51 protein-coding genes, 1 tRNA gene and 1 other RNA gene (2 of these 53 cut by a window edge) are annotated in these 56,005 nt (G+C 65.9%); 32 read left to right on the top strand and 21 right to left on the bottom strand.

Going from position 1 to position 56,005, the window contains the following annotated elements:
* The 7 genes from MTR65_RS01040 to MTR65_RS01010 all read left to right on the top strand — a co-directional run.
* Positions 1–2,080 carry the 3' portion of a TonB-dependent receptor gene (locus MTR65_RS01040; RefSeq protein WP_243796403.1) on the top strand. Its footprint begins 320 nt before the window's first position, so 2,080 of the gene's 2,400 nt are visible here — the last part of the coding sequence; its start codon lies beyond the left edge, outside the window; its stop codon occupies positions 2,078–2,080.
* 97 nt (positions 2,081–2,177) lie between these two features.
* A complete protein-coding gene (locus MTR65_RS01035) occupies positions 2,178–3,293 on the top strand; it encodes an FAD-dependent oxidoreductase (protein ID WP_243796402.1) in 1,116 nt (371 codons plus the stop codon).
* A gap of 32 nt (positions 3,294–3,325) precedes the next feature.
* Entirely contained in the window at positions 3,326–4,228 is a 903-nt protein-coding gene (locus MTR65_RS01030; RefSeq protein WP_243796401.1) for a VOC family protein, read from the top strand.
* Between the two features lie 6 nt (positions 4,229–4,234).
* Positions 4,235–5,398, top strand: coding sequence for an alpha/beta hydrolase family protein (locus tag MTR65_RS01025; RefSeq protein ID WP_243796400.1), 1,164 nt, complete (start codon positions 4,235–4,237; stop codon positions 5,396–5,398).
* Between the two features lie 120 nt (positions 5,399–5,518).
* Positions 5,519–6,004 carry a hypothetical protein gene (locus MTR65_RS01020; RefSeq protein ID WP_243796399.1) on the top strand — a complete coding sequence of 162 codons (486 nt, stop codon included), beginning with the start codon at positions 5,519–5,521 and terminating at the stop codon, positions 6,002–6,004.
* Positions 6,005–6,045: 41 nt separating this feature from the next.
* The gene (locus MTR65_RS01015; RefSeq protein WP_226633458.1) at positions 6,046–6,843 is read left to right on the top strand and encodes a cyclase family protein; all 798 of its coding nucleotides are present in this window, start codon (positions 6,046–6,048) and stop codon (positions 6,841–6,843) included.
* 4 nt (positions 6,844–6,847) lie between these two features.
* On the top strand, positions 6,848–7,810 hold the full coding sequence (locus MTR65_RS01010; RefSeq protein WP_243796398.1) for a fumarylacetoacetate hydrolase family protein: 963 nt from the start codon (positions 6,848–6,850) through the stop codon (positions 7,808–7,810).
* A 164-nt stretch (positions 7,811–7,974) separates the two neighbouring features.
* Here the strand turns inward: MTR65_RS01010 and MTR65_RS01005 are convergent.
* Both MTR65_RS01005 and yghU read right to left on the bottom strand, forming a co-directional pair.
* A tRNA-Gln gene (locus MTR65_RS01005) sits at positions 7,975–8,049 on the bottom strand.
* A gap of 115 nt (positions 8,050–8,164) precedes the next feature.
* Positions 8,165–9,013: a glutathione-dependent disulfide-bond oxidoreductase gene (yghU, locus tag MTR65_RS01000; RefSeq protein WP_243796397.1), complete on the bottom strand. Its 849-nt coding sequence runs from the start codon at positions 9,011–9,013 to the stop codon at positions 8,165–8,167.
* A gap of 225 nt (positions 9,014–9,238) precedes the next feature.
* On the opposite strand from yghU, the gene MTR65_RS00995 reads away from it, so the two are divergent.
* Positions 9,239–10,036 (top strand): acid phosphatase, encoded by a 798-nt coding sequence (locus tag MTR65_RS00995; RefSeq protein ID WP_243796394.1) that lies wholly within the window; start codon positions 9,239–9,241, stop codon positions 10,034–10,036.
* 10 nt (positions 10,037–10,046) lie between these two features.
* Here MTR65_RS00995 and MTR65_RS00990 read toward each other — a convergent pair whose 3' ends face one another.
* The 3 genes from MTR65_RS00990 to MTR65_RS00980 form a co-directional block, all read right to left on the bottom strand.
* Entirely contained in the window at positions 10,047–10,964 is a 918-nt protein-coding gene (locus tag MTR65_RS00990; RefSeq protein WP_243796393.1) for a M14 family metallopeptidase, read from the bottom strand.
* Positions 10,965–11,109: 145 nt separating this feature from the next.
* Positions 11,110–12,210, bottom strand: coding sequence for a branched-chain amino acid aminotransferase (locus MTR65_RS00985; protein WP_243796392.1), 1,101 nt, complete (start codon positions 12,208–12,210; stop codon positions 11,110–11,112).
* A gap of 757 nt (positions 12,211–12,967) precedes the next feature.
* Positions 12,968–13,552 carry a hypothetical protein gene (locus tag MTR65_RS00980; RefSeq protein WP_243796391.1) on the bottom strand — a complete coding sequence of 195 codons (585 nt, stop codon included), beginning with the start codon at positions 13,550–13,552 and terminating at the stop codon, positions 12,968–12,970.
* A gap of 160 nt (positions 13,553–13,712) precedes the next feature.
* Between MTR65_RS00980 and MTR65_RS00975 the strand changes: the two genes are divergently transcribed.
* The 6 genes from MTR65_RS00975 to MTR65_RS00950 all read left to right on the top strand — a co-directional run bounded on the left by MTR65_RS00975 (position 13,713) and on the right by MTR65_RS00950 (position 18,472).
* The gene (locus tag MTR65_RS00975; protein WP_243796390.1) at positions 13,713–14,456 is read left to right on the top strand and encodes a TlyA family RNA methyltransferase; all 744 of its coding nucleotides are present in this window, start codon (positions 13,713–13,715) and stop codon (positions 14,454–14,456) included.
* 110 nt (positions 14,457–14,566) lie between these two features.
* The gene (locus tag MTR65_RS00970) at positions 14,567–15,121 is read left to right on the top strand and encodes a TspO/MBR family protein (RefSeq protein WP_243796389.1); all 555 of its coding nucleotides are present in this window, start codon (positions 14,567–14,569) and stop codon (positions 15,119–15,121) included.
* A gap of 107 nt (positions 15,122–15,228) precedes the next feature.
* Positions 15,229–15,483, top strand: a complete 255-nt coding sequence (locus tag MTR65_RS00965; protein WP_226636435.1) for an accessory factor UbiK family protein — start codon at positions 15,229–15,231, stop codon at positions 15,481–15,483.
* 90 nt (positions 15,484–15,573) lie between these two features.
* The gene (gene recO / locus MTR65_RS00960; protein WP_243796478.1) at positions 15,574–16,179 is read left to right on the top strand and encodes a DNA repair protein RecO; all 606 of its coding nucleotides are present in this window, start codon (positions 15,574–15,576) and stop codon (positions 16,177–16,179) included.
* Between the two features lie 22 nt (positions 16,180–16,201).
* Positions 16,202–17,245 (top strand): 3-isopropylmalate dehydrogenase, encoded by a 1,044-nt coding sequence (gene leuB, locus MTR65_RS00955; protein ID WP_243796388.1) that lies wholly within the window; start codon positions 16,202–16,204, stop codon positions 17,243–17,245.
* Between the two features lie 45 nt (positions 17,246–17,290).
* Positions 17,291–18,472, top strand: a complete 1,182-nt coding sequence (locus MTR65_RS00950; protein ID WP_243796387.1) for a glycosyltransferase — start codon at positions 17,291–17,293, stop codon at positions 18,470–18,472.
* Positions 18,473–18,512: 40 nt separating this feature from the next.
* On the opposite strand, the gene MTR65_RS00945 is transcribed toward MTR65_RS00950, so the two are convergent.
* A complete protein-coding gene (locus MTR65_RS00945) occupies positions 18,513–19,856 on the bottom strand; it encodes a phospholipid carrier-dependent glycosyltransferase (RefSeq protein ID WP_243796386.1) in 1,344 nt (447 codons plus the stop codon).
* 57 nt (positions 19,857–19,913) lie between these two features.
* Between MTR65_RS00945 and metZ the strand changes: the two genes are divergently transcribed.
* From metZ to MTR65_RS00920, 5 genes are all read left to right on the top strand, one after another.
* Positions 19,914–21,122 carry an O-succinylhomoserine sulfhydrylase gene (metZ, locus tag MTR65_RS00940; RefSeq protein WP_243796385.1) on the top strand — a complete coding sequence of 403 codons (1,209 nt, stop codon included), beginning with the start codon at positions 19,914–19,916 and terminating at the stop codon, positions 21,120–21,122.
* Positions 21,119–22,486 (top strand): PAS domain S-box protein, encoded by a 1,368-nt coding sequence (locus tag MTR65_RS00935; RefSeq protein WP_268739192.1) that lies wholly within the window; start codon positions 21,119–21,121, stop codon positions 22,484–22,486. Before metZ ends, MTR65_RS00935 begins: the two co-directional genes overlap by 4 nt.
* A 68-nt stretch (positions 22,487–22,554) precedes the next feature.
* Positions 22,555–22,953 carry a Co2+/Mg2+ efflux protein ApaG gene (apaG, locus tag MTR65_RS00930; protein ID WP_213504511.1) on the top strand — a complete coding sequence of 133 codons (399 nt, stop codon included), beginning with the start codon at positions 22,555–22,557 and terminating at the stop codon, positions 22,951–22,953.
* Between the two features lie 78 nt (positions 22,954–23,031).
* On the top strand, positions 23,032–23,835 hold the full coding sequence (locus MTR65_RS00925) for a LysR family transcriptional regulator (RefSeq protein ID WP_243796381.1): 804 nt from the start codon (positions 23,032–23,034) through the stop codon (positions 23,833–23,835).
* Positions 23,836–23,905: 70 nt separating this feature from the next.
* Positions 23,906–26,155, top strand: coding sequence for a S9 family peptidase (locus tag MTR65_RS00920; protein ID WP_243796380.1), 2,250 nt, complete (start codon positions 23,906–23,908; stop codon positions 26,153–26,155).
* Positions 26,156–26,161: 6 nt separating this feature from the next.
* Here the strand turns inward: MTR65_RS00920 and MTR65_RS00915 are convergent, their stop codons facing one another.
* From MTR65_RS00915 to MTR65_RS00905, 3 genes are all read right to left on the bottom strand, one after another.
* On the bottom strand, positions 26,162–28,171 hold the full coding sequence (locus MTR65_RS00915; protein ID WP_243796379.1) for an alpha/beta hydrolase family protein: 2,010 nt from the start codon (positions 28,169–28,171) through the stop codon (positions 26,162–26,164).
* Between the two features lie 157 nt (positions 28,172–28,328).
* Positions 28,329–29,309 carry a zinc metalloprotease HtpX gene (htpX, locus tag MTR65_RS00910; RefSeq protein WP_243796378.1) on the bottom strand — a complete coding sequence of 327 codons (981 nt, stop codon included), beginning with the start codon at positions 29,307–29,309 and terminating at the stop codon, positions 28,329–28,331.
* A 112-nt stretch (positions 29,310–29,421) separates the two neighbouring features.
* Complete coding sequence (locus tag MTR65_RS00905; protein WP_243796377.1) at positions 29,422–31,014, bottom strand: substrate-binding domain-containing protein; 1,593 nt, start codon at positions 31,012–31,014, stop codon at positions 29,422–29,424.
* A gap of 175 nt (positions 31,015–31,189) precedes the next feature.
* Between MTR65_RS00905 and MTR65_RS00900 the strand changes: the two genes are divergently transcribed.
* Positions 31,190–32,383 carry an acyltransferase family protein gene (locus tag MTR65_RS00900; protein WP_243796376.1) on the top strand — a complete coding sequence of 398 codons (1,194 nt, stop codon included), beginning with the start codon at positions 31,190–31,192 and terminating at the stop codon, positions 32,381–32,383.
* 85 nt (positions 32,384–32,468) lie between these two features.
* On the opposite strand, the gene MTR65_RS00895 is transcribed toward MTR65_RS00900, so the two are convergent.
* Both MTR65_RS00895 and MTR65_RS00890 read right to left on the bottom strand, forming a co-directional pair.
* Complete coding sequence (locus MTR65_RS00895; RefSeq protein WP_243796374.1) at positions 32,469–32,960, bottom strand: flavin reductase family protein; 492 nt, start codon at positions 32,958–32,960, stop codon at positions 32,469–32,471.
* Positions 32,957–33,910 carry a LysR family transcriptional regulator gene (locus tag MTR65_RS00890; protein ID WP_243796373.1) on the bottom strand — a complete coding sequence of 318 codons (954 nt, stop codon included), beginning with the start codon at positions 33,908–33,910 and terminating at the stop codon, positions 32,957–32,959. Before MTR65_RS00890 ends, MTR65_RS00895 begins: the two co-directional genes overlap by 4 nt.
* 183 nt (positions 33,911–34,093) lie before the next feature.
* On the opposite strand from MTR65_RS00890, the gene MTR65_RS00885 reads away from it, so the two are divergent.
* The 6 genes from MTR65_RS00885 to mmsB all read left to right on the top strand — a co-directional run bounded on the left by MTR65_RS00885 (position 34,094) and on the right by mmsB (position 40,186).
* Complete coding sequence (locus MTR65_RS00885) at positions 34,094–35,596, top strand: CoA-acylating methylmalonate-semialdehyde dehydrogenase (protein WP_243796372.1); 1,503 nt, start codon at positions 34,094–34,096, stop codon at positions 35,594–35,596.
* Between the two features lie 122 nt (positions 35,597–35,718).
* Positions 35,719–36,207, top strand: coding sequence for a hypothetical protein (locus MTR65_RS00880; protein WP_243796371.1), 489 nt, complete (start codon positions 35,719–35,721; stop codon positions 36,205–36,207).
* Positions 36,208–36,242: 35 nt separating this feature from the next.
* Positions 36,243–37,385: an acyl-CoA dehydrogenase family protein gene (locus MTR65_RS00875; protein WP_243796370.1), complete on the top strand. Its 1,143-nt coding sequence runs from the start codon at positions 36,243–36,245 to the stop codon at positions 37,383–37,385.
* A gap of 16 nt (positions 37,386–37,401) precedes the next feature.
* Positions 37,402–38,445 (top strand): enoyl-CoA hydratase/isomerase family protein, encoded by a 1,044-nt coding sequence (locus tag MTR65_RS00870; RefSeq protein ID WP_243796368.1) that lies wholly within the window; start codon positions 37,402–37,404, stop codon positions 38,443–38,445.
* Complete coding sequence (locus MTR65_RS00865; RefSeq protein WP_243796366.1) at positions 38,442–39,233, top strand: enoyl-CoA hydratase-related protein; 792 nt, start codon at positions 38,442–38,444, stop codon at positions 39,231–39,233. Before MTR65_RS00870 ends, MTR65_RS00865 begins: the two co-directional genes overlap by 4 nt.
* 83 nt (positions 39,234–39,316) lie before the next feature.
* Positions 39,317–40,186 (top strand): 3-hydroxyisobutyrate dehydrogenase, encoded by an 870-nt coding sequence (gene mmsB, locus MTR65_RS00860; protein ID WP_243796365.1) that lies wholly within the window; start codon positions 39,317–39,319, stop codon positions 40,184–40,186.
* Here mmsB and MTR65_RS00855 read toward each other — a convergent pair.
* Genes MTR65_RS00855 through MTR65_RS00835 form a run of 5 tightly spaced genes read right to left on the bottom strand, consistent with a single transcriptional unit; the run spans position 40,183 to position 43,083 of the window.
* Complete coding sequence (locus MTR65_RS00855) at positions 40,183–40,407, bottom strand: hypothetical protein (RefSeq protein ID WP_243796364.1); 225 nt, start codon at positions 40,405–40,407, stop codon at positions 40,183–40,185. The genes mmsB and MTR65_RS00855 overlap by 4 nt on opposite strands.
* A 10-nt stretch (positions 40,408–40,417) precedes the next feature.
* Entirely contained in the window at positions 40,418–40,960 is a 543-nt protein-coding gene (locus MTR65_RS00850) for an NUDIX hydrolase (protein ID WP_243796363.1), read from the bottom strand.
* Positions 40,957–41,643: a TPM domain-containing protein gene (locus MTR65_RS00845; protein WP_419145020.1), complete on the bottom strand. Its 687-nt coding sequence runs from the start codon at positions 41,641–41,643 to the stop codon at positions 40,957–40,959. Before MTR65_RS00845 ends, MTR65_RS00850 begins: the two co-directional genes overlap by 4 nt.
* Before the next feature lie 11 nt (positions 41,644–41,654).
* Positions 41,655–42,473: a TPM domain-containing protein gene (locus MTR65_RS00840; protein WP_243796360.1), complete on the bottom strand. Its 819-nt coding sequence runs from the start codon at positions 42,471–42,473 to the stop codon at positions 41,655–41,657.
* Positions 42,474–42,477: 4 nt separating this feature from the next.
* The gene (locus MTR65_RS00835) at positions 42,478–43,083 is read right to left on the bottom strand and encodes a LemA family protein (RefSeq protein ID WP_243796359.1); all 606 of its coding nucleotides are present in this window, start codon (positions 43,081–43,083) and stop codon (positions 42,478–42,480) included.
* 214 nt (positions 43,084–43,297) lie between these two features.
* Here MTR65_RS00835 and mscL point away from each other — a divergent pair, with 214 nt between their 5' ends.
* Entirely contained in the window at positions 43,298–43,783 is a 486-nt protein-coding gene (gene mscL, locus MTR65_RS00830; RefSeq protein WP_226636381.1) for a large conductance mechanosensitive channel protein MscL, read from the top strand.
* A 5-nt stretch (positions 43,784–43,788) separates the two neighbouring features.
* Positions 43,789–44,165, top strand: a transfer-messenger RNA (tmRNA) gene (gene ssrA / locus MTR65_RS00825).
* A gap of 87 nt (positions 44,166–44,252) precedes the next feature.
* On the opposite strand, the gene MTR65_RS00820 is transcribed toward ssrA, so the two are convergent.
* Positions 44,253–44,567: a hypothetical protein gene (locus MTR65_RS00820; protein WP_243796358.1), complete on the bottom strand. Its 315-nt coding sequence runs from the start codon at positions 44,565–44,567 to the stop codon at positions 44,253–44,255.
* Between the two features lie 284 nt (positions 44,568–44,851).
* Between MTR65_RS00820 and MTR65_RS00815 the strand changes: the two genes are divergently transcribed.
* The 3 genes from MTR65_RS00815 (at position 44,852) to MTR65_RS00805 (ending at position 48,916) form a co-directional block, all read left to right on the top strand.
* The gene (locus tag MTR65_RS00815) at positions 44,852–46,969 is read left to right on the top strand and encodes a malate synthase G (protein ID WP_243796357.1); all 2,118 of its coding nucleotides are present in this window, start codon (positions 44,852–44,854) and stop codon (positions 46,967–46,969) included.
* A gap of 111 nt (positions 46,970–47,080) precedes the next feature.
* Positions 47,081–48,319: an NHL repeat-containing protein gene (locus MTR65_RS00810; RefSeq protein WP_243796356.1), complete on the top strand. Its 1,239-nt coding sequence runs from the start codon at positions 47,081–47,083 to the stop codon at positions 48,317–48,319.
* 102 nt (positions 48,320–48,421) lie between these two features.
* Positions 48,422–48,916: a PilZ domain-containing protein gene (locus MTR65_RS00805; RefSeq protein ID WP_243796355.1), complete on the top strand. Its 495-nt coding sequence runs from the start codon at positions 48,422–48,424 to the stop codon at positions 48,914–48,916.
* Here MTR65_RS00805 and rsmA read toward each other — a convergent pair.
* From rsmA to MTR65_RS00785, 4 genes are all read right to left on the bottom strand, one after another.
* On the bottom strand, positions 48,898–49,731 hold the full coding sequence (rsmA, locus tag MTR65_RS00800) for a 16S rRNA (adenine(1518)-N(6)/adenine(1519)-N(6))-dimethyltransferase RsmA (protein WP_243796354.1): 834 nt from the start codon (positions 49,729–49,731) through the stop codon (positions 48,898–48,900). The genes MTR65_RS00805 and rsmA overlap by 19 nt on opposite strands.
* A gap of 13 nt (positions 49,732–49,744) precedes the next feature.
* Positions 49,745–50,806, bottom strand: a complete 1,062-nt coding sequence (gene pdxA, locus MTR65_RS00795; protein WP_243796352.1) for a 4-hydroxythreonine-4-phosphate dehydrogenase PdxA — start codon at positions 50,804–50,806, stop codon at positions 49,745–49,747.
* A 23-nt stretch (positions 50,807–50,829) separates the two neighbouring features.
* The gene (locus tag MTR65_RS00790) at positions 50,830–52,188 is read right to left on the bottom strand and encodes a peptidylprolyl isomerase (protein WP_243796351.1); all 1,359 of its coding nucleotides are present in this window, start codon (positions 52,186–52,188) and stop codon (positions 50,830–50,832) included.
* 255 nt (positions 52,189–52,443) lie between these two features.
* A complete protein-coding gene (locus MTR65_RS00785) occupies positions 52,444–54,789 on the bottom strand; it encodes an LPS-assembly protein LptD (RefSeq protein ID WP_243796350.1) in 2,346 nt (781 codons plus the stop codon).
* Positions 54,790–54,917: 128 nt separating this feature from the next.
* On the opposite strand from MTR65_RS00785, the gene MTR65_RS00780 reads away from it, so the two are divergent.
* Positions 54,918–56,005 carry the 5' portion of a leucyl aminopeptidase gene (locus MTR65_RS00780; protein WP_243796349.1) on the top strand. 376 nt of this gene lie beyond the right edge of the window, so the window shows 1,088 of its 1,464 coding nt (coding positions 1–1,088); its start codon is at positions 54,918–54,920; the stop codon falls past the right edge of the window.

The raw sequence follows: 56,005 nt of genomic DNA, 5'->3' as shown, positions 1-56,005 counted from the left end.
CTCGAACACCATCGACACCAGCGTGGCGCTGGCGATGGATGAGGTGAACCTGGGCCGCCCGGACCTGGGCGCGCCGATGCTGATGGACGTGGAGCGCGTCGAAGTGCTCAACGGCCCGCAGGGGCTGCTCTTTGGCAAGAACGCGTCGGCCGGTCTCATCAACATCGTCACCGCGCGCCCCGTCATCGGTGAATTCAGCGGCAGCACCGAGATCCAGGCGAGCAACCGCGCGACCCCGCAGGCCGATCGCAACGCGCCTGCGATCATCGCCAAGCAGGTGCTGAACATTCCGGTGTCCGAGAACTCGGCGCTGCGCCTCAACGCGCTCTATGGCTACCAGGAATCGCCGTTGACCCGCATCGTGGGTGTCGACACGGGCGACATCCCCTACGTCAATGTGCCGCGCCGCAACTACGATGCGGACCGCAACATGCAGTTCAAGGCCAAGTACCTCTACGAGGACATGTCGGGGCTGAGTGTCTACCTCATCGGTGACTACAACCGGATCAAGTCGGGTCTCAGCCGGTTCAACCAGACCTACCGTCAGGTCGAAGCCGATAGTCCCGTCAACGGCATCGTGGCCGATGCCGGCAGCGAGATCGGTCCGGACATGTTCCTTGAGCTCACCAATGGTGGCTTCTACCAGGATCTGAAGACGGGCGGCGCGCAGGCGGCGGTCAGCTACGAGTTCGATTCCGGCTTCCAGATCTCGAACATCTTTGCCTGGCGCTATTCCAACACGGACCAGAACCTGGACGTGGACGCGCTGCCGGTCGCGGACGTCGATACCAATTACAGCACCACCAATTACGACCAGTTCACCAACGAGCTGCGCCTGATCCTGCCCGACACAAGCCGCCTCACCGGGCAGGCGGGCCTGTTTTTCCTGTCCTCCAAGCTCAACGCGACCAACCTTCTGGCGGGCAACCAGTCGATGCCCGACTTCGTGCTCTCGGGCTTCCCGTTCTGCGTGGGGGCGACGGTGACGCCGGGCGGTCCGCCCAACTGCAGCGTCTCCAACGACTTCTTCCTGGGCCGTTCCTACGATGCGACGCTCGACACCACGAGCTATGCCGCGTTCGGCCAGCTGACCTATGAACTGGCCGATGGCCTTACCGTCTTTGGCGGTGGCCGCGTCACCCGCGATCAGGTCGATCTCGATGTCGAGCAGGGCCAGGTGCGCACCTTCGTCAACCTGGGGGTTGATCCCGGCACCTTCGAGGACAGCTACAAGAACACCAACTTCAGCTGGAAGCTGGGCGGCCAGTATGAGCCGACCGAGGACATCATGTTCTATGGCTTCTACGGCCGTGGCTACAAGGGGCCGGGCTTCAACACGACCGCGATCACCGGCGATGACGGCATCGCCCGCGTCGTGCCGATTGACCCGGAGACCTCGGATGCCTTCGAGATCGGCATCAAGACGAGCTGGTTCGATCACCGCCTGACGCTCAACGTCTCGGCCTTCCATACCAAGTTCGACAACTTCCAGGTCCAGTCCTTCGACACGGCCCTGCGCACTTTCGTCGTCCAGAACGCGGCCAAGGTGAAGTCGCGCGGCGTGGAAGTGACGCTGGGTGCCCGTCCGGTGCCGGGGCTCTCGATCGATGCGAGCGCGACCTTCCTCGATGCGACTTACGACGATTTTCCCGGCGCGGAATGCTACATTGGCCAGAGCAATTGCGGCCCGGACGGCACGTTCAACGCAGGCGGCCAGACCCTCCCGCTCTCGCCCAAGTTCACGAGCACCGTCCAGGCCATGTACGAACTTCCGGTCTCAGGTCCGGTCGTGCCCTTCATCCAGGGTAACTGGTACCATCGCTCGAGCGTGAACTATCTCATCAACGGGGCGCCGGGCGCGGATTATGGCTCGGCGGACACCTTCGGGTTCAGCGCAGGTGTCAACGTCAACGACCGTCTGCGCGCCAGCCTGTTCTGCAACAACTGCACCAACGAGCACATCCCCTCCAGCATCATCACCGATGCCGGGGAGGCCAATGCCGGACGCCTCGCCTTCACCCAGCGCTACGGCCTGAACGCGGTGCGCCAGATCGGGGTCCAGCTTCAGTTCGACTATTGATCCAGAGAGACGCGCAGAGAACGCCATAGGAAAATCGGTGCCCGGTCCGCTCTTGGAAAGGAGCGGACCCAGAAGGCGCCAAGCGGAGAGTGAAACCATGAAACAGTGCGATATCCTGGTCGTTGGCGGCGGGATCGGCGGCTTGTCTGCCGCGATTTCGCTGACCCGCGCGGGCCATAGCGTTACCGTGATCGAAAAGGACCCGAGCTGGTCGGTCTATGGCGTGGGCATCATCCAGCAGTCGAACGTGGTGCGCGCGATGGACCAGCTGGGCGTGCTCGACGCCTTCCTTGACGCGGCCAGCGGGTTCGATGCGGTCGAGATCTTCATTCCCGATGGCACCAAGGTTGCCCGCGTGCCTACGCCTGCACTGGTCGAGGGCAAGCCCGCCAATGTCGGCATCGGTCGCCAGGCGCTGCAGAAGGTGCTCGGCGATACCGCGCAGGAGCTGGGCGCGACGATCCGTCTGGGGGTGACGGCGCAGGCCATCGCCGATACGCCCGAGGGCGTCACCGTGACGTTCGCGGACGGCAGCGAGGCCCGCTACGACTTTGTCGTGGGCTGTGACGGGGTCTATTCGCAGACCCGCCAGATGATCCTGCCCGAGGCCGAGAAGCCGGTCTTCACCGGGCAGTCGGTCTGGCGCTACAACCTGCCGCGCCCGGCCGACATGGACGCTCTTCAGGTCTACAATGGACGCACCGGCATCGGTCTCGTGCCCATGAGCGCGGATCTCATGTACATGTTCGTGACCACGCACGAGCCCGACAATCCCCGCTATCCCCGCGAAGGACTGGCCGCCGCGATGCGCGCCAAGCTGGAGGGGACAGCGCCGCAGATCCGCGCGCTGGCCGAGCAGATCACCGATGACGAGGGCGTCGTCTACCGCCCGCTCGAAGGCCATTTCCTTTACGGCCCCTGGTCGAAGGGCAAGGTCGTGCTGCTGGGCGATGCCGTCCACGCGACCACGCCGCATCTGGGGCAGGGCGCCGGGATGGCCATCGAGGATGCGCTCGTGCTGGCCGAGGAAGTGGGCCGCGCGGATACGCCCGAGGAGGCGTTCGAGGCTTACCGAACCCGGCGTTTCGAACGCTGCCGCTACATCGTCGAGAGTTCGCTTGCGATCTGCAACGGGCAGATCGGCAAGGGCCCGCCCGTCGACAACCAGAAAGCCACGGCCGAGATGTTTGCCGTCGTCGCCGAACCGATCTGAGCCAATTTTCCCTTTCGAATGAGGACCCTTCAATGAGCCGAGTGACCGAAATCCGCTATGTCGGCTATGGCGTCGAGAACTTCGATGCCGAGCGCGCCTTCTACAAGGACGACTGGGGCCTGGTCGAAGTGGACGCGACAGCGGACATGGCCTGGTTCAAGACCCATGGTCATGACGAACACCACGTGGTGCGTCTCCACAAGGCCGAAGAGAACCACATCGAGGTGATCGCCTTGGCCGCCGATACGCGGGCTGACGTGGATGACCTCTTCGCCCGGGTCGAGGCAGCCGGTTGCAAGGTGATCTTCGCGCCGCGCGAGCTCGACGCACCGGGCGGGGGCTATGGTTTCCGTTTCTTCTCGCCCGACGGCCTGCCCTTCGAGGTCTCCGCCGAGGTCGCGCGGCTCGACAAGCGCGCGATGGAGCGCTGGGAAGGCATGCCGGTCAAGATCAGCCACATCGTCATGCATTCGCCCGACCACCAGGCGATGGTGAAGTTCTTCTGCGACGTGCTGGGCTTCAAGATCAGCGACTGGCTGGGCGATTTCATGTGCTTCCTGCGCTGCAACGAGGCACACCACCGGGTCGCGATCCTGCCCGGACCGCCGTGCCTCAACCATGTCGCCTACGACATGCTGACCATCGACGACATGTTCCGGGGCGCCGGCCGTCTCAAGAAGCGCGGCACCGACATCAAGTGGGGGCCGGGCCGGCACACGGCAGGCAACAACACGTTCAGCTACTTCGTAACTCCGGGCGGCTTCGTCACGGAATACACCTCCGAACTGGACGAGGTGGACTTCGAGACGCATGAATACGTGGTCCACAAGCCCGAGCCGGGCGTCATGGACCAGTGGGGCACGGGGGTCGGCGGTCCGCAGACCATGCCGCACCCCGCCCCCGACGCCAAACTCTTCCAGCCAGCAGAGGTGTGATCAACCGTGGCTCTCTTTGAATATTTCCCCAACTATATCTGGAACCTGTCGGTTTCGATCGCGATGGAATCGGGCGCGCAGATCGGTGAGGTCATCGATATGTGCAAGCCAATCCGCGACGCGGCAAACAGCGGCGCGGATGCCGGTACCCCGCAGTTCATGAAGGCCTGGGCCGAGATGGGTGACAAGCTTCTAGACCTTGCCGCCGAGGACGAGGCCAAGGGGCGCGGTTTCTCCGCCTCGAACAAGCTGGAGCGCGCTTCGCTCTACCTCTTCATCGCCGAACGCATGCAGGGCCATGGCACGCCCGGGCGCAAGGAAACCTTCGCCAAGGCGCGCGAAGCCTTCGAGCGTTCGGCCAAGCTGGGCCGGATCAACCGCGAGCGGCTGGAAATTCCGCTGGAGACCGGCACGATGCCCGCGCTCTTCACCCGCGCGCCCGGCAGCGAGACCACGCCCGCGCCGTGCGTGGTCTATTGCAACGGTCTCGATAGCAACAAGGAACTGCTCTACTGGAGCCGCTTGCCCGAGGCGCTGGCGCGCCGGGGCATTTCGACCCTGTGCGTCGACCAGCCCGGCTCGGGCGAGGCGCTGCGCCTCCAGGGCCTTCCGGTCGATCCGCACTCGGAAAGCTGGGCCAGCAAGGCGGTCGACTGGCTGGAACAGCAGAGCGATGTTGATCCCAAGGCGCTCGGCATGACGGGCATTTCGCTGGGCGGCCACTTTGCGCCGCGCGCGGTGGCCTATGAGCCGCGCTTTGCCAGCGGTGCGGTCTGGGGCGCGAACCACAACTGGCGCGAAGTGCAGGACAAGCGCATGGCGCGCGAGGGTGAGAACCCCGTGCCGCACTACTGGGCGCATGTGCACTGGGCCTTCGGGGCCGAGGGCCAAGAGGACTTCCTCGAGAAATCGAAGGACATGAACCTCAATGGCCATATGGACCGCATCAAGGTGCCTTTCCTCGTCACCCACGGCGCCAACGATCGTCAGATCAGCCCGGCTTATGCCGATGACCTCTACGACCAGCTGGTCAATTCGCCGCGCCGCGAGAAGGTGATCTTCACCGCGCGCGAGGGCGGGGTCGAGCATGTGGGCGCGGATAACATGGCCTATGGCCGCGATGTCATCGCCGACTGGTTCGCCGAGACTCTGGGCGGGCACACCGCCTGATCCGTTCGCGCGCACCGGGCCTCAGGCAAGAGCGGCCCGGTGTGACGGCGGTGCGCCCGGGCCCGCTCTCTCCTCCGCCCGGGCGTGCTCGCCAGCCATTTGTCACAGGGAGCCTGTCCCATGTCGCCTGCCACGCGCTATATCCGCACCGAGACCGCGATCAGCGTCGCGATCAATGCGGCCCTGTCCGCTTTGGCCTTCGTGCTGGTATTCGGGCTGCGCGGGCCGGTGCCGGTCTGGGGACCAGGCGGCTTGGTCCTTGATGGGCTGCCCCAGGGCTTCATGATCGCGCTGATGAGCACACTTGTACCTGGCTTTCTGACCATGCGGCGGCTGCGACGCGGCGCGCTTGCGCCCGACGCCCTGCGCGATGGCGCACTTGCTGCGCGGCTGCCTGCGAACCTTCTCCTGCGCGCGCTGGTGTTGGCGCTGCTGACGGCGCTGGGCGCGATGGCGATCCTGGCGCTGGCGGGCTTCCTCGCGGGCGCGCCGGGCGCCCTAAACTGGAGCCTGGCGCTGTGCGGGAAGGTCCTGCTCGGCGCGCTGCTGGCCGTTCTCGTAACTCCCTTCGCGCTGCGCGCGGCTCTGGCCACGCCGCTGCGCTAGTCGTCGCTTCCCCTCATTCCTTTCCGAACAGGACTGCCGCCATGACCCGACGCTTCATCGACCTCTCGATCACCTTGTGCAACGACGTGGTCTCCGATCCGCCCTTCATGCGCCCCGAGATCACCTACCAGGACCACATGGACACCGCGTCCGAGCTGGATGTCTTCTTCCCCGGCGTGACGGCCGAAGATACGCCCGATGGGGCCGGTTTTGCTGCGTCGGAGTGGATCAAGCTTACCACGCACAACGGCACGCACCTCGATGCGCCCTATCATTTCCACCCGACGATGGATGCCCGCGAAGGCGAACCGCGCCGCTCGATGACGATTGATGAGGTGCCGCTCGAATGGTGCTTCCAGTCCGGCGTCAAGCTCGACTTCCGTCACTTTCCCGATGGCTACGTGGTCACGGCGAAGGACGTGGAGGACGAACTGGCCCGGATCGGGCACGAGCTGAAGCCGCTCGACATCGTGCTGGTCAACACGGCTGCGGGCGCGGCGCTGGGGCAGCCCGACTTCCTCAGCAAGGGCTGCGGCATGGGCTACGAGGCGACCATGTACCTCACCGAGCGCGGCGTACGCGTCACCGGCACCGACGCCTGGTCCTGGGATGCGCCCTTCAACCACACCGCCGAGAAGGTGAAGGAGACGGGTGACACCTCGCTGATCTGGGAAGGCCACAAGGCCGGGCGTGACATCGGCTACTGCCACCTGGAAAAGATGCACAACCTCGAGGCGCTGCCGCCCCATGGCTTCACCGTCTCGTGCTTCCCCCACAAGATCAAGGGCGCATCGGCGGGCTGGACCCGCGCGGTCGCCATCATCGAGGACGAGGACTGACACCATGCGACTTGCCACTCTTGCCGACGGCACGCCGGACGGATCTCTGGTCCTGGCCTCGCGCGATGGGACGCGGTGCCTGAAGGCGCCGGTTTCCAACCTCCTCAACGCGATCGAGAACTGGGACGTTCTGGAGCCGCAGCTTGCTGCGCTCGCCGAGCGGGTCGAAGCAGGGGAGGGGGAAGCCCTCGATCCCGCACGGCTCCTCGCGCCGCTGCCACGCACCTGGCAGTGGCTCGACGGCTCGGCCTTCGGGACCCACGGCCATCTCATGCAGATTGCGTTCGGGCTGCCGCCGGTCGAAAGCGAGCGCCCGCTCATGTACCAGGGCATGTCCGACCGCTTCTATGCGGGCAGCGCCGACATTCCCTTCCTCGATGAGGCGGATGGCATCGATTTCGAGGGCGAGTTCGGCGTCATCCTCGACGCCGTGCCGATGGGCGTCACGCCCGAAGAGGCAGCCGGGCACATCAAGCTGGTGGTGCAGATCAACGACTGGTCGCTGCGCGCGATTGCCCCTGCCGAGATGAAGACCGGCTTCGGCTGGGTCCAGGCCAAGCCCGCCTGCTCGATGGCGCCCTTCGCGGTCAGCCCGGATGCGCTGGGGGCGCAATGGACCGACACCGGTCGGGTTGCGCTCGATCTCGTCGTCGAACGCAGTGGACAGCCGTTCGGCCATGCCAATGGCGCAGCGATGGACGTGGGCTTCCCCGAGCTCGTGGCGCATGCGGCCCGTACGCGCGATCTGGTCGCGGGCACGATCATCGGATCGGGAACGGTCTCCAGCCCTGACTACGAACAGGTCGGATCGAGCTGCATCTCCGAGGTGCGCGCGATCGAAATGATCGCCAGCGGCGCGGCCTCAAGCCCGTTCCTTCAGTTCGGGGAAGAAGTCTTCATGGAAGCGCGCACGCGCGACGGCTGGGCGCCGTTCGGCACCATCCGTCAGAAAGTGGTGCCAGCCTGAGTCGACGGGCCAATTGAAGAAGTGAAGTAAGGGGCGGGCGTCCGGAAGGCGTCCGGCCCCGCTTCGCGTTGCTCCGCCGGGCCGCTTCACCGCGGCCCGTTCGTGCGGCAACGCGCGGTTACATGCGCCGACTTCGTCGGAGTTGCGTTCCCGGAAAAGAATGATGGCTGGGGCGGCAGGATTCGAACCTGCGCATGGCGGTACCAAAAACCGCTGCCTTACCGCTTGGCTACGCCCCAGCAGGATCGCGTGGCACGCTGCGTGCGCCGCGATGGGACTGCGCGCTTAGCGGCTTATCCCGGCGCTGAAAAGGCCCTTTTCGCATCGGACCTTCCCCGCGCCGGGGAAAACCGGTCAGGCGCCCAGGACCGCGTCGATATCGGCCGCGCTGTGGCGCTCCTTGATCTTGCCCGGTGCATCGCGGTTGACGACGAGGCCGCGCTTCACGCCAGTGCGCTCGCCCAGTTCCTCGCCCCAGCGCATGAGGTTGGTGTATTCGTGAACACTGAGGAAGGTTGCCGCGTCGGTGTAGGATTCGCCGCGCACGAAACCGCCGAGCCAGCCGTAGGCCGCGATGTCGGCGATGGTGTAGTCATCGCCCGCCAGGTAGCGCGTCTCGGCGAGGCGCTTGTCGGCGACATCCATGATGCGCTTGGTTTCCATCGCGAAGCGGTTGATCGCGTACTCGAACTTTTCAGGCGCGTAGGCGTAGAAGTGCCCAAAGCCGCCGCCAATGATGGGGGCGGTCGACATCTGCCACATCAGCCAGGACATGCATTCGGTGCGGGCTGCGCCGTCCTTGGGCAGGAACATCCCGAACTTCTCGGCGAGGTGGAACAGGATCGCACCCGATTCGAAGACCCGCACCGGCGTCTCGCCCGAGCAATCGAGGAGAGCGGGGATCTTGGAGTTGGGGTTGATCTCGACAAAGCCCGAGGTGAACTGCGTGCCTTCGCCGATGTTGACGAGCCAGGCGTCGTACTCGGCCTCGCTGACGCCGGCCGCCAGCAGTTCCTCGAATAGGATGGTGACCTTCTGGCCGTTGGGCGTGCCCAGCGAATAGAGCTGGAAGGGATGCTCGCCGCGGGGCAGTTCCTTCTGTTCACGCGCACCGGCGGTGGGGCGATTGATGCTGGCCCAGGTGCCCCCGTTCTCGGCGTCGTGGGTCCAGACCTTGGGGGGCGTGTAGGTGGTGTCGGCCATGTGCGCTGAGCTCCTTGTTGCAGGCGCCGGGAGAGGAAGAACGCGCTAGGTAGGTGCCGACGAGGGGCGCAACAAGAGGCGCAGGTGCCAATGTTCGGGGAGCGGCAGGTGCCCCATCCCGGCGTCTTCGTGCTTTCACGTCCGAGGGTTAACCCCGATGCCGGACACAGTTGCGCGTCGATAGAATGGGCCATGCGATCAACACGCTGCGAAGGGATGGAGCATATGCAGAGCACGCGCACGCTGGGAATTTTCACAGGTGGATGCCTGCTTGTGCTGGCGGGATGCACGACCACGGCGCCAAGCGAAACGGGTTACGCCGCGCTGCCCCCGGTTACGGTGGCGGAGGTCGGTGTGATCTCGCCCGAGATCCCGCTTCCCAAGGGCTATCTGGAGTTGTCCCAGCTGCCCGACAGCCTGGCCCTCCTGCCTCCGCCGCCAGCGGCGGGGAGCGCGGCCAAGGCTGCCGACGAGGCTGCCTGGGAAGCGGCCAAGGGGGCATCGTCCGAACGCTTTGCGCTGGCGACCTCCGATGCCGATCTCAACTGGCCGGCCATCGTGAGCTCCTTCGAGCCGCTTGTCGGCACCTCGCTGTCCGACGGGACCAAACCCCATACCCAGATGCTTCTGCGCCGGGCGATGGCCGACGCGGGGCTCGCCAGCTACAAGGCGAAGAACCACTACCAGCGCGTGCGCCCCTTTGCCGAGAAGGGGGGCGGATCGTGCACGCCCGAGGAGGAGGAGGCCCTGCGCCACGACGGGTCCTATCCCTCCGGTCACACGACGGCGGGCTGGATGATGGCGCTGGTGCTGGCCGAACTGGTGCCAAGCCGCGCCGACGCCGTGCTCCAGCGCGGCTACGACTTCGGCTTCAGCCGCGTGATCTGCCGCGTTCACTGGATGAGCGACACGGTCGGGGGACGCGTGGTGGCCGCTGCGACGTTCGCCCGCGTCCAGTCCAATCCTGTCTTTCAGGCGCAGCTTGCCGCTGCGCGCCGGGAAATGGCGGCGGCGGGCCTGTAAGCGCGCCCTGTCAGGCGCCGAGCGCGTAGTCGAGCGCAGCGCACACGGCGGCGACCTGTGCGGCGTTGCATTCCTCGGGCGTTGCGCTCGGGCTGTCGGGATAGACTTCGGTGGTAGTCGTGAAGCGCGCACCCGTGATGGCCGCGCACATCCCGTACTTGCCTTGCGGGTATTCGATCACGCCCTTCTGTACGACGGGTGAGCCGATGATGTTGCCCTGCGGATCGGCGGGCGCGATGTGGGTCACCTTTTCGACCGCTTCGATAATCGCCTGGCAGAAGGCGGGCTGGCGGTTGTCGGCATCGTCGACGAGGTAGAAGCCATCGGGGATGGTGTCGGGATCGTAGTCCTTGCCATCGCGCGCGGCGAGCGCGGGGCGGAACTCCTCCTCGTCGCTGTCGGTGGTCTCGTGAAGGTCGATGTGGAGGAGGAAGGGCCCCTCCTGCGCGGCGACAAGGGCGACGAGTGCCCGGCATTCGCCCGCCGGGCTGTCGGCGGTGAAATTGCGGTTGGGGTCGATGGCGTCGTAATTCCAGCGGTTGATGCGCTCATAGGCCCAGGGGCTGACGCAAGGCGCGACGATCAGGTTGACCCGGCCCGCATAGTCTGCGGCGCGCGTTTCGAGGAATTCGAGCGCGCCCATGACGCCGCTGGTCTCGTAGCCGTGGACGCCGCCCGTGACGAGAGCGGTGGGCAAGCTGGCGTCGATCGGGCCATTCGAGAGCGCGTAGAGCGTGAAGCGCTCGCCCGCGTAGTCGAGCGTGCCGTACTCCTGAAGCGTGAAGCGGTCGGCAAGAGCCTGGATGCGCGGCTCCACGTCCTGTCCATAGCGGCGCTGGGCGGCCTGCGTGGCCCGCCAGGCCTCGACCTCACGCGCGCCCCAGGGCGTGCCGGGGGTGCCGATAGGATAGGGGGCGGTGTCGGTCATGGCGCTCTCGTCTTCAGGAGGAATTTTCGTTCCCGAGATGGCATGTGCGTGCGGCGGGGCAAGAGGGCGCTGGACGCTATGCACGAAAAAACCCGGCGGGCGCAGGGCCGGCCGGGTTCTTCGTTCGGGTCAGGAGCTGGCGCGATCAGGCGATCTTGCGGACCCAGCCGTGGGTGTCCTCAGCCTGGCCGCGCTGGATCGCGACGAGGCGGGCCTTGACCTTCTCGGTCAGCTGGCCGGGGCCGCCCGAACCGATGGTGAATTCGCCGTCATTGCCCGCGACCTTGCCGACCGCGGTGACGACAGCCGCCGTGCCGCAGGCAAAGGTTTCGACGAGCTTGCCGCTGGTCGCATCTTCGCGCCACTGGTCGAGGCTGTAGCGGCCCTCGTTCACGGTCAGGCCCTCTTCGCGCAGGAGCGCGATGAGGCTGCGGCGGGTGATGCCGGGCAGGATCGTGCCGGTCAGCGCGGGGGTGAGGATCGTGCCGTCATCGAAGACGTAGAACAGGTTCATGCCGCCCAGTTCCTCGATCCACTTGTGCTCGGCAGCGTCGAGGAAGACGACCTGGTCGTGGCCGCGTGCAAGGGCTTCGCCCTGGGGGACGAGGCTGGCGGCGTAGTTGCCGCCGCACTTGGCCGCGCCCGTGCCGCCGGGCGCCGCGCGGGTGTAATCCGAGACCCAGATCGAGACGGCCGGGGCGCCCGACTTGAAGTAGTTGCCCGCGGGGCTGGCGATGAGGATGAACTTGTAGGTCTTGGCCGGGCGCACGCCCAGGAAGGCCTCGGTCGCGATCATGAAGGGGCGCAGGTAGAGCGAGGCACCCTCGGCGTCCGGGATCCAGGCCTTGTCGAGTTCGACCAGCTTCTCGATCGCCTCGATGAAGAGGCTCTCAGGCAGCGTCGGCATGGCAAGGCGCGTCGCCGACTGGTTGAAGCGCTCTGCGTTGGCGTCGGGACGGAACAGCGAGATCGAACCGTCGGCCTGCTTGTAGGCCTTGAGCCCTTCGAAAATTTCCTGGGCGTAGTGCAGCACCGCAGCGGCCGGATCGAGCGGGATGGGCGCGTAGGCGGAAACCTTGGCGTCGTGCCAGCCGGTGCCTTCGGTCCAGTCGATCGTGACCATGTGGTCGGTGAAGTGCGTGCCGAAGCCCGGATTGGCCAATACCGCCGCGCGCGTCGCGTCGCTGGCAGGGGCGGGGTTGGGCTCAAGGGAAAACGTCAGCGCGGCTTCGGCGGGACTCGCCATGAAAACTCAGTCCTCTGTCTTGGGGTTGCGAGGGCGCAGGTGTATGAAAATTACGCTGCGCGCAACCGTAAAGTAATATTGATACGTATGGTTTCAGGTGTAGCACGCGGTGCGTTGGAGGCAAGTGCCCTGCTGAAAGCGCGCAAATTCGGGAGCTTGCGCGGATGTGCGCTGAGGCGCCCTTGCGCAGCGTGCATGTGGCCTTGTGCGATTGTGTAGAGCACGCGCTTGCCGCTTTCGTGCGCCTGAAGCCCAGAAATGAGAAAGGCCGCACCGGGAGCGCCGGTACGGCCTTTCACATGGTCAGCGGCCGGAAGTGCCGCCAGCGAGTACCTTTATCGCGTATCTGAAATCAGCGATAATGCCTCGCGACGGAAATTGCCGACCTCCATGCTGAACCATGAGACATCGGATCACCTCCTTTCGCGCTGTTGAGCCATAGGGTTCGCCGCCCGAGAGCGACTGGACTTCGGTAGCTCCGAGGAGGGCTTCCTCAGGTTCCGTCGTCCTGAGAGAAAATGTGTCTTATTCCGCAGCGCACCACAAGACTTGAATTCAAGTTTTTTCGCGGCATTATCATGCCTTCGCTGAAGTTTTCCCCAGCTGAAGAGCCCGCGTTTCTGCCGGTTTTTCGCAATGGTCCGGTTTGTGTCCGGCTTCGCGAATCCTTCCTGCAAGGTGCTCTCGTCGCCCATATCGCACAGGCGTTTCGGCGAGGCGTGCCACGCGTACGGCCAGCCTCGCCTGGCAGGTGCTGTCAGCGGCAATCCTCGATTACGCGCGACACTTCGGTCCAGCTCGGGATGTAGAGCGTGGGTTGGCCTTGCGTGGAAAGCGCAAAGCGGCCGCGGGTGAAGGCCATGTCGTCGAGGATCGGGCTGCGCGCGGGCAGGGTCGCGACATAGTAGCCCTGGCGGGCCTCGGCCGTGACGGTGTGCGTGTCCTGCATTGTGGTGATGCCCATGGTGACACGGCCCGCCGCACCCTGGGCGCGGCGTTCAAGGGTCACCGTGGCATTGCGCGTGTCACAGCGCATGGTGAACAGACTGCCTCCGAAATCGGCGACCGAGCGCGGGCCGCTCTGCGCCCAGCTCCAGGTGCCCGGCGTCACGGGCGCGTCGCGCCAGTTTGCAGGCTCGGGCAGCGGCCGGGGCGAGGGCGGCGGTGCGGGTATCGCCGGCTCTTGAACCTGCGGCTGCGCGGGACGCGTGGCGCTGGGCGTGGGCGTGGGCGTCGAGGCTGGCGGTGCGGGGATGCAGCCAGCCGCAAACAGGGTCAGGGCGAGAGCCGGTGCCGAAACGAGACGGACGGGGAGAGCGCGACCGCGCGGATTTGCCTTCATGCGCCCGGTATGGAATGACGAGCGCCTCTTCTCAAGTGTGCAGTGCCCCATGTCCGACGCGTCCCAGTCTCCATCCACCGAAAAGTCCTCTGCCCCCGAAAACCGGGGCAAGGGGGCTAAACCGCATGGCAAATCCACAGGCAAGGCGCGTGTCGACCAGATGCTCGTCGACCGTGGCCTTGCCGAGAGCCGCACGCGCGCGCAGGCGCTGATCATGGCGGGGCACGTTTTTTCCGGGGAAACCAAGATCGCCAAGGCCGGCCAGGCGCTCAAGGCCGAGGCACCGCTGGAAGTACGCGGGCGCGATCACCCCTGGGTTTCGCGTGGGGGGATCAAGCTCGCCCACGCCATAGAGCACTTCGGCCTTGATCCGGCGGGCGCGGTCGCGATCGATGTCGGCTCCTCGACCGGGGGCTTTACCGACGTGCTCCTTACCAAGGGAGCGAGCCACGTTTTTGCGGTCGATTCGGGCACCAACCAGCTCGCCTGGAAGCTGCGCCAGGACCCGCGCGTCACGGTGCTGGAGCAGACCAGTGCCCGCATCCTGACAGGCGAGCACATCACGCAGGACTGCAACTGGGTGGTCTGCGATGCGAGCTTCATTGGCCTTGCCAAGGTGCTGGAAGTGCCCCTGAACCTGGCCGGACCGGACTGCCGCCTCGTCGCGCTTATCAAGCCGCAGTTCGAGGTTGGGCGCGGCGAGGTGGGCAAGGGCGGCGTCGTGCGCGATCCCGTACTTCATGCGCGGGTTTGCGAAGAAGTGCGGGCCTGGCTGGAGCAGGGCGGCTGGACCATCCAGGGGATCGTCGAAAGCCCGATCACGGGGCCGGAGGGCAACGTCGAATTCCTCGTGTCGGCCGCGCGCGGGCGCGAGGTCGAAGGCGAGATCGCGAGTGGGGCCTGAACGGCGCGGGGCTTTCCTTGTGCGCCAGATTCCCGCAAGTAACGTAATACGAACCATCGGTTAGGGTTGGGCGGCTGTGACGGCTCCCCGTTTTGAGAGATGATCCGGGTATGAATCTGCTTGCCTCTTCCGGTCAGTTGCGCGCGAGTTTCCTGCGCTGGTCGCTGGTCTGTGTTCCCGCGCTCGTATTGCTGGGCTTCCTTTCCGGCGCGCTGGCGCAGAGTGGGCCGCAGAACGTCTGGTTCGCCGCACTGGCCAAGCCCGCCGTCTATCCGCCGCCCGCCGCCTTCGGGATCGTCTGGACCATCCTTTATGCGATGATGGGTTTTTCCCTGGCGCTGATCCTGGCCGCGCGCGGAGCGTCCGGGCGTGGCCTCGCGTGCGGCGTCTTCGCGCTGCAGTTTCTGGTGAATCTTGCCTGGTCGCCGGTCTTCTTCGGGATGCACCGTATCACCGGCGCGCTGGTGGTCATCGCCGTGCTCGATGTCCTCGTGCTCGCCACGATCGCGCTGTTCTGGCGCATCCGCGTCAAGGCGGCGCTGCTGCTTGTGCCCTATCTCGCCTGGATCCTTTTCGCGACCTACCTCAACTACGCCTTCCTCCAGATCAATCGTGACCTTGACGGCAAGGCACCCTCGGGCGCCGAAATCCGCTACGAGATCTGAGCCGGGCCGGCCTTCGCCGTAAACTTCTCGGCGAGCGCGCGATTCTCCTCCACCAACGCCATCGAACCCTCTTGCGCAGGGGGGCGGGACGTACCATTTAGGCTTCCATGCAAAGCGAAAACCCTTTCGTCGCCGATTTCGTCAAGATGATGAACAGCGCTGCTGGCACGTTTGCCGGCATGACCCGCGAAGCGCGTGACAACATGCGCGAGCGCGCCAAGGAGTTCATGGGCGACATGGACTTCGTGAGCCGCGAGGAATTCGAGGCGGTCAAGGAAATGGCCGCGACCGCCCGCGCGGAAGCCGAAGCCCTCAAGGCCCGTCTTGACGAGATCGAAGCCAAGCAGCTGCGCAACGGCTGATCCCTCGCGGGGTGACGCCCGAAGGAATCGAGACGGTGCCGGTCCCTGCATGCGGGAACTCTCGCGCGTGACGCGTGGGTGCGTGCCATGATGGAGCTGCGCACCGAGGCGATTGTCTGCGCCGTGCGTCCACACGGCGAGGCCGCGGCCATCGTGCGGTTTCTGACGCACGAGGAAGGCGTCGTTGCGGCCTATGTCGCCGGAGCGCGAGGGCGCACCTTGCGGCCTGTGCTCATTCCCGGAAACATCGTAGCTGTCGATATCCGTGCGCGTTCGGAAGGCCAGCTTCCCTTCGCGCGCGTAGAACTCGTGCGTTCGCGCGGTCCCTGGCTGTCCGAGCCGCTACCGGCCGCAGCCTTTTCCTGGCTGACCTCGCTCACCGCCGCGAGCCTGCCCGAGCGGCAGGCCTATCCTGCGCTCCACCAGGCGCTTGGCGGTCTGCTTGAGGCGATCTGCGTGGCGCCTTCCGCACGCGGATGGGCGCTGCCGCTTCTCTCCTACGAGGTCCTGCTGCTGCGCGAACTGGGCTATGGCGTGCCCGTGCCGCGTCCGGATGACGCGGACTGGGACGCGATTCTGCGGACTTTCGACAGGATCGGGCGCGAACTGGACCGCTATCCGCTTGCCGAACGGCGCAAAGACGTTATGGCGGCCCGCACCCAGCTGCGCGAGCGGTTGGGGCGAATTTCTGACTAAGACAGCAGCTAGGGAAACAGGCATGCGCATCGCGGTTTTTGCAGGCGACGGGATCGGTCCGGAAGTCACGGGCGAGGCCGTGCGCGTTATCGAGAAGTTGGGCCTGCCGGACCTCGAACTGGTCGAGGGTGACGTCGGCGGCGCGGCCTACCGCAAGCATGGCCACCCGCTTCCCGAAGCGACGCTCGACATCGCGCGTTCGGCCGATGCCATCCTGTTCGGCGCGGTCGGCGACTTCGATCTCGACCACCTTGAACGCCACCTGCGTCCCGAGCAGGCCGTGCTGGGCCTGCGCAAGGAACTGGGCCTGTTCGCCAACCTGCGCCCTGCGCGCGTGTTCAAGGGGCTCGAGGGGCTGACCTCGCTGCGCCCGGAAGTCGCACAGGAAATCGACCTGCTGATCGTGCGTGAGCTCAACGGCGACGTGTACTTCGGCGAGAAGGGCATGCGCACGCTTGAGGACGGTCGCCGGCAGGGCTGGGACATGATGTCCTACGCCGAGGACGAGGTGCGCCGCATTGCGCACGCTGGCTTCAAGGCGGCGATGACCCGCGGCAAGAAGCTGTGCTCGGTCGACAAGGCCAATGTTCTCGAAACCTCGCAGCTGTGGCGCGATGTCGTGATCGAGGTGTCCAAGGATTACCCCGAAGTTGAACTCACCCACATGTACGTCGACAACGCGGCGATGCAGCTGGTGAAGAACCCGGGCCAGTTCGACGTGGTCGTGACCGGCAACCTGTTCGGCGATATCCTTTCCGACCAGGCCAGCATGTGCGTGGGCTCGATCGGGCTGCTGGCTTCGGCGAGCCTCGCGGAGGGCAGCTTCGGCCTTTACGAGCCGATCCACGGTTCGGCGCCCGACATCGCGGGCAAGGGCCTGGCCAATCCGATGGCAACGATCCTGTCCGCCGCCATGATGCTGCGCCACTCGTTCGGCCTGGAGGCCGAGGCCGTGCGCATCGAGGACGCGGTCGCCGCCGCGCTCGCCGAGGGCGTCAAGGGCGGGGACCTGGGTGGCAGCGCCGGCACCGTGGAAATCGGTGACGCGGTTCTCGCGCACCTGTAAGGCTGCCGGTTTCCCTTGTCCTCCTCCGATTTCAGTCCCGTTTCCATGAACGATTCCGACTCGCACACGTCCCTTCCATCCGATGCGCGCGTGGCCACGCGGCCGCTCGAACTCGCGATTGTCCTGCCCACCTATAACGAGCGTCGCAACATCGCGACGATGGTGGAGCGGATCGACCGCGAGCTTCAGGGGATCGCCTGGGAAGTGATCTATGTCGATGACAACAGCCCGGACGGCACCTCCGACGAGGTCCGCATGATCGCGCAGGCCGATCCGCGGGTGCGCTGCATCCAGCGCATCGGGCGGCGCGGCCTTGCCAGTGCGGCGATCGAAGGCATGTGCTCCACCTCGGCGCCCTACGTCGCGGTGATGGACGCGGATCACCAGCACGATCCCGCGCTCCTGCGGGGGATGCTCGCTGCGCTCAAGGGCGGAGATTATGACCTGGCCTACGCTTCGCGCTTTGCCGAAGGGGCGAGCACCGAAGCCTGGGGGCGTCCCGACCGCGTAAAGGTTTCCGGGCTTGCCAACCGCATCGCCAACAAGGTGACAGGTGTCGAGCTGAGTGACCCGATGAGCGGCTTTTTCATGCTGCCCACCGCGTTCTTGCGCGCGGATGCGCATCGCCTCTCGGGCGTGGGCTTCAAGATCCTGCTCGACATTCTGGCGACCTCCGAAACGCCCTTGCGCGTCAAGGAATTTCCGCTCAACTTCGCGGCCCGCGCCGAGGGCGAAAGCAAACTGGACCAGACCGTAGTGTTCGAATTTCTCGTAGGCCTCTACGACAAGTGGCTCGGCCGGATCATCCCGACGCGTTTCGCGCTGTTCGGGACTGTCGGCGCTCTGGGCGTCATCGTCCAGTTCGCGGCGCTTTGGGTGCTCCTTCATGTCGTCTTCGGGGAGCGCTTCGTCTACGGCAACTGGTCCGAGAGCGCGGTCTTCAACACCGCCAACACGCTGGCGGCCGTTGTTGCGATGACGTTCAACTTCGTCCTCAACAACGAGCTGACCTATTCCGACAAGCGCCTGCGCGGTTTCAGTGCGCTGCTGCGCGGCTGGGCCCAGTTCGCGCTGACCTGCTCGCTCGGCCTGCTTACCAACGTGGGCTCGGCGGCTGTGCTCAAGTCCATCGGCTTCCACGATTTTGTGGCCGTTCTGGTGGGCATCATCCTGGGCGCTGTGTGGAACTTCGCGCTGTCATCCAAGTTCGTCTGGGGCAAGTACTGATCCGGCTACCCTGGGGGCTCCGCGTGAGCCCCCAGCGGCCTCAGCGCCAGCTCGGCAGCCACATCCAGACATTGTAGAACTGGCGCGTGGGCAAGGGCAGCCCCGAGAGGATCGGGAAGAAGCCCAGGAACAGCAGTGCCGAGAGCGCGGGAATACCAACGCCCAACCAGCGCCAGCGGTCACGCCGGGCCAGCAGCGGTTCGAGAGCGAAGGCCAGGAGGCCCATCAGGAAGGCACCCGGCAGAAGGTAGTGGTAGTAGAACTGCACGGGCTTGCCGTTGATCGCCCAGATGCCGAGGCACAGCGTGTAGAGCGCCAGGAGCAGCGCCACGTCCCAGCGGCGCCGGAACACGATCGCCCACAGGCCCCAGACCAGCGCGCCAAGACCCGCCAGCATCGAGAGCGGGTTGCCAAGCATCACGATGCCGCGCTGCGATCCATCGATCACCTTGAAAAGGTACCAGATATCGCGCCAGTCGGTGGCCCACATGTACCAGTACGAGCGGTAGGGATGGGGCTTCTTCACGCTGTCCTGCAGGCGGATCATGTACTCGTGCTGCTCGATGAAGCCGGTGAACCAGATGGGCCGGTCGGCGTAGAACATCGCAGGCAGGTAGGTCAGCCAGTAGACGCACAAGGGGAAGAGGCCGAGCCAGAAGGCGGCCTCGAGGAGCGAGATCCCCGGGATCGTTCCCGCACCGCCCTTGCGCCCCCTAAAGAAGGGGCCGCCTTCGGCAAGGCGCAGGGCGAGGAAAGCGAGTCCCGGCACCATCAGCGCGGGTGCGCTCGACCATTTGGCGCCGAGTGAGAGCCCCATGGCCAGTCCGGCGGCGAGCAGGTGGCCGCGCGCGCTCCTTGTACCAGAAGCCCTGAGCGCGGCGGCGAATTGCCATAGGCCCACCATGCACAGTCCCGCCTCGATCATGTCGAGCATGGCGATACGGCTCTGGACGAACCACATGAAGTTGCTGGCGAGAAGGACCATGCCCAGGATCGTGGCGCGGCGCCTGTGCGAGACATGCCACAAGAACCGCCCGAAACCGAAGAGGCCCAGCGCGCCTGTCAGGACCGGCCCCAATCGCCAGGCGAGCGGCGTGTCGCCCAACAGCCAGATGAAGCCAGCGATCACTTCCTTGCCGAACATGGGGTGTTCGCGGTTCGCGGGCACCAGCTCCAGCAGCTTGCGTGCGGCGGGCACGTAATGGATCTCGTCGAAGTAGAACTCGACGGGGAAGGTGATGCGCCAGAGCAGCAGCGCCAGGAATGCGAAGGCGATCGCGGTGCACCACAGCAGGGGATCGCGGTCGGGACGGGAGTTGAGCGACATCGGTTGAGCGGGATAGGCGCTGGCCGGGGCGGGCGCAAGCGGGGGCATGGCGCACATGCATGATGCATTGCAGTCGCTTGCGCCGACTCGTCTGGCCTCCTAGAGCGTTGCACCATGAAACGCACGACTGGACAGGACCGCAGCAAGACCCGCCTCTGGCGCCCCGCAACCAAGGCCATTCGCGGAGGCACCTGGCGCTCCGAAATGGGCGAGACCAGCGAGGCGATGTTCCTGACCTCCGGGTACAGCTACGACAACGCCGGCACCGCCGCCGCCCGCTTCATGGGCGAGGACGACGGCATGACCTACTCGCGTCTGCAGAACCCCACCGTGCAGATGCTGGAAGAACGAATCGCGCTCATGGAAGGGGCCGAGGCGTGCCGTACCCAGGCTTCGGGCATGTCGGCCATGACCACGGCGCTCCTGTGCCAGCTTTCGGCCGGGGATCACATGGTGTCCGCACGCGCCGCCTTCGGTTCGTGCCGCTGGCTGGGCGATAGCCTGCTGCCGCGCTTCGGCATCGACGTGACCGTTGTCGACGCGCGCGACACCAAGGCCTGGGAAGAGGCGATCCGCCCCAACACCAAGGTCTTCTTCTTCGAGACCCCGGCGAACCCGACGATGGACGTGGCTGACCTTGCCGCCATCGCCGAGATCGCCAAGGCGCATGGCATCACTACCGTCGTCGACAACGCCTTCTGTACCCCCGTGCTGCAGCGTCCGCTCGAATACGGCATCGACGTGGTGGCCTACTCGGCAACCAAGATGATGGACGGGCAGGGGCGTGTTCTAGCTGGCGCAGTGTGTGGTTCGGAAGAATTCATCAACGACAAGCTGCTGCCCTTCCAGCGTAACACCGGACCCAACCTTTCACCCTTCAACGCCTGGGTGGTGATGCACGGCCTGGAAACGCTGGACCTTCGTGCCAAGCGGCAGAGCGAGAACGCGCTCAAGATGGGCCAGTTCATCGAAGGCCGCGTCAAGCGCGTGCTGCACCCCTGGCTTGACAGCCACCCGCAGAAGGACCTGGCGCAAAAGCAGATGGACGCCTGCGGCCCCATCTTCGCCTTCGAGGTCGAAGGTGGGCGCGAGAAGGCGCATGCGCTGCTCGATGCACTCGAACTGGTCGACATCTCGAACAACATCGGCGACGCGCGGTCGCTGATGTGTCATCCTGCCTCGACCACCCACCACAACATGGGGCCAGAGGGCCGTGAGGCGATGGGCATTTCGGAAGGCATGCTGCGCTTCAACGTCGGGCTCGAAGATATCGACGATCTGATCGAGGACATCGACCAGGCTCTGAACCGGGCGGGGCTCTGAGCACGCTCGCCCACGGAACCGACCCGGCGGCGCTTCTCGCCGCCATTGTGGAGTCGAGCGACGACGCCATTGTCGGCAAGACGCTCGACGGCACGATTCTCAGCTGGAACGCGGCCGCCGAGCGGGTGTTCGGCTGGCCGCATGATGAAATCGTCGGGCGCAACATCCGCACGCTGATCCCCCAGGACCGGCAGGACGAAGAGGACGCGATCATCGCGCGGATCCGGCAGGGTCTGCGCATGCCGACCTTCGAGACCGTGCGCCTGCGCAAGGATGGTAGCCTGGTCGACATCGCGGTGACCGTCTCACCGCTGCTCGACCGTGATGGCAAGGTGGTCGCGGCCAGCAAGATTGCGCGCGACATTTCGGGCCAGAAGGCCACTCAGCGTCAGCTTGCCGAGAGCGAACAGCGCTTTCGGCTCCTTGCTGACAACATAAGCCAGTTGGCCTGGATCGCGGACAGCGAGGGCTCGATATTCTGGTACAACAAGCGCTGGTTCGATTACACCGGCACGACGCTCGAAGACATGAAGGGCTGGGGCTGGCAGTCTGTCCATCACCCGGACTACGTCGAGGGCGTGGTCGCGCGGATCAGCGCCTGCTTCCGTTCCGGCGCGGACTGGGAAGACACCTTTCCCTTGCGTTCGGCGAAGGGCGAATGGCGCTGGTTCCTTTCCCGGGCCAAGCCGATCCGCGATGCGGATGGGGCGATCATTTTCTGGTTCGGCACCAACACCGATGTGACCGAGATGCGCGATGCCGAGCAGCGCATCGAACTGCTCCTCCAGGAGGTCAACCACCGTTCCAAGAACATGCTGGCGATCATCCAGTCGCTGGCGCGGCGCAGCGATGCCAGCCGGCCCGATTTCATCGAGCGCCTGGAGCAGCGCATCCGGGGACTTGCCGCCAACCAGGACGTGCTGGTGCGGCGGGCTTGGTCGGACATTCCGGTCATGGAGATGATCGAGGCGCAGCTGCGCTCGCTGGGCGAGCAGCGTGCGCAGGTTTCCTGCGAGGGGCCAGACGTGATGCTCTCGCCGGGCGCGGCCGAGGCGCTCGCCATGGCGTTGCACGAGATGGGCACGAACGCGCTCAAGTATGGCGCGCTCTCGGATCCGGGCGGACGGGTGACCATCTCCTGGGCGCGCGAACCGGCTCCCACGGGCGAAGAGGACGATGCGATCTTCCGCATCCGCTGGTGCGAGCGGGGCGGGCCGGCGGTAGAGGCGCCGCAGCACAAGGGCTTTGGCACGCGCATCATCGTGGACGTACCGCGGGTCAAACTCAGTGCAAACGTTACGACGACCTACGATGTCGCCGGTTTCTGCTGGCAGCTCGAATGCCGGGCGGCCGAACTCGACTAGCGTGCACAAGGTACCGGAACGTGGGCAACGAGGTTGTCCCGGCGGGCTTTTGTCGCTACTCTATACCCATGAAAGAACTGTTTCAGCATGCCGCCATTTCCGAAGGCGTGACGGTTCGCGTCGCGGTGAACTTCCTTCCTGAGCAATCGCGGATCGAAGCGGGCAAATGGTTCTGGGTGTACCACATCCGTATCGAGAACGGCACGGAAGGTACCATCAAGCTGATGAGCCGCCACTGGCGCATCACCGATGGCAACGGCGAAGTCAGTGTAGTCGATGGCGACGGGGTTGTCGGCGAACAGCCGGTCCTCGCGCCCGGTGCCTCGCACGACTACGTGTCCGGGTGCCCTCTGCCCACACCCCAGGGCAGCATGGAAGGCCACTACATCTTCCGCCGCGACGACGGTTCGGAGCTGCAGACACAGATCCCCTTCTTCCCGCTCGCCGCACCCGCGACGGCAGGCTGATTTTCCCGCACGTTACACGAAGGTCGAAGCTGTGCGGAGCGGCTTGCCCGTAGCCGCTCGCGGGCCTAGAAAAGCGCCATGAAGCGTTCGCACCTGCCCTTGAATGCCCTGCGCGTTTTCGACGCGGCGGCCCGACACCTCTCCTTCACCCGCGCGGCGGACGAACTGGCGGTGACGCCTGCGGCCGTCGGCCAGCAGATCCGCGCGCTCGAGGATGTTCTGGGCGTCGTCCTCTTTCGCCGGACCAGCAAGGGCTTGGAACTGACCGATGAGGCCGGCGCAGGGCTTGCCGCGCTGCGCAGCGGCTTCCTTCAATTCGAGGACGCGGTGCAGTCGATGCAGGCGGGCCAGTCGAGCCTTGTCTACACCATCGCCGCTCCGCGCGAATTCTTCGCCGCCTGGCTGGCGCCGCGCCTTGGCGCGTTTCGCAAGGCCAACCCGCAGGTGCGCTACGCGCTTGTCGATGGCGAGATGACCGACTTCACCGAGGCCAATCTCGATCTCGCCATCCGCTGGACCGAAGGTCCGGGCGATCTGGAAGGGGTACAACTGGGCACGGCGGACTGGGTCGAGATCGGTGAGGGCGACTGGATCGGCTGGCCGGGCGATCCCGACCCATGCGGGCAGGGCGAGGACAGCGAAGAGAGCAAGCCCCCGATCATCGTCAGCGATGCCGGGCAGGCCGTTGCTGCGGCGAACGCGGGCATGGGCCGCGTGCGCGTCCCCGCGCTTCTGGCGCAAGGCCTTGCCGACTGGAGCGCGCAGGAACTGGAGGCCAAGGCCAAGCCCTGTCGGCGGGCCTACTGGCTGCTCGCCCCGCGCCCGCAATGGCGCCAGAAGAAGGTCAAGGACCTGGTGGCCGCGCTGACCGCTGCGGATTGAGGCGCGCGGGCATCTGGCATCGCCCGGCCAGTCTGCTATCCCCCTTTTCATGAGAACACGACATCTGCTGATGGCTGGCCTTGTCGCCGCCCTGCCGGTTGCCCTGCCGACCCTGTCCTTCGCCAAGGCGGATACCGCCGGAAAGACGTCCATGCCCGATCCGACTCCCGCTGCCACGCTCGATTTCACGCGTGTCTTTGCCAGCCCCGCTCTCAACGGTCCGAGCCCGCGCCAGGTGCGCATCTCGCCCGATGGCCGTTACCTGACGCTGCTGCGCAATCGCCCGGACGATCGTGAGCGCTATGACCTGTGGGGCTATGACCGCAAGGGCGGGGAATGGCGCATGTTGGTCGATTCGCTGTCGCTGGGGACGGGCCGCGAGTTGAGCGAAGCCGAGAAGATGCAGCGCGAACGCCAGCGCATCGGCGATCTCAAGGGGATTGTCGACTACGCCTGGAACGAGGATTCGGCCTCGCTGCTCGTGCCGCTCGATGGCGATCTCTTTCTCGCCGGGCTCGATGGCAAGGTCACCCGCCTGACCGACGATGAAGGCGATGAACTCAACCCCGCGCTGAGCCCGTCGGGGACCTATGTGTCCTATGTCCGCGACGGGCGCCTCCTGGTGGGCAAGACGGGCCGTGCGCAGAAGCCGGTAACCCCTGCGGAAACGTCCGAGACGGTCCACTGGGGCGAAGCCGAGTTCGTCGCCCAGGAGGAAATGGCCCGCCTTACCGGCTATTGGTGGGCGCCCGACGAGGCGCATATCGCGGTCGAGCGCTACGACGAGGCCCCGGTGGGCGTGGTCCAGCGCGCGGCCATCGGCGCCGAAGGCACCAAGATCTACGCGCAGCGTTATCCCGCCGCTGGCACCCCGAACGTGCTCGTCTCGCTTTACGTGATGAAGCCCGATGGTTCGGGCCGCGTCGAGGTGGATCTGGGCGCGGACCCGGACATCTACATCGCGCGCGTCAACTGGTCGCGCGATGGCAAGACGCTCTACGTCCAGCGCCAGAACCGCGCGCAGGACCGGCTCGACATGCTGGCGGTCGATCCCGCGACCGGCACCTCGCAGGTGCTCTTTACCGAGACCGCAGCTGAGGGCAGCTGGACCAACTTGTCCGACAGTTACCGCTTCCTCAAGGACGGCAGCCTTGTCTGGTGGTCCGAGCGCAGCGGCTTTGGCCATCTCTACCGCTTCAAGGACGGGGCCTGGACCGCGCTCACCAGCGGGAACTGGGAGGTCTCCAGCCTTGTCGGCGTGGACGAGGCCAAGGGCCGCGTCATCTTTACCGGCACGCGCGATGATGTGCTGGCACCCCAGGTCTATGCGATCGACCTTGAAAATCCCGGCACGCCCGAGCGCCTGACCGAGCTGGAATGGGCCAATTCGGCAGGTGCCAGCCAGGACGCCTCGACGCTCGTGATCTCGCGGTCCTCGCCCGATCAGCCGACGCAGAGCTATATCGCGGACGGCACCGGCGCGCGTCTGGCCTGGGTGGAAGAGAACAAGCTCGACGCCGAGCATCCCTACACGCCCTATCTCGCCAGCCACCGCGAGCCCAGTTTCGGGACGGTGAAGGCCGAGGACGGTTCGGACCTGCACTGGATGATGATCACACCCGAACTGAAGCCGGGCAAGACCTACCCGGTGTTCTTCGAGCATTACGGTGGCCCGCACGTCCAGACCGTGTCGAAGGCCTGGCTCGGCGCGCGTCCGCAGGCGATCGTTGACAAGGGCTTCATCTACTTCCGCCTCGACAACCGGGGTAGCGCGCATCGCGGCGTGGAATTCGAAAAGCAGATCCGCGAGGCCATGGGCACCGTCGAGGTGGCCGACCAGAAGGCGGGTGCGCAGTATCTCAAGACGCTCGATTTCGTCGATCCCGACAAGATCGTGACCTACGGCTGGTCCTATGGCGGCTACATGACGCTCAAGATGCTGGAAGCCGATCAGGGGCTCTACGCCGCCGGTATTTCCGGTGCGCCGGTGACCAAGTGGGAGCTTTACGACACCCACTACACCGAGCGCTACATGGGCGATCCGCGCCAGGTGCCCGAGGCCTATGCCGCGTCAGCCGCCATCGAGGATGCGCCAAAGATTGCCGATCCGCTGCTACTGATCCACGGCATGGCCGATGACAACGTCGTCTTCGAGAACTCGACCGCGCTGGCTGCAAAGCTGCAGAACGAGGCCAAGCCGTTCGAGATGATGTTCTACCCCGGCCACACCCATTCGGTCGGTGGTCCCAAGATCAGCGTCCATGTCTGGAACACGATCTTCAACTTCCTCGAGCGCCACGGCATCACGGGTGAGGACTGAGCCCTTTCAACGCGTGCGGGCGAGCCTTTGCGAAGGCTCGTCCGCCGGGTTGTGCCTGGCCAGAAACGCGCCGAGCGTTTCGTACCACCTGGCCTCGTTTTCGGGTTCGGAGAAGCCGTGGCCCTCGTCCTCGAAGATCAGCGTCTGCATCGCGACGTTCGCCTGTTTGGCGGCCTTCTCGAGCAGGTAGAACTGGCTGTAGGGGACACGGCCGTCCTTCTTGCCATGGGCGACGAGGATGGGGCGCGTCAGCCGGGCGATCTGGTTGGCCGGAGATACGTCCTCGAAGCGGAAGCCGTCCTCGCTTCCCTCCAGCCGTTCGCGCCAGCGCCGTTTCCCGCGTGAGGAGAAATACTGGCGCTGGTGGCGGAACTGACTGGCCCATTCGGTGACCCCGGCAAAGCTGGCCGCGCAGCGGTAGCGCTCGGGATTGCGGATGACGCCCCAGAGCGCCGCGTAGCCGCCATAGCTGCTGCCCACGAGGCACACGCGCGCCGGATCGGCGATGCCCTGAGCCACGAGCCAGTCCATCCCGTCGTCGAGATCGTCCTGCATGCCACGCCCGATCTGGCCCCGGCCCAGCTCTTCGAACATTTCGCCATAGCCGTCCGAGCCCCGGTAATTGGGTTGCAGCACCGCGTAGCCCCGGTTCGCAAGGAACTGGACCTCATCGTCGTAGCGCAACTGGTCGTGGACGCCGTAAGGGCCGCCGTGGGGCAGGACGATCAGCGGTAGATCGCGTTCCGCGCGTCCTCTGGGCAGGGTCAGGTAGGCGTGGATCGCCGTGCCGTCGCGCGCGGGATAGGAGACGGCGCGGGTTCGGGCGAGTGGCTGGTCGACGAGTTCGGGGCGGTCGTTGGCAAAGAAGCTCAGCTCCTTGCGCGCGGGCGTGTAGACATAGAGGGCGCCGGGATCATCGGCCGAAGCAATGTGGACCAGCATGCGCGAGTGGTCACGTGCAAGGTCGGTGATGAGGACCTCCTTGCCCGGCATCGCCTTTTCCAGATTGGCCTGCAGCGTGGCCATCTGCGGATCGAGCCAGACCGTACGCGTGGTGTCATCGGTATAGCGCACGAAGGAGAGCGCGCCGGTGACCGGATCGAAGAAGGCCCTGTCCAGATCATGCCCGGCGATGGCCTCAACGACTTCGCCGGATTGTCCGGTGCGCAGGTCATGGCGGCGCAGGATGAGGAAACCGTCCCGGGGCTCGGCCACCACGGCCATGTCGGAATGGGGATCTATCCAGAGAACCGAGCGCGGCTTCTCCACGCGCTCATCCTCCTTGCGGTCGTCCACCATATGCAGGTCTTCGCCGGGCGCTCCCCGGTACCACATGCGCCGCCGATTGCTGGTCGTCCACTGGTAACCCAGGCGGACCACTCCGGCATCGTCGACGCGCCACTCCCAGATGTCGCGCGAATTGCCCTGGATGATCTCGCTTGGCGCTTCGGGTTCGGGCGAGGTGAGGTCGAAGCGCAGGACCTGGGGCGCGTGGTAGGCCGTGGCGAGGAGGCTCATCAACAGGAACCGGCCGTCCGGATCGACATGGATGACGTCGCTCGCGTTGTAGGTGTCGTAGTCCCAGCCCACGCGCTGGACCTTACCGGTGCGCACATGGATGCTCTGTACCCGCGAGATCGTCACGAAGGTATCGTAGAAGGGAACGGGCTGGCTGAGCGAGATGAGCAGGCGGTCCTTTCCGGCCCAGCGCAGCCAGTCGACATCCTGATCCTTGCCCACTGCGAAGGAGCGTAAGGGGGCAAGCGTTGCGGCGTCGTAAAGGCTGACGCGGACTTCATCCTTGACGCGTACGCTCATGGCGATGTGCGCGCCATCAGGTGCCAGCGTGGCCGAGAAAACCTGGCTGCGCGCGGCAAAGGCGCTGACAGGGATAAGGGGGGCAGGGGGCGTTGCGGCGGACAGTGCCGGCGTGGGCTGCGCATAACTGCTTGGCGCCCAGCTTGCAGCGAGCCCCGCCAAGGCGAGCGCCAGGCCGCACACGCGCAATTGTTTCATTCTTACGTGCCCCCCATGAACGTCCAGACGCACATCACGCTCCCCTGAGGGCGCAAGAGGCTATGGACGTTCGATTTCTAGCGTGCGGGGCGAACTTGCCAACGTGAAAGTTTGGCAATCGACCAACAGGGGCTGGAAGCTTGAGGCAGGGGAGCGGTCAGCGCCTGCGGTTGGGATCGAGTGCGGAGCGCCCGGGCGCGCTCTTGCGCGAGGAGGGTACCGAGGGGCGGCTCCCACCCGCGTTCGTCAAGGAGGCCGCAGGAGTCCGCGGCGGGTCAAGGTGCTCGCTCGAGGCGTGGCGTACGATCCGGCTACCGCCCTCCATCGCCATCAGCGCGGCGATGCGCTTTTCCGTGGCGGGGTGGGTGGAGAAAAGGTCCGAAACGCTGGAGGGAACGATATAGAGCTGCGCCGTCGCCGGATTGCGCTCCACGGCGGGGTTTCGGGTGTGCGCGGCGGGCCCGGCGATCTTGGAGAGCGCCGAAGCCAGCGCCTGCGGGTCGCCGCAGATCTCCGCGCCAGCCTTGTCGGCCCCGTATTCGCGGGTGCGGCTGATCGCCATCTGCACGATCATCGCGGCGAAGGGGGCCATGAACACGGCGGCAATGGCCGCGACCGGGTTGGGTCGATCCTCGCCCCCGCCATGCCCGAAGAACAGGCCGAAATTGGCCAGCATGGAGATGGCGCCTGCAATCGTCGCAACCATCGTCATGATGAGCGTGTCACGGTTGCGCACGTGGCCCAGTTCGTGGGCCATGACGGCGGCGACTTCCTCTTCGTCCAGCATGTCGAGCAGGCCTGCAGTCGCCGCGACGGCCGCGTTCTCGGGGTTGCGGCCGGTGGCAAAGGCGTTGGGGGCAGGGGTGTCCACGATGTAGACGCGCGGCATCGGCAGCTCGGCGTTGCGGGCGAGCCGTTCGATCATGCGGTAGAACTGCGGCGCGCTACTGGCGTCGACCTCGCGCGCGTTGTGCATGCGAAGGACGATGCGGTCCGCGTTCCAGAAGGTGAACAGGTTCATGCCCGCGGCCACGAGCAGCGCCAGCATGGCGCCGCCGGCCCCCCCGAAGAGATAGCCCAGCCCCATGAAAAGCGCGGTCAGCGCCGACAGCAGCATGACTGTCTTCAAACCGTTCACGGCTTCATCAACTCCTTGTCTTTCGTGAAACTTCGTAGCCTTGAATCTAGGGTTCGAACGGCCCGTTTCAATTGCAGCAACAAACGGTAAAAAATCGGACGGCAAGGCCCACTCAGGTCGTGGAGAGGGAGGCCGGAACATCCTCGTGTGTACTCTTGCGTGGGGCCACCGAGCCGCGTTCGATGAGGCGGGCCCCGAAATGGGGAGGCGCGGCATCGTCCGCGATCTCGCGCGGGTCAGCCTGCAAGCGGCGAACAGCCTCACGGCCAAGCGCCGCCCACGGGATCTGCATCGAGGTGAGCGGCGGCCAGGTCATTTCGGCCAGCGAGGTGTCGTCGAAGCCGATCACGGAGAGGTCATCCGGAACCGTGATCCGCGCTTCGGCGGCCGCGTGAAGAATGCCGGCGGCCATGGCGTCGTTGCAGGCGATGATGGCGCTGGGGCGCGGGCTGACTTCAAGGAGAACCCGGCCCGCCGCGAGCCCCGAGGCGAAGGAGTTGTCGCCCGGTTCGATCAGGGCCGCACCCCGGTCGAGCCCGTGGTCGGCCATGGCATCGAGATAGCCCAGTTCGCGCGCCTGGGCGAGACGTGCCCCCTCGGGACCTGCGACTAGCCCGATGCGGCTGTGGCCAAGCCCGACGAGCCATGCGACAGCCTGCGCCATCGCGGCCCGGTCCGCGCTGCAAAGCCCCGCGCCATCGGGGGTGGGGCCGAGGCGGATGCAGGGTGTTCCCGCGTGCCTGCAGGCCTCGACTATCCCCTCGTCCTCCGCCAGAGGCGGGAGCAGGACGACGCCGCTGGGATTGTGCCGGGTCAGGAATGTGTGGAGCTGCGCCGGGCGGCGGCTGGCTGGCCCTTCGAGCGGCTGGATGAGAAGCGCAAGTTCGCTTCCGGCCATGGCGGCCAGCATCCCGTCCTCCACCTGCTCGACGCGGGCGCGCTCGTCCCCGGCGTGGACCAGCGCGAGGAGAAAGTTGCGCCGCAGCGCCAGCGCGCGCGCCTGCGCGTTGGGGACGAAGCCTGTCTCCTCGATCACGCGGCGCACGCGGGCGCGCATCGTGTCGCTGAGAAGAGGGCTGTCGTTGAGATAGCGGCTGACCGTCTTGGTCGAGACGCTGGCGAGCCGGGCGATATCGTTGATGGTGAGGCGCCCGTCGTCCGCCATGCCACCGGTCGCGGGCAGGATGTCCGGTGCGCAATCTTCGGGCGGGGGATGCGGCGTGGGGTCTTCCGGTTCGGGGGGAGGCGGGGCGTATGACGGTGTGTCCGAAATATGTGCGGCATCGTCCTTGACCGCCACGTCCCGGGGCACTTCGACAGGCTCCGGCTCCGGCTCCGGCTCCGGCTCCGGCTCCGGCTCCGGCTCCGGCTCCGGCTCCGGCTCCGGCTCCGGCTCCGGCTCCGGCTCCGGCTCCGGCTCAGGCTCAGGCGCTGGGGTGGGGGTGGAAGCCTGAGACGCCTCCTTTTCCTGCTGTGGACCTGCGAGCCCGATTTCGCCCAGTACGGCCGCGACACGTGTGCGCATGCGGGTGCCCAGCAAGGTCGGGTCCTTGAAGAAGCGCCGGATGGTCTGGGCCGAGACGCCCGCGAGACCGGCCAGTTCCGCCACGGTGAGATGGGTGGGGGCGGCGGGCTCACCCGTGTCTCCGGGCGATGCCGGGTGTTCGGATGGAGGCGTAGCAGAAGTGGGATCGGGCTTGGCCATTTCGAGACCGTGCCCCGTCCTGACAGCGCTGGCCAAGAGTGTTCGATCCGAAACGGAAGGGTTCGTTCCTGCGCAGGCGGCTTCACGCGCGGGGAGGCGGCAATTGCGCCGCCTGAGGAACCCGCCTAAAGGACCATCCTTCCTGCCGCCCGAGCGGCTCTGAGATGGTACCTCGATGACCCCCGCCCCTTCACAGCGTCACTACGGAATGGACTGGCTGCGCATCGGTGCGTTCATCCTCCTGATCTTCTACCACGTGGGCTATTCCTTCACCGCCTGGGGGTACCAGACGCCCACGCGCGGCGTGGTGTGGTGGGCCGAGATCCCGCTTCTGGGCATGAGCGCCTGGCGCCTTGCGCTCCTTTTCGCGATCTCGGGCTATGCGAGCGCAGCGCTGCTGGCGCGCGACAAGGGGCAGGTGTCCGAGTTTGGCTGGAGCCGGCTCAAGCGCCTGGGTATTCCGCTGGCCTTCGGACTGATCGTGGTGGTTCCGCCCCAGCCTTACATGGGCCTCGTCAACAGCGGGTACGAGCACGACTACCTCTATTACTTCCTCCACGACGCCTTCAGCTTCCAGAAGATCCGGTACGAATACGTGCCGCGCATCATGCACCTGTGGTTCGTGATCCACCTGCTGGCCTACACGCTGGCGATGTGCGGGATCATGCTGGTGCTGCCCGCGTCCTGGCAGGCGGCGCTGCGTCTTGGTTTCGAGCGGCTCTTTGCCGGACCGTTGCTGATCCCGGCGGGCATTTTGTTGGTCTACCTGGTGCGCAACTACGTGCCCTATGGCTGGACCGACATGCACAACCTGCTGAACGACCGCGCGGCACACCTCCATTATGGGGGCATGTTCCTGTTCGGCTTCCTCCTGCGCGGCTCGTCGGCACTTCGCGCTTCGATTGCGCGTCAGTGGCCGATCGCCGCCGTGCTCGCGCTGGCTGGGTTCTTCTGGGTCGCGCGCGATTCCTGGCTCTACCCGGGCCGGATCGCGACCCCGCAGGAGTGGCGCCACGCGCTGATCCTGGCCAAGTCGGTGGAGAGTTGGGCGGCGGTCATCGCCCTGTTCGGGATCGCCGACCGCTTCTGGAACTTCAACCACCCGTGGCGCCAGACGCTGTCCGAGGCGGTGTTCCCGGTCTACATCGCGCACCAGACGATCATGGTCCTGGTCATGTACCCGATCCGCGACTGGGGACTGACCGCGCTCCCCGAGTTTGCGATCCTGTGCGGCTCGGTCGCGGTGGGGTCCTGGCTGTTCTACCTCATCGGACGCGAGGTCGGGCCGCTGCGCCCGCTGATCGGCCTCAAGCGCCACAAGACGCACCGCTTGCCCAAGGCCGATCCGGGGCCTGCGGCCAACAGCTGAGGCAGACGGACATAGACCCCATGAAAAAGGCCGCGCCTCCCATCCGGGGGCGCGGCCTTTTTCGGTTCCGCCTTGCGCGAAGCGCTTACATGCGTTCGGCAAAACCGCCGTAACGGCCGCGGTGGAAGAGCATGGGATCATCGTCGCGCACGGTTTCCATGCGCAGCACACGGCCCAGTACGAACCAGTGGTCGCCTGCCTCGGTGACCGAGTAGAGTTCACACTCGATGCTGGCGATCGAGTTGGCGATGACCGGCAGCTTGTTGTCCGAGAGGACGTAGTCGACGCCGACGAACTTCTCGGCGCCCTTGGCCGCGACCGAGCGGCACACGTCCTGCTGGTCCGAGCCCATGACGTTGACGCAGAAGTGGCCGTGCTTCTCGATCAGCGGCCAGGACGAGGAGGACTTGTCCGGGAAGAAGCCGACAAGCGGCGGATCGAGCGAGACCGAGGTGAACGAGCCGACGACCATGCCGGCCGGCTTCTCGCCGTCCAGCGCGGTGATGACGCACACACCCGTCGGGTAGCTGCCGAGGACCTTGCGGAATTCGGCCGGATCGATCGTGGTTGTCGTCAAGATGGGAGTTCCTTTTTACGTGCGTTTTCGGGCGCGGCGCGTGCGCCTCGCGGCATGAGGACCTCCTCGCCCGCACGGACCGTTTCGTCAAGCCATTGCCGGAAGGCGCGGATGCGCGGCAAACGGCGGATATCCTCGTGTGTGACGAACCAGAAGGCGCGCTCTAACCGAACGTCGGACAGCACCGGGACAAGGCGCGGATCGGCGTGGGCCATGAAGGCGGGGAGCACCCCGACACCGGCCCCGTTGGCAATGAGGCTGTGCTGCGCGGTGATGCTGGGCGCGCGCAGGCTGGCTTTCAGGGCGGGATGGATCTCGTCGAGATAGCGCAGTTCGGGCGCGTGGAGCCGGTCGGGAATGTACCCCACGAGGCGGTGCCCTTCGAGGAGGTCGGCGGGCGCCCGAGGAACGCCGTGCGCGGCGAGGTAATCCGCCGAAGCGTAGAGGCCGAGCGCATAGTCGGCGAGCTTGTGTGCGACGAGTGGGCCCTTGCGCGGCCGGGCGAGGACGATCGCGACATCGGCCTCACGCCGCCCGGGACTGAGCGCCTCGCCGGGCGCGGAGACGAGGTCGATCGCTAGGCCGGGGTGAAGCGACTGGAACTGCGCGAGACGAGGGCTGAGAAAATCGGTGGCGAAGCCTTCGGGCGTGCCGATCCGCAAGGTGCCGGTCAGCCCGTCCTCGCCTTCGCCCGAACCTGTGATGCCGGATGCGGCGCGGTCCATCTGCTCGACTGCGGCGAGCAGCGCCTCGCCCGCTTCGGTCAGAACCTGCCCGGTGCGGGTCTGCTCGAAGAGGGTGGTGCCCAGCGCCGCTTCAAGACGGCGCAGGCGGCGGCCCATCGTGGTCGGGTTCACGCCCAGGCGCCGGGCCGCCCGGGCCAGCTGGCCGCTGCGGGCGATGGCAAGGAAGGCTTGGAAGTCGCTCCAGTCGGCGTCGGGAATGGGCATGGGGCACCTTGGAATCGCGGATGTGATGGAGCTGCAAATTTGCAGTGCAGTATTACAAAACTGCACCTTGCCTGCAAATTGAGAGGGTCTTATCCCGGCTCCAGCCGAACGCAAAAAGAAGCGGCACAGCGCATGTGGGAGCGTCCCTGGACGCCACCCATGGCGATGATGAGAGGAGAGAGGATGCGACGGATCGAACACAGGATCGCAGGCGGTGCGGGCGGCGGCTTCGGAGCGCCCCGGACTGTACCGGTGTACGATCCCAACCGCGGCGTGGTTCAGGCCGAAGTCGTCCTGGGAGAGGATGCCGTTCTGAACCGCGCCGTCGCGGCCGCGAAGGAAGTCCAGCCCGCCTGGGCTGCGCTCAACCCGCAAAAGCGGGCGCGCGTGCTCTTTGCCTTCAAGCAGCTGATCGAGGCGAACATGCAGGAGCTGGCCGAGCTCCTCTCCAGCGAGCACGGCAAGGTGGTCGAGGATGCCAAGGGCGATATCCAGCGCGGGCTTGAAGTGGTCGAATTCTGCTGCGGCATCCCGCAGGCGCTGAAGGGCGACTACAGCCTTGGCGCAGGGCCCGGCATTGATGTCTATTCGATGCGCCAGCCGCTGGGCGTGGGGGCGGGGATTACCCCGTTCAACTTTCCCGCGATGATCCCGATGTGGATGTTCGCGCCCGCCATCGCCTGCGGCAATACCTTCATTCTCAAGCCTTCCGAGCGCGACCCTTCGGTGCCCAACCGCCTGTGCGAGCTGTTCCGCGAGGCCGGGGCGCCCCAAGGCGTGTTGCAGGTCGTTCACGGCGACAAGGTCATGGTCGATGCGATCCTCGATCATCCCGATATCGCGGCGGTCAGCTTCGTCGGGTCCTCGGACATCGCGCACTATGTCTACAGCCGTGGGAGCGCGGCCGGAAAGCGGGTCCAGGCGATGGGCGGAGCGAAGAACCACGCCATCGTCATGCCCGATGCCGACCTGGACCGCACGGTCGAGGACCTTGTCGGCGCGGCCTTCGGCTCCGCCGGTGAGCGCTGCATGGCGCTTCCTGTCGTGGTGCCTGTGGGCGAGGAGACCGCCGAGGCTCTGCGCGCCCGGCTCGTTCGCGCCATCGAAAGGCTCAAGGTTGGCATCTCGACCGATCCCGAGGCGCAGTACGGGCCGGTCGTCACCGCGCAGCACAAGGCGCGGATCGAGGACTGGATTGCAACCGGCATCAAGGAAGGTGCCGAACTGGTCACCGACGGACGCGGCTTCACGCTCCAGGGATATGAGGAAGGCTACTTCCTTGGTCCCACGCTGTTCGACCGGGTGACGCCCGAGATGTCGGCCTACAAGGAGGAGATCTTCGGGCCGGTGCTCCAGATCGTACGCGCGGAGAGCTTCGAGGAGGCGCTCGCGCTTCCCTCGCGCCACCAGTACGGCAATGGCGTCGCCATCTTCACGCGCAACGGCCACGCGGCCCGCGAATTTGCCGCCCGTGTCGATGTGGGCATGGTCGGCATCAACGTGCCCATTCCGGTGCCGGTTTCCTACCACAGTTTCGGGGGCTGGAAGCGCTCGGCCTTTGGCGATCACAACCAGTACGGGATGGAAGGGCTGCGGTTCTGGACGAAGACCAAGCTCGTCACCCAGCGTTGGCCCGATGGCGGCGGGGCGGGAGACAGCGCGTTCATCATCCCGACGATGGCCTGAGGCCTGAGCTTGGAAAGTCGCCGGGCGCGCCGCAAGAAGGAACAGGAACGGGGGAACGGGGGTTCTCGTCGCATGCCATCTCGTCGGCCACTCCGGCCGGCCCAGCCTTGCAGGAGTGCTCCATGATGCGTCGCGGCCTAGTTCTCACTTTTCCTTTCGTGACGCTGCTTGCGGCCTGCTCCTCCGAACCCGAACCGCAGGGAGCCGCCAGCGAAACTGCGGCGGCCGGGGCGGGCGGGATGACCGAACCAGCGGTGCCCGAACCCACGGCCTCGGCCACGGACCTGGCCGACACCACCTCGATCCCGCCGATGCTGCGCGGGCGCTGGGGACTGGTGAAGCTCGACTGCACCGGCGATCCGGCGGCGGCCAAGGGGTTGATGACGGTCGGCGCGAACGACCTGGAATTCTACGAATCGATGGCGGATCTGGACGAGATCGAGTCCATCGCCGAGAACGCGGTGACAGGCGCCTTTGCCTTCGAGGGCGAGGGGCAGACCTGGGACCTCGATGTCACCTTGCGTTCGCCTGACGGGGGCGCCACCCTCGTGCGCACCGACAAGGGCGCGGACGCCGCGCCTGAGCCGCTGACCTACACCAAGTGCCCGTAAGAGGCACCAGAACCATGAGAGAGCCCTGAACGAAGATGACCGATCCCTTTGCCTTCAGCGAGGACCAGGTCGCGATCCGCGACATGGCCGCGAAGTTTACCGCCGAGAAGATCACCCCCTTCGCGGCCGAGTGGGATGAAAGCGCCCATTACCCCGTCGATGTCTGGAAGGCGGCGGGCGAACTCGGCTTCGGAGCGATCTACGTCTCGGAAGAGGGCGGGGGCATCGGACTTGGCCGTCTGGAAGCTGCGCTCATCATGGAGGCGATGGCCTACGGCTGCCCGGCAACGAGCGCCTATATCTCGATCCACAACATGGCGACCTGGATGCTCGACAGCTTCGGCGATGCCGCGCTTAAGGAGCGTTACCTCCCCGGCCTCGTCGCGATGGATACGATTGCGTCCTACTGCCTCACCGAACCCTCCTCAGGCTCGGACGCCGCCGCGCTCAAGACGACCGCCCGGCGCGAGGGGGACGACTATATCCTCAATGGCACCAAGCAGTTCATCTCCGGCGGCGGGGTTAACGATATCTACCTCGTCATGGCGCGCACGGGGGAGCACAAGACGCGCGGGATCTCCTGCTTCCTTCTGGAAAAGGGCATGGAGGGCCTCTCCTTTGGCGCGCCCGAGAAGAAGCTCGGCTGGAATGCCTCGCCCACGGCCCAGGTGATCCTCGAGGATTGCCGGGTGCCTGCTGCCAACCGCGTGGGAGCAGAAGGCGACGGCTTCAAGTTCGCGATGGCCGGGCTCGATGGTGGGCGTCTCAACATCGGTGCCTGTTCGCTGGGCGGTGCGCAGCGCTGTCTCGATGAGGCGATTGCCTATGTGAAGGATAGAAAGCAGTTCGACCAGCCGCTCGCCGCATTCCAGAACACGCAGTTCCAGCTTGCCGAGATGGCAACCGAACTCGAAGCCGCGCGCGCGCTCCTCTATCTCGCCGCGGCCAAGGTGACGGCGGGCACGCCCGACAAGACCCGCTTTGCGGCCATGGCCAAGATGATGGCGACCGACACCGGCTCCTCGGTGGTCGACCGCGCGCTCCAGCTTTTCGGCGGCTATGGCTACCTGCGCGACTACCCGATCGAGCGCTTCTGGCGCGACCTTCGCGTCCATCGCATCCTTGAGGGCACGAACGAGGTCATGCGCATGATTATCGGTCGCGACCTCCTGAACTAGGCGTTAGAGTGATGAAATGACTGATGAAGTGCTGACCCGGCGCGAGGGTGTTGCCGCCATTATCTCGCTCAACCGTCCCAAGGCGATCCACGCCCTGACGACGGCGATGTGCGAAACCATGATCGAGGCCCTCCAGGCCTTTGCCCAGGACGACACCGTGGGCGTTGTCATCATCGAGCACGCGCAAGGTCGGGGGTTCTGCGCGGGCGGCGACATCAACCTCCTGCGCCACTCGGCGCTGGAAGATGGCGGCATTTCTGGCCGCCGCTTCTTCCTTCACGAATACCGCCTCAACCACCTGCTGTTTACGTACGCCAAGCCGGTCGTTGCCTTCATGGACGGGATCACGATGGGTGGGGGCGTGGGCATCGCGCAGCCCGCGACCTACCGTGTGGCGACCGAGAACACGCGCTTTGCCATGCCGGAAACCGGGATCGGTCTGTTCCCGGATGTGGGTGGAGGCTGGTACCTCTCGCGCCTGCCGGGGCGGATCGGGCATTTCCTGGCGCTGACCGGCGCGCGGTTTGATGGTGCGGAGTGCCTCCACACGGGCCTTGCCACCCATTATCTGCCCGTTGCGGCGCAGGATGCGGCCAAGCGCCGGATCGGCAATGGGGAGGGGATCGAGACCGTCCTCTCGGATCTGGCCGAGGTGCCGCCAGAGGCCAAGGTCGCGGCCAACGAGGCGCAGATTGCACGCCATTTTGCCTTCGATACGCTGGAAGAAATCTTCGCTTCGCTCGAAGCGGACGACAGCGATTGGGCGGCAAAGGAACTGGCCACGCTGCGCACCAAGAGCCCGCAGGCCTGCAAGGTCGCGCTGCACGAACTCGTCCAGTCCCTGACACTGGAAAGCTTTGCCGAGGAAATGGCGATGGAATACCGCATCGCGGCGCGAGTGCTGGTCCTGCCCGATTTTGCCGAGGGCGTGCGCGCGGTCATCGTCGACAAGGACAATGCGCCCGCCTGGAACCCGGCGACGCCCGAGGGCGTGACAGATGCGGCCATCGCGGCCATCTTCGCGCCGCTTGCCCCAACCGAGGAATGGAATCCCCTATGACCGAGCCCACCTACGAAACCCTCCTGGTCGAGACCCGGGGCGCCGTCACGTTGATCACGCTCAACCGTCCCAAGGCGCTGAACGCGCTCAATTCAACCGTGATGACCGAGATGGTGGCTGCCATGGCCGCGTTCGAGGCCGACCCCACGCAAGGCTGCGCGGTTGTGACCGGTTCGGGCGAAAAGGCCTTCGCCGCGGGCGCCGACATCAAGGAAATGGCGACCAAGTCGGGCGCCGAATTCTTTTCTGAGGACTTCTTCTCCGAGTGGACGAGCAAGGTCGTCAAGGCGACCCGCAAGCCCTGGATCGCGGCCGTCAACGGCTTTGCGCTGGGCGGTGGCTGCGAGGTCGCGATGATGGCCGACTTCATCATTGCTTCGGAAAACGCGAAGTTCGGCCAGCCCGAGATCACGCTCGGCGTCATTCCGGGTATGGGGGGCTCGCAGCGCCTTGCGCGCGCGGTGGGCAAGTCCAAGGCCATGGACCTGTGCCTGACGGGCCGCATGATGGATGCCGAGGAAGCCGAGCGCGCGGGCCTCGTCGCGCGCATCGTGCCCGCCGACCAGCTGCTCGACGAGGCGATGAAGGCGGCCGAGAAGATCGCCTCGCTGCCCCCGCTGGCGGTCAAGGCGAACAAGGAAGCGGTGAACGTCGCTTTCGAAACCACGCTCGATGCCGGGCTCCTGATGGAGCGCCGCATCTTCCAGGTCGTGGCGGGCACCGAGGACAAGACCGAGGGCATGGCCGCCTTCGTCGAGAAGCGTCCGGGCGTCTGGAAGGGCAAGTAACTGCGGGTTCCCGCGCCGGATAGCCTGGGAAGTTCACCGGGGGACGGCGAAGACGTCGCCCCTGAAGACGGGAGAGTTGTGCAATGAACATCGCCTTCATCGGACTTGGCAACATGGGCGGCGGGATGGCCGCGAACCTGGTCAAGGCGGGCCACGCGGTCCGGGCCTTCGACCTCTCGGCCGAGGCACTGGCCCGCGCCGCCGAGCATGGCTGCACGCCGTGTACGAGCGTGGAAGAGGCTGTCACGGGGGCCGAAGCGGTCCTCTCGATGCTGCCCAACGGTGCCATTGTGAAAGCAGTGCTCACGCAGGAGGTGCTTGGCGTGGCGCCGAAAGGCGCGGTGCTGATCGACTGCTCAACCATTGATCTGGAGACCGCGCGCGAGGTCACCCTGCTGGCGCGGGAGGCGGGCTACCCGATGGTTGATGCACCGGTTTCGGGTGGGATCGCAGCGGCAAGCGCGGGAACGCTGACCTTCATGGTCGGCGGCTCGGACGAGGCGTTCGCGCGCGCCGAGCCGGTCCTTGAACCCATGGCCAAGGCCGTGATCCGTGCGGGCGAAAGCGGGGCCGGACAGATTGCCAAGATGTGCAACAACATGCTGCTGGCGGTCCACATGATCGGCACCTGCGAGGCGCTCAAACTGGCCGAGAAGGCCGGGCTCGATCCGCAGACCTTCTACGATATCTCCTCGAAATCGACCGGCTACTGCTGGTCGCTCAATGATTACACGCCGATGGCGGGGGTGGGGGCGGCAAGTCCGGCCGACAATGACTACGCGGGCGGGTTCGCCGCCGCGCTCATGCTCAAGGACCTGAAGCTGGCGATGGCGGGCGCCCAAGGGGCAGGCGCCAGGGTTCCCATGGGCGAGCATGCCAAGGCGATCTACGAGGCCTTTGTCGAAGGGGGCGGGGGAGCCAAGGACTTTGGCGCGATCCTGACGACGCTCTAGCGCGCGGCATCCTCGCGCCGTACGGCCTTGGCGGCGCGCCGCCGGGCAATCTCGAAAGCAGGCAGTTTCATGCCTTTGGTCCGCCCGGTCAGGTGAACGTCCCCGCACAGTTCGCAGCGGTAGGGGCGCAGGGGGAAGGGCGCCTTCTCCGCCACGCGCAGCGCCTCTTCCTCGCTCGCAAAGCGCTTCTTGCGCTGGCAGATGCCCGGCCGTGTGCGCATGGCTCGCGTGTCAGCGCAGGAGCGCGGGGCCGAGCAGCGCGAGCATCTTCACGTCCATCGCGTAGTCCTTCGCGCGAAAGTCCGCGATGACCTCGCCGATCCGGGACAGGGGCACGCGGTGCACCACGATGTCTTCATCGTCCACGCCGCCGCCCTCGCCGACCTTGACGAGATCGCGGGCGCGAAAGAGCGTGAAGCTCTCGCTCACCATGCCCGGCGAAGAGAAGAACTCGCCCATGTTCTCCATGATCCCCGCGCGGTAGCCGGTCTCTTCCTCCAGTTCGCGGATGGCGGCGTTGGCCGGGTCCTCATCCGCCATGTCGCTTTCATCACCAACAAGGCCTGCGGGCAGTTCGAGGCATCGGCGCTGGAGCGGCACGCGGTACTGGTCGACAAGGATCACGTTGTCCTCCTCGTCGACGGCGAGGATGACCGCGGCCTTGATGCCGCGCGCACGGCCGACGAACTCCCAGCGTCCACGGGTCTTGGCAGTGATGAAGCGCCCCTCCCAGCGAATTTCCTCGGGAGCATCGGCGTCGGGGGGAAGGGTCATACTTCGATCAGCCTGTCGGGAAGTTCATTGATCTCGTCATCGGCGCGCGGGAAGTGGGGGGCGACTATGGCGCCGACCTTGAGGACAGCCGCGCACATGCCGTCCGCGACTCGTCCTTCGCGCACGTGGCCCAGCATCGCCTGCATGGCCTCGCCCCAGACCTCGGGGTCGACCTTGGTGGCGATGGCCTGATCGGCGACGATCTCGGCGCGGTGTTCGCGCATGGAGAGGTAGATGAGGACGCCGGTGCGCCCGACGGTGCGCTGCTCGGCGCCGATGCGAAACGCCCGCACGGCGCGCTCATGGACGCGCGCGGTCTTCACAGGGCCCGGGATCACGGCGAACTTGAGCGGCGTCCACAGCTGCAGCAGGTAGGCGCCCGCGAACTTGAGTGTGGCAAAGCCCGCGGCCAGACCCACGATCGCGCGCGGCGTCCATTCATGGCCCCAGTCGGCAAGCGCCCAGTCGTAAAGCCCCATGTAGAACTCGGGGAACAGGCTGAGCGCGGCCAGAGCCAGCAGCGCCACGCCCGCGCACCAGGTGAGCGCGACATCGGTGTAGCCGTCCGAACGGTCCGCGAGGATCGTGACGATCTCGCCCGCGCTCTGCAGTTCGGCCTTGGACACCGCCGCGCTGATCTGCGCGTGATCGGCCTCGGTGAGATAGGTGGGAGCAGGTTTCATTGTCATGTCTCCTACCAGCTGCCGCTCGCGCCGCCACCACCGAAGCTGCCGCCGCCGCCGGAAAATCCGCCGCCGCCAAAGCCGCCCCCGCCACCAAAGCCGCCTCCTCCGCCCCAGTGATCATCGTCATCGCCCCAACCACCGCCGGGGATCCAGATGAAACCGGGACCGCTCGAACGGCGTCGGCCGCGCCCGCCCCGGGCCTCGTTGACCATGGGGGCGACGACGAAGAAGAGGACGAGGAGAATGAAGAATACGGTACCGGCCGAGATGCCGCTGCCGCCCTCGCGCACTTTCTGGTCGGCCTGTTCGGCCAGCTTGCGCGCCTCTTCGGGCGGCAGCATGATGAGCCTGGCGATGGCCGCAGTGCCTGTCGCGATGCCGCCGGGATAGTCGCCCTTCTTGAAGGCGGGCAGGATGTTCTCATCGATGATGAGGCGGCTCATGCCGTCGGTCAGGATGGGTTCGAGCCCATAGCCGGCCTCGATCCGAACCTTGCGCGCGTTGGGCGCGACGATCAGGAGCGCGCCGTTGTTCGTCTCCTTCTGGCCGATCCCCCAGGCACGGCCCAGCTGGTAGCCGTAGTCGGCAATGTCATAGCCTTGCAGATCGGGGATGGTGGCAACGACGAGCTGGCGCCCGGACTGCTTCTCCAGTGCGGCCAGCTGCTGGGTCAGGCGGGCTTCCTCGGCGTCGGGAATGATCCCGGCCTGGTCGACCACACGGCCTGTGAGCTTGGGAAACTGCGGCGCGGCCTGCGCCCCTTGGACGAAGAGCAGGGAGCACAGGGCCAGCGCGAGAGCGGCGAAAACCTGCCGGAGACGGGTCACCGGATCAGAGCTTGCCTTCGAGGGACGGGTTGGTGTCCGCGTTGGGCGTGGTCGCCTTGTAGGGGACCAGCGGATCGGCACCGCGCAGCTGCGCGCCGATCATCGAGGGGAAGGTGCGCACCTCGGTGTTGTAGTCCTGGACGGCCGCGTTGTAGTCACGGATCGAGATCGTGATACGGTTTGCGGTGCCTTCCAGCTGGCTTTGCAGCATGCGGTAATTCTCGTTCGACGTGATGTTGGGATAGGCCTCGAAACTGGCCATCAGACGGCCCAGACCTGCCGTGAGCTGGTTCTGCGCCTGCGAGAACTGCTCCATCTTGGCCGGATCGCCCAGGTCATCGCCGGTGATCTGGATCGAGGTCGCCTTGGCGCGGGCCTCGGTGACGCCGGTGAGGATTTCCTTCTCCTGCTCGGCCGCGCCCTTGGCGACGGCGGCGAGGTTGGGGATAAGGTCCGCGCGGCGCTGGAAGTTGGCTTCGACGTCCGCCCACTTGGCCTTGGCCGCTTCCTGCTTGGTGGGCACCGAGTTGAAGCCGCAGGCCGCAAGCGAGAGCGCTGCGAGGCCGACGAGCAGGATACGTCCCTTGCGGGCCGCGTTCGACAGGGTCATTGGGGTATGTCCTCCACTTGAAGTCCTCGCGCGGGAAGGCGAAAACTCTCCACGATATAGCCTAGATAGCGTACGGGGATGACGGTTCAACCGCAGCGGCTCATGCTGTGGGCAACAAAAAGCACGCTCGCGTGTTTGCGGGCGTCAACAAACCTTTGTGTGCCGGGGCGGCCTGTGCATAGTCGTGCGATCGTGTTCATCATGGGGCAAAGACATGACAGTCTTCGAAGAATTCAAGAAGTTCATTTCGCGCGGCAACGTGCTTGACCTGGCGGTCGGCGTGATGATCGGCGCCGCGTTCGGCAAGATCGTGACCTCGCTTACCGAGAACGTGATCATGCCCGTCATCGGCGCGATGATGGGGGATCTCGACTTCTCCAAGTACTTTGTCCTGCTGGGCGAGATCCCGGCGGATTATACCGGCTCGCTCACCGACTACACCGCGCTCAAGGCCGCGGGCGTCGCGATGATCGGCTATGGCGTGTTCATCACGCAGATCATCAACTTCCTCATCATCGCGGCGGTCCTCTTCATGCTGGTGCGTACGATCAACAAGGTGATCGACGAGATGGAAGCCAAGAAGAAGGAAGCCGAGGTTACCGCCGAAGCGCCCGCTGTTCCCACCGATCCCCAGCTCGACACGCTGCGCGAGATTCTCGAGGAACTGCGCAAGTCGGGGAAAGCGCCTCCGATGGCGTGACACACGCCCTTCACATTCCGGGAAAACGCCCTATATGGGCACCTGTCGGTTTCGGCCGACTATGACGATAAAGTGTACCGTGCAATAGGCACAGCGGACCCGGGGGCGGTACCCGGCGGCTCCACCATCACCCGTCCTGCAGCTTCTTGCGAAGGTCAGGACAACCCTGTTGTCGCAGGGGTGTTGACGGGGCCGAACTAGGATCGACGTGTGTTGAAAAGCGGTGTTTTCGTCCGGGCTGAGTAACCCGTTAAAGGCTCAAAACTCATAAGTGCCAACGACAACGAAGCACTCGCTCTCGCCGCGTAATTCTAGGGGCTAACGCCCTGAAGTTACAAAGCTAAAGCGCGGTTGGACCCACCGGGCAACAGAAGCGGATTCCAGGGGCCCGGGGTGAGCCTGGCAACAGAATCACCCCACCGTTTCCGACATTTCGAATGGCATGGTCTCGCCGGTCAGGCGTGCCGTCTCAGGCCGCTTCGCGTCCGGCGGTAAGGGCATCGTCCTGCGGCGCGCTGTGGCGGATGGTCGCGACATTGGGCATGCCGTGCCTATGCCGGGCGAGAAGGGCGGCCTTTTCATACTTGATGCAGTCGAGGATCTTGGCGCCGGCCATGAAGACCGCGCCCGTGCAGGCGAGGAAGAGGAGCTGGCCCCCGGTCCCGGGAAACTGCACGAGATAGGCCTGTCCACGCTGCACGGCGCCCGTCGCCAGAGCGTAGATGATCATGTACGCTTCCCAATGGGTCTTGATAACGAACAGGCGGGCGACTTTTCGAAGCATTTCCATCCTCTTGGCGCTCCTCCTGTCAAGCAAGGGGCGTGCCAGTGCCGCGATCCCGGGGGACTCGATCACTAACAGCTTCTTACTTGTAAGGCATGCCGACGCCCGGTGTAATACGAGGCTACACCGTTTCCGATGGAACGTGCGGGCCTTGCGCCTTGCCGAGACTTGCGCATCGCGCGATTTTGCGGCATAGGGCCTCAATCCTCCCCAGGACATACATGGTACTGTCTGAAGTGCGCCCGACTCGGTTGGAGCTCGCGCGCATCATGGTGTGAGGATTTATGACCAAGAGGATCGAACGCTGCGGCCTTCGCGTCGATGCGGCTCTCGCGCAGTTCATCGAGAACGAGGTTCTGCCCCCGATCGGCCAGGACGCGGATGCGTTCTGGAGTGGCTTTGCCGCACTCGTGGGCCAATACGCGCCGCGTAACCGCGCGCTGCTTCAAACGCGCGAGGATCTGCAAGCGCGGATCGATGCCTGGCATGAAGAGCGTGCCGGCCAGCCCCTTGACGCGCAGGCTTACGAGGCTTTCCTGCGTGAGATCGGCTACCTCGTCCCCGAGCCGGGGGACTTCACCATCGCCACGAAGAACGTCGATCCCGAGATCGCGACGATGGCCGGGCCGCAGCTGGTCGTGCCCGTTCTCAACGCGCGCTTCCTCCTGAACGCGGCCAATGCGCGCCGGGGCAGCCTCTACGATGCCTTCTATGGGACCGATGCGCTCGACGCGCCGCCCGCGCAGGGCCCGGGCTACGATCCGCAGCGCGGGGACGCTGTCATCGCGGCTGGACGTGATTTCCTGGACCGCGCGCTCCCGCTCGCAAGCGGGTCCTGGGCGGACCTGAGCGATGTTGCCGAGCGCGTTCTTGCCGACGATGGCCAGTACCTGGGCGAGACGGATAAGGGGCTGGTCTTCACCAACAACGGCCTCACCATCGAGCTTGTCTTCGATCCCCAAAGCCCGGTCGGACAGGGGGATCGCATGGGTTTGTCCGACATCGTGCTCGAAGCCGCTCTCACGACCATCGTCGATCTGGAGGATTCGGTTGCGGCGGTCGATGCCGAGGACAAGATCGCGGCCTATGCGAACTGGCTGGGCGTTATCCGCGGCGATCTGTCCGACACCTTCGAGAAGGGCGGAAAGACCCAGACCCGCACGCTCTCGCCCGACACGCCAATGGTGACGCACGAAGGTGAACGCACCGCACTTCCCGGCCGTTCGCTGCTGTTCGTCCGCAATGTCGGCCACCTGATGACCAACCCGGCGGTCCTGCTCCCCGATGGAAGCGAGATTCCCGAGGGCATTCTCGATGCCGTCGTCACCAGCGCCATTTCGACGCAGGACGTGAAGGGGCTGACGCGGCACGGCAACAGCCGCCAAGGCTCGATCTATATCGTGAAGCCCAAGATGCACGGGCCCGAGGAATGCGCCTTCACCGATGATCTGTTCAACGCGGTCGAGGATCTTCTCGGTCTTGATCGTCACACCATCAAGGTTGGCGTCATGGACGAGGAACGCCGCACCTCGGCGAACCTGGCCGCCTGCATCGCGGCGGTGAAGGAGCGTGTCGTCTTCATCAACACCGGCTTCCTCGACCGCACGGGCGATGAGATCCACACCTCGATGCGCGCCGGGCCCATGATCCGCAAGGCCGACATCAAGGGCTCGACCTGGATCGGCGCCTATGAGACGCGCAACGTCGCGATCGGTCTCAAGCATGGCCTGTCCGGTATCGCGCAGATCGGCAAGGGCATGTGGGCGGCGCCCGACAGGATGCACGACATGCTCGCGCAGAAGATCGGCCACCCGCGCACCGGGGCGAACACCGCCTGGGTTCCCTCGCCGACCGCGGCGACGCTCCATGCCATGCACTACCACCAGGTCGATGTCTTCGGCCTGCGCGAAGAGATTGCGCAAGAGGCGATCCCGGGGCTCGACCAGTTGCTTCAGATCCCGCTCGCCAACGGGGCCAACTGGTCGCCTGAGGAGGTTCGCGAGGAGCTGGATAACAACGCGCAAGGGCTGCTCGGCTATGTCGTGCGCTGGATCGACCAGGGCGTTGGCTGCTCCAAGGTTCCCGACATCAACGACGTGGGCCTGATGGAAGACCGCGCGACCTTGCGCATTTCCAGCCAGCACATGGCCAACTGGTTGCTGCACGGGGTCTGCACCCGCGAGCAGGTCCTGGATTCGCTGCAGCGCATGGCGGCCAAGGTCGATGCGCAGAACGCAGGCGATCCGCTCTACGAGCCGATGGACGGCAACTGGGAGCGTAGCCTGGCCTTCCAGGCGGCCTGCGACCTCGTCTTCAAGGGTGTCGAGCAGCCGAGTGGGTACACCGAGCCCCTGCTGCACGCCTGGCGCCTCAGGAAGAAGTCGCTGGTCCTCGCGGCCTGATCTTGGCGGGCGCCTGGTCCTGCTCGCAGGGCAGGGCTAGGCGCGCCGCCGCCTGGAAGGTATCCTCCCGCGTACAAGGCCCGCCAAGGGCTGTCGCCGGGAGGATCTTTCATGGCATTACGACGCTCTCTTCGCCTGTCGCTTGGCGCGCTGCTGGGCAGCGTGGCGCTATGCACAGGCGCTTCGGTTTCAGGGCAGGGCGATCCTGAAGTCGCGCTGGTCGCGGTCGAGAGCGAGCACCTGGCTCCTTCCGTCCCGATGCCGCGCTTCAAGGCGGATGCGAGCTGGCCGCGGCTTCCGTCTGACACCATACTGGGGCAGATCCCGGGGCTCTCGGTCGGGCCCGACGACAGCGTGTGGATCGTCCAGCGGCCCAATTCGCTCGACATGCACGAGGCGGGTCTGGCCGCCGATCCGCCCACGACGCTCAGCTGCTGTCGCCCCGCGCCCCACGTCATCAACTTCGCGCCAGATGGCACGATACGCCACGCCTGGGGCGGGGAAAGTCATGCTCCCGAGATCGGGGGCACTTCGCAGTGGCCAGCCAATGTCCATGGCCTCTTTGCCGCGCGCGATGGCACGGTCTGGATAGGCGGTAATGGGAAGGACGATCACGTCGTCCTCCAGTTTACCGCCGATGGCCGCTTTCTGCGCCAGTTCGGCCAGCGCGGGAAAAGCGAAGGGAACGCGAGTTCGCGCTATCTCGGCAATCCGTCCGATGTCTTTGCCGACGGGGACAGCGTGCTGGTGTCCGATGGCTATATCAACAAGCGGATCGTGCAGCTGAAGGAGAAGGACCTGTCGCTCCTGCGGTTCTGGGGGGCGTATGGTGCCCAGCCCGGAGGCGGAACGCGCGCGCAGCCATTCGACCAGAGCCAGGCCGCCAGCACCGGCGATGGCGGAGCTGATCCAGCCTCGCGCGCCTTCGGTGACATCGTGCACTGCGTGGAGCGGGGGCCGGAGGGGCTCATCTACGTCTGCGATCGACGCAACAATCGCATCCAGGTCTTCCGGGAAACGCAGGGCGAGGGGGAGGCCTCGGGTGGGCTGGAATTTGTCCGCGACATCGTCATCGCGCCGGGGACCGGAGGGCTGCGCTCGGCTTCGGACGTCGCCTTTTCTCCCGACGGGACCTATATGTACGTCGCCGATATGGCCAATGCGAAGGTCTGGATCCTGGGGCGTGAGAGCGGTGAGGTGATCGGCAATTTCGGACGCGTCGGGCGTTATCCGGGCCAGTTCTTCTGGCTTCATTCGGTGGCCGTCGACAGCCGCGGCAATGTCTATACGACCGAGGTTGGAAGCGGGCGCAGGGTGCAGAAATTCGTGCCGGTTGGCCTGATCCGATAGTTCAGGTCTTACGTAGGTTTACGTTTTTTAATCTGCAGAATAGCTTTTTGTTGTAGATTGGCGGGCAGACGCAGCGGGCGCGTCACGCAAAAAGGTCTTGCCATGCCGTTCCACAAACAGCGTCGCGAAGAGCGGATCGAGCTGGCTCTGGAGGCCGTTCTCGAGGTCGGTGATCGCGACTGTCCCGTCACCCTGGTGAATGGCGCGTCGGGAGGCGTCCTTGCTCTGCTCGATACACCGCCTCCGCGCGGGACGGCGGTTTCCCTGCGGGTGGCCGGGCGGCATCTCGATGGGCAGGTGCGCTGGCGTGGGGCGGATCGCTGCGGTATCGCGTTTCGCGAGCCGGTCGATGTCGCGGCCCTGCAGGCGGGGCGCTTGCTGCGTGCCGGACCGCCGCCGATGGCCCATCCTGGCGATAGTTATCGTGGCCCGCGCGGTTTCCTGCGCACGATCATACACGACGTCCCACCATCGGGGCGCGTTCTCAATCTGGCGCTTCTCATTCTGGCACTGCTGTGCACGCTGCTCGCGATCTCGCGCCTGAGCGCGCCGCCCGTCACGGGTTTGCAGACGGTCTCTTACGCACCCTTCGACTGACCCAGTGTACGGGCAATCGCCACGAACTCGGCGACCGAGAGCGTTTCTGCGCGGCGCTGGGGATCGATGCCGATCTCCTCGAGTGCGGCGAGCGCGCCGGGCACGCCCTTGAGGCTCTGGCGCAGCATCTTGCGGCGCTGCCCGAAGGCGGCCTCCGTCACGCGCTCGAGCAGGCGCATCGAGACGCCTTCAGGGGCTTCGCCGGGCACCACGTGCACGATGGCGGACATGACCTTGGGCGGCGGTGTGAAGGCGCTGCGGTGGACCTTGAGCGCCAGCTTCGCCTTCGCGCGCCACTGCGCAAGTACGGCGAGGCGTCCGTAGGCCGAGGTGTTCGTCTCGGCGACGATGCGCCGGGCGACCTCTTCCTGGAACATGAGCGTGAGCGAGCGCCACTGCGGCGGCCATTCCTCGCCCGAAAGCCAGCCCGTGAACAGCGCGGTGCCGACGTTGTAGGGCAGGTTTGCGACGATGTGATAGGGGCCGTCGAACAGTGTGGCCGGTGCGATCTTCATCGCATCGCCCTGGATCACCTTGAGCTTGCCGGGAAAGGCCGCTTCCACTTCGGCCAGCGCGGGCAGGCAGCGCGGGTCCATCTCGATCGCGGTCACCTCGGCGCCGGCGCGCAGGAGCGCGCGGGTGAGGCCGCCGGGACCGGGGCCGACCTCGAGCACCTTCTCACCCGCGAGCGATCCGGGAATGGCGGCAATACGGTCGAGCAGCTGCTCGTCGAAAAGGAAGTTCTGGCCCAGCGCCTTCGAGGCGGAGAGGCCGTGGCGGGCGATGACCTCGCGCAAGGGGGGAAGCGTGCTCATGGCCGGGGATTGCTCATGGAAGAAGGCCCGCCGTGCGGCGGGCGGCGCATTCGCCGGCCATGCGCAGCGCCGCGATCATGGCGCCGGGGCTCGCGATGTTGCGCCCCGCGATGCCGAAGGCGGTGCCGTGGTCGGGCGAGGTGCGGATGATGGGAAGGCCGAGCGTCACGTTGACGCCCGCATCGAAGTCGAGCGTCTTGATCGGGATCAGCGCCTGGTCGTGGTACATGCACAAGGCCACGTCGTAGCCTGCCCGCTCGTGCGCGGCGAACAGCGCGTCGGCCGGGTGCGGGCCGGTGACGGCCAGCCCCTCGGCCTGGAGCTGGGCAATGGCGGGCGCGATGATCCTGATTTCCTCTTCGCCCATGCGCCCGTCCTCGCCTGCGTGCGGGTTTAGCCCGGTAATGGCGATACGCGGAGCCGCAAGGCCAAAGTCACGCACCAGCGCGCGAGCAACGATGCGGGCCTTGTGGGTGATGAGTTCCGGCGTGATCAGTCCGGGAACACGGGCAAGCGGCTCGTGCACGGTCAGCGGCACGGTGCGCAAGTTGGGCCCGGCCAGCATCATGACGGCATCGTCGGGGCCAAGGGCGCAGGCCTCGGCCAGGAACTCGGTCTGCCCGGGATGGGTGAACCCGACGGTCGCAAGCCGCGCCTTGGCGATCGGGCCGGTGACGACCGCGCCTGCCGCGCCAGTGCGGGCAAGGTCGGTCGCTTCGGTCAGCGAATGAAGGGCAAGGCGCGCGCCGGCCTCGTCGGGCTCGCCGAACTGCGGTGCGCAGTCGGCTTCGCCCAGGACAGGCAATGCCTCCTCGAAAATCTCGAGTGCTTCGGCCGGACGCTCGATCTGGCGTACGGGCAGGGTATGTCCGCGCGAGGCGGCGGCCATACCCAGCGTCAGCGCGCCGCCGACCGCGAAGAAGGGCGAGAGACCCGCCTCGCGGCGCTGCAGCCAGGCCTCGGCGATCAGTTCGGGGGCGATCCCCGCCGGATCGCCGAGCGAGACCGCGACAGGCGCGGCAGTGGGCTTGGTCCCAGTCGGAGCTATGGGCGGAGCGGGAATAGGGCTGTCCATCGGCTCAGCGTTTCGGCCTTGCGTCAGTTGTACTCGATGACGGCATCGCGGCGAAGGTCGCGCAGGTACATCTGCGCGCGCTTGTTGATGCGTTCGTCTTCCATCTGCGCCATGAGCTGGTCGAAGTTGGGGCCGCTGCTGGTCTGCGGATCGTCGCGGCCGCACAGCATGAGCATGCGCACGCCATCTTCGAGCGAGCCGAACGGGGGCAGGCTTTCACCCGGCGAGAGCTGGAGGATCGCCGACTGGATCTGGGCGGGCAGGTCGCGCGCCTTGACCTGGTCGTTGGTCACGACCTGCGCACCGATGGTGGCGGCGACTTCCTCGACGTTGCCGCAGCCCTTGGCGCTTTGGATCGTCTTGGCGAAATCCTCGGCGCGCTGGCCGGCCTGGGCCTCGGTGGTGCCCTGGGGGAAGGTGATCGAGATCTGCTTGAGCGAGAGGATCGCATCGCGCGGATCAGCGGTCAGGACCTGGCGCTTGTCGATGAGGTAGAGGATGTCGAAGCCGCCGGGGACCTCGACCGGGCCGACGAGCTGGCCGGGCTGCATCTCACGCGCGACCGTGGCAAGCTCGGTGGGAAGCTGCGCGAGGCGAATCCAGCCAAGGTCACCGCCGACCGCGGCGGTCGAGGCCTGCGAGTACTGGCGCGCATAGGCGACGAAGCTGCCGCCCTCGCGGATCTGCTGCACGATCTGCGAGGCGTTGTTGTAGACCTGCTCGCGCGCTTCGGCCGGAGCTGCAAGGTAGATTTCGCCGATCCGGTATTCCTCGGTGCCCTTGGACGCCTCGAGGCGCTGGATCGTCTCGTTCACCTCGTCTTCGGAGACGTTGATGAAGGGGGCGATGTTGCGCTGGAGCAGGCGCTGCCAGGACATTTCACCACGGATCTGGCGCTTGAGCGATTCGGCCGAGGAGCCGATGCGCTTGAGGTAGGCGTCCATCGCCGAGGTGTCCTGGTCGAAGTTCTGCGCCGCGACGCGGGCGTAGGACTGGTCGATCTCGGCCTGGGCAACCTCGACCTCGTTGGCCTCGGCTTCCTGGATCTGGAGCGTTTCGTCGATGAGGTTGCGCAGGACCTGGAGGCGCAGGCGCTTCTGGTCTTCCTCGCTCAGTTCGTTCTGGTTGGCCGCGAGGATCAGCGCCAGGCGCTGGTCGACGTCAGTGCCGGTGATGACGTCACCGTTCACCACCGCGGTCGCCTTGCGCACGTTGGGGTTGTCGTTGCCGAAGATCTTGACGTCGTCGGGGATGACGATCGCGCCCTGGGGGGCGGACTGCGCGCTCGCAGCGCCCGTGCCCAGCACGCCCGCAAGGACGGCGAGCGAGGCAACGCCGGCCAGAGTGCGCTTCAGGAACCTGTTGCGATTGACTGCTACCACCGTGATTTCAATCCCGTATTCGGCCAACCCCGTAGGGTGGCTCCGCCCGAGGCGGAAAAATGTGTCGCCCGCCTGCTGAGTGCGGACATGGATGCGTCTACCTGCCGCAAAACGGCTTAACGCAAGCTGTCGCGGCGGGGCTTATCGGAAAATGCGCTCACCCGATAGCGGCTTTGTGGACTGCTGCCAACGCCGGGCGTGGCAGGTGGTCCGTGCAGGGCCGTTCGATGCGGGCCCCGTCTATGCAGGGCACCCTTAGTGCAGGCCAATGTTCTTGAGGCTGAAGCTGATCAGGAACGAGTTGCCACGCCGCGCGTCGCCATTCGAGACATAATCGCGCCGCCAGGTGAAGCCGACGCGCAGGCAGTCGTCCTCATAAGAGGCGCCGAAGCGGGTGCGCAGCGGCTGGAAGCCGTCCGAGCCCGAAACCGGGTCCTCGCTGGCATCGGTCAGGTTGATGACCGCCGAGCCGAACAGCGACCAGTGGCGGGCAAAGGCAACGCGGCCTGCGGCGCGAAGCTCCTGCCGGTCACGAAGGTCCTCCACGCGGCCCAGTTCGGAATCGTCAGGCAGGTCGACGGTGTAGATATTGCGGTTGAGGTCGGTGTAGCCGACTTCGAGATAGGTCTTGGAATTGCCGATCACCGCGTCGATCTCGTTGCGGCGCACCGCCAGGCTGGACTTGTCGAGGCGGAAGCGGTGGATGAGGCGCACGAAGTTGCGATAGCGCAGCTCGGTGCGGCCCACGATATCCGAGAAGGTGCCGGTGAAGCCGGTGCCGTCAGGGGCGATGTTGTCATCGCCCGACATGCGGATGCTCTGGCCGATCTGCGAGGTGATACGCCAGCGCGAACGCTCGAAGCGCCAGTCCAGACCATAAGTCATGCGCGTGCCGTCCTCGATCCGGTCGTAGCCGGGGAAGCGGTTGAGCGCGAAGAGGTTGCTCGTTTCCAGTTCGATCGCGCGCGCATCCTCGTTGGGGATCGAAAGATTGCGCGTGTCGGGCGCAGCGACGAACTGGACGCGCGGGGTCAGGACCTGGTGGCCGCCGAAGACTTCGCCCACCATCGGCCATTCCACATCAAGCGCGGCGAGGGCCACGCCGCGGGTCTGCCAACCCGGCTGGCCACGGTAGAGGAGGGTGTTGGTGTTGTAGTTCTCGTCGGAGTGATAGAGGTCGCCGCGCACGAGGCCGGTGGCGGTAACGACCTGCCCCATTCCGGTGACTTCGCGGCGCGACCACTGCGCGCTGGCAAAGGCGCGCTGGGTGTCCTGGCCATCGGTGCGGGTGAGCGCGAGAGCGTTGAGCTGGGTCTCGATGCGCCCTCCTGCCACCGGGTCCTTGAAGCGGCGGCGGTAGTCGATGGCTGGCAGCGCAATCGGGATCTGGCCCTGGTCGCGGGTCGACTGCATGGTCTGCGTGGCATAGCCCGCAATCGAGAGGTAGCTCTTCGCGTCGATCCGTTCGAGCTCGACGAGCGAGCGCAAGCGGTCATCGCGGCTGATGTCGTAGCGGCGCAGGAACGTGCGGTCGGTCGCGCGGCGCAGGAACCCGGTCACGCTCCAGTGTTCGCTCAGCTGGAACTTGCCGTTGGCCTCGACGTAGCCGCGAAAGGCGCTGCTGCCGGTCGGGCTCCCGGTGGAACCATAGATCGGGATGCGCTCGCTCGAGGTCGCGTAGCCGGTGATCTGGTAGGCGCCCTTGTCGGTCAGCGCGCGGTATTCGACCGAGCCCATCGGGGCGGATTCGGTGAAGAGGTGCAGCGTCCCCGTGATGTCGCGGTTCTTGTCGATCTTCCAGTAATAGGGAATGCCGACTTCGATGCCGTTCGAGGGCGAGGAGCGCAGGTCCGGTATGAGAAAGCCCGAGACCGCATCGCCGTCGGTGCTGATGGTAAGGCCCAGCAGCGGCAACTGCACCGTGCCGAACAGTTCCAGGCGCGCATCGCTGAAGCGCACGCGCTGCTCGGCCTCGGAATAGGTCACGCTCTTGGCAACGACCTTCCAGGTTGGCTCCTTGGGGCAATCGCCGCGGCCCACGACCGAGCACCCGGTGTAGGCCGCGTGGTTGAGGATGACATCGCCGTTGCCCAGGCGCTGGCCGTCCTTGGCGGCGAGACGTCCACCTTCGCGCAGGACCAGCAGCAGGTTTGCCAGCATGCCGGTCTTCAATTCGTCGGTGAGCTCGACCTCGTCGCTGAAGACCTGGTTGCCGCGTTCGTCGACGAGGCGCACATTGCCGGTCGCCAGGATCTTGCCACTGGTACGGTTCCAGGTGACCGAATCGGCACGCACCGATTGCCCGTCGCGGCGCAGCACGACATTGCCGCTGGCGGTCACGCTCTCGCCGTTCTCGTCGTATTCCACAACATCGGCTTCGAAGGCGACCGGGACGGCCTCTTCGGTCGCGGGCGCGGGTTCGGGAGGCGCCTCGGTGATCGGGGCCGTTCCCGGTGTGCGGGTCAAGTCCTGCGCTGCGGCGCTTGCAGGCAGAAGCGCAGCGGCTCCCCCCGTGGCGAGGGCAAGCGTGAGAGCGTTCAGCGAAACAGGTCGCAAGCGGGAAAAAATGGCTTGCAGGGGAGACGATGCGGCTGGGAGCATGGCTTGCCTATCGCACCGCCTGTGCCTAACTGCAATCCATGCTTGCGGTGAAGCGCACAGCCCTGCCGCTCATCCGGCGCCCGGGCGGTGCGGTACACCTGCAAAAAGGTGAGAGTTCAGGAGAATTCATGAAGATCCAGTTTCTTGACGCGGCGTCCCCCTCCAGCGCGCGTCTCGTCGTCCGCTTCGTAAACCAGGACGCAGTGCCCGCCGATCTCGAGCCGGTGCTGGCCGAAGGTGCGAAGCTTTCGCGCTTCGCAGGCAAGACGGGCCAGGTCTTCGACGGGTTCGTGGAGCGGGGCGGGGCAACCGTGCGCGCGGTTCTGGCCGGGATCGGTGGTCCCGATGCTGCCGACCGCAGCGCTGCGATCGAGCGTGCCGCGGCGGCCGTGACGGCGAGGTTCCTGACTTCGGGCGAGGAAGCCATCGCCTTTGATCTGACCGGCGCCGGTTTCTCGGCTGAGGATGCCGTGGCCGCCCTGACGGGGGCCGAGCTGCGTTCGTGGACCTGGACCAAGTACCGCACCACTCTCAAGGACGAGCAGAAGGTCAGCCTCACCTCGCTCGACCTCGTCGGCGCGCCTGAGGGCACCGAAGCGCTCTGGGCCGTGGAAAAGAGCGTGGCCGAGGGCGTTGCCTTTACCCGCGAACTGGTGACAGAACCGGCTAACACGATCTACCCCGAAAGCTTTGTCGAGCGTTGCCAGGCGCGCATGGAGGGCAGTGGCCTCGTCATCCGCGTCCTGGACGATGCCGAAATGGCCGAACTGGGCATGGGCGCGCTGCTCGGCGTCGCGCAGGGCTCGGTGCGTCCCGCACGCCTCCTCGTCATGGAGTGGAATGGCGGCGCCGAGGGCGACAAGCCGGTGGCCTTCGTGGGCAAGGGTGTGACCTTCGACACGGGCGGCATCAGCCTCAAGCAGCCCGGCGGCATGGAAGACATGAAGTGGGACATGGGCGGCGCCGGTGCGGTTGCGGGCACCATGCTCGCGCTCGCCAAGCGCAAGGCCAAGGCCAACGTGGTCGGTCTGTGCGGCCTGGTCGAGAACATGCCCGACGGCAACGCGCAGCGTCCCGGTGACGTGGTCACCACGATGTCGGGTCAGACCGTGGAAGTCATCAACACTGACGCTGAAGGTCGCCTGGTCATGTGCGATGTCCTGACCTACGCACAGCAGACCTACGATCCGGTCCGTATCCTCGACGTCGCCACGCT

Origin of the sequence: Novosphingobium mangrovi, from assembly GCF_022818885.1 — a bacterium.
Taxonomy (GTDB): domain Bacteria; phylum Pseudomonadota; class Alphaproteobacteria; order Sphingomonadales; family Sphingomonadaceae; genus Novosphingobium; species Novosphingobium mangrovi.
The sequence above is the reverse complement of the archived record's forward strand: the minus strand, read 5'-3'. Positions and strand labels throughout refer to the sequence as shown.

What these genes read in the sequence shown, in the direction of transcription:
- MTR65_RS01015 (WP_226633458.1), top strand. Translation starts at nt 6,046, where the DNA reads ATGACCCGACGCTTCATCGACCTCTCGATCACCTTGTGCAACGACGTG.
- MTR65_RS01010 (WP_243796398.1), top strand. Translation starts at nt 6,848, where the DNA reads ATGCGACTTGCCACTCTTGCCGACGGCACGCCGGACGGATCTCTGGTC.
- MTR65_RS00905 (WP_243796377.1), bottom strand. Translation starts at nt 31,014, where the DNA reads ATGGCCAAGCCCGATCCCACTTCTGCTACGCCTCCATCCGAACACCCG.
- MTR65_RS00990 (WP_243796393.1), bottom strand. Translation starts at nt 10,964, where the DNA reads ATGACCGACACCGCCCCCTATCCTATCGGCACCCCCGGCACGCCCTGG.
- metZ (WP_243796385.1), top strand. Translation starts at nt 19,914, where the DNA reads ATGAAACGCACGACTGGACAGGACCGCAGCAAGACCCGCCTCTGGCGC.
- MTR65_RS01030 (WP_243796401.1), top strand. Translation starts at nt 3,326, where the DNA reads ATGAGCCGAGTGACCGAAATCCGCTATGTCGGCTATGGCGTCGAGAAC.
- MTR65_RS00980 (WP_243796391.1), bottom strand. Translation starts at nt 13,552, where the DNA reads ATGAAGGCAAATCCGCGCGGTCGCGCTCTCCCCGTCCGTCTCGTTTCG.
- MTR65_RS00820 (WP_243796358.1), bottom strand. Translation starts at nt 44,567, where the DNA reads ATGCTTCGAAAAGTCGCCCGCCTGTTCGTTATCAAGACCCATTGGGAA.
- yghU (WP_243796397.1), bottom strand. Translation starts at nt 9,013, where the DNA reads ATGGCCGACACCACCTACACGCCCCCCAAGGTCTGGACCCACGACGCC.
- MTR65_RS00835 (WP_243796359.1), bottom strand. Translation starts at nt 43,083, where the DNA reads ATGACCCTGTCGAACGCGGCCCGCAAGGGACGTATCCTGCTCGTCGGC.
- MTR65_RS00865 (WP_243796366.1), top strand. Translation starts at nt 38,442, where the DNA reads ATGACCGAGCCCACCTACGAAACCCTCCTGGTCGAGACCCGGGGCGCC.
- MTR65_RS00890 (WP_243796373.1), bottom strand. Translation starts at nt 33,910, where the DNA reads ATGCCCATTCCCGACGCCGACTGGAGCGACTTCCAAGCCTTCCTTGCC.
- MTR65_RS00985 (WP_243796392.1), bottom strand. Translation starts at nt 12,210, where the DNA reads ATGGCGAGTCCCGCCGAAGCCGCGCTGACGTTTTCCCTTGAGCCCAAC.
- recO (WP_243796478.1), top strand. Translation starts at nt 15,574, where the DNA reads ATGGAGCTGCGCACCGAGGCGATTGTCTGCGCCGTGCGTCCACACGGC.
- MTR65_RS00950 (WP_243796387.1), top strand. Translation starts at nt 17,291, where the DNA reads ATGAACGATTCCGACTCGCACACGTCCCTTCCATCCGATGCGCGCGTG.
- rsmA (WP_243796354.1), bottom strand. Translation starts at nt 49,731, where the DNA reads ATGAGCACGCTTCCCCCCTTGCGCGAGGTCATCGCCCGCCACGGCCTC.
- MTR65_RS00880 (WP_243796371.1), top strand. Translation starts at nt 35,719, where the DNA reads ATGATGCGTCGCGGCCTAGTTCTCACTTTTCCTTTCGTGACGCTGCTT.
- MTR65_RS00785 (WP_243796350.1), bottom strand. Translation starts at nt 54,789, where the DNA reads ATGCTCCCAGCCGCATCGTCTCCCCTGCAAGCCATTTTTTCCCGCTTG.
- MTR65_RS00925 (WP_243796381.1), top strand. Translation starts at nt 23,032, where the DNA reads ATGAAGCGTTCGCACCTGCCCTTGAATGCCCTGCGCGTTTTCGACGCG.
- MTR65_RS00900 (WP_243796376.1), top strand. Translation starts at nt 31,190, where the DNA reads ATGACCCCCGCCCCTTCACAGCGTCACTACGGAATGGACTGGCTGCGC.
- mmsB (WP_243796365.1), top strand. Translation starts at nt 39,317, where the DNA reads ATGAACATCGCCTTCATCGGACTTGGCAACATGGGCGGCGGGATGGCC.
- MTR65_RS00805 (WP_243796355.1), top strand. Translation starts at nt 48,422, where the DNA reads ATGCCGTTCCACAAACAGCGTCGCGAAGAGCGGATCGAGCTGGCTCTG.
- MTR65_RS00850 (WP_243796363.1), bottom strand. Translation starts at nt 40,960, where the DNA reads ATGACCCTTCCCCCCGACGCCGATGCTCCCGAGGAAATTCGCTGGGAG.
- MTR65_RS00945 (WP_243796386.1), bottom strand. Translation starts at nt 19,856, where the DNA reads ATGTGCGCCATGCCCCCGCTTGCGCCCGCCCCGGCCAGCGCCTATCCC.
- MTR65_RS00855 (WP_243796364.1), bottom strand. Translation starts at nt 40,407, where the DNA reads ATGCGCACACGGCCGGGCATCTGCCAGCGCAAGAAGCGCTTTGCGAGC.
- MTR65_RS00965 (WP_226636435.1), top strand. Translation starts at nt 15,229, where the DNA reads ATGCAAAGCGAAAACCCTTTCGTCGCCGATTTCGTCAAGATGATGAAC.
- MTR65_RS00975 (WP_243796390.1), top strand. Translation starts at nt 13,713, where the DNA reads ATGCTCGTCGACCGTGGCCTTGCCGAGAGCCGCACGCGCGCGCAGGCG.
- MTR65_RS00995 (WP_243796394.1), top strand. Translation starts at nt 9,239, where the DNA reads ATGCAGAGCACGCGCACGCTGGGAATTTTCACAGGTGGATGCCTGCTT.
- MTR65_RS01035 (WP_243796402.1), top strand. Translation starts at nt 2,178, where the DNA reads ATGAAACAGTGCGATATCCTGGTCGTTGGCGGCGGGATCGGCGGCTTG.
- MTR65_RS01020 (WP_243796399.1), top strand. Translation starts at nt 5,519, where the DNA reads ATGTCGCCTGCCACGCGCTATATCCGCACCGAGACCGCGATCAGCGTC.
- apaG (WP_213504511.1), top strand. Translation starts at nt 22,555, where the DNA reads ATGAAAGAACTGTTTCAGCATGCCGCCATTTCCGAAGGCGTGACGGTT.
- MTR65_RS00810 (WP_243796356.1), top strand. Translation starts at nt 47,081, where the DNA reads ATGGCATTACGACGCTCTCTTCGCCTGTCGCTTGGCGCGCTGCTGGGC.
- MTR65_RS00915 (WP_243796379.1), bottom strand. Translation starts at nt 28,171, where the DNA reads ATGAAACAATTGCGCGTGTGCGGCCTGGCGCTCGCCTTGGCGGGGCTC.
- mscL (WP_226636381.1), top strand. Translation starts at nt 43,298, where the DNA reads ATGACAGTCTTCGAAGAATTCAAGAAGTTCATTTCGCGCGGCAACGTG.
- MTR65_RS00845 (WP_419145020.1), bottom strand. Translation starts at nt 41,643, where the DNA reads ATGAAACCTGCTCCCACCTATCTCACCGAGGCCGATCACGCGCAGATC.
- MTR65_RS00870 (WP_243796368.1), top strand. Translation starts at nt 37,402, where the DNA reads ATGACTGATGAAGTGCTGACCCGGCGCGAGGGTGTTGCCGCCATTATC.
- MTR65_RS00815 (WP_243796357.1), top strand. Translation starts at nt 44,852, where the DNA reads ATGACCAAGAGGATCGAACGCTGCGGCCTTCGCGTCGATGCGGCTCTC.
- MTR65_RS00885 (WP_243796372.1), top strand. Translation starts at nt 34,094, where the DNA reads ATGCGACGGATCGAACACAGGATCGCAGGCGGTGCGGGCGGCGGCTTC.
- MTR65_RS00920 (WP_243796380.1), top strand. Translation starts at nt 23,906, where the DNA reads ATGGCTGGCCTTGTCGCCGCCCTGCCGGTTGCCCTGCCGACCCTGTCC.
- MTR65_RS00970 (WP_243796389.1), top strand. Translation starts at nt 14,567, where the DNA reads ATGAATCTGCTTGCCTCTTCCGGTCAGTTGCGCGCGAGTTTCCTGCGC.
- pdxA (WP_243796352.1), bottom strand. Translation starts at nt 50,806, where the DNA reads ATGGACAGCCCTATTCCCGCTCCGCCCATAGCTCCGACTGGGACCAAG.
- MTR65_RS00875 (WP_243796370.1), top strand. Translation starts at nt 36,243, where the DNA reads ATGACCGATCCCTTTGCCTTCAGCGAGGACCAGGTCGCGATCCGCGAC.
- leuB (WP_243796388.1), top strand. Translation starts at nt 16,202, where the DNA reads ATGCGCATCGCGGTTTTTGCAGGCGACGGGATCGGTCCGGAAGTCACG.